This is a genomic window from Streptomyces sp. NPDC006430 (genome assembly GCF_040612395.1).
Classification (GTDB): Bacteria; Actinomycetota; Actinomycetes; order Streptomycetales; family Streptomycetaceae; genus Streptomyces.
On the sequence record NZ_JBEXQA010000012.1, the window covers coordinates 37,798 to 92,529 of the forward strand.

The 54,732-nt window shown below is 71.3% G+C and carries 55 protein-coding genes and 2 pseudogenes; 31 read left to right on the forward strand and 26 right to left on the reverse strand.

What is annotated here, in order from left to right:
* Positions 1–147 (forward strand): annotated as a pseudogene (locus ABZZ20_RS19295) (MerR family transcriptional regulator); the annotation flags it as partial.
* Positions 148–273: 126 nt separating this feature from the next.
* Entirely contained in the window at positions 274–927 is a 654-nt protein-coding gene (locus ABZZ20_RS19300; RefSeq protein WP_356870991.1) for a maleylpyruvate isomerase family mycothiol-dependent enzyme, read from the forward strand.
* Between the two features lie 226 nt (positions 928–1,153).
* On the opposite strand, the gene ABZZ20_RS19305 is transcribed toward ABZZ20_RS19300, so the two are convergent.
* The gene (locus ABZZ20_RS19305; protein ID WP_356870993.1) at positions 1,154–2,233 is read right to left on the reverse strand and encodes a MerR family transcriptional regulator; all 1,080 of its coding nucleotides are present in this window, start codon (positions 2,231–2,233) and stop codon (positions 1,154–1,156) included.
* 684 nt (positions 2,234–2,917) lie between these two features.
* On the opposite strand from ABZZ20_RS19305, the gene ABZZ20_RS19310 reads away from it, so the two are divergent.
* Positions 2,918–3,256, forward strand: a complete 339-nt coding sequence (locus ABZZ20_RS19310; protein ID WP_356870995.1) for a MerR family transcriptional regulator — start codon at positions 2,918–2,920, stop codon at positions 3,254–3,256.
* 229 nt (positions 3,257–3,485) lie between these two features.
* Positions 3,486–3,686, forward strand: coding sequence for a hypothetical protein (locus tag ABZZ20_RS19315; RefSeq protein WP_356870997.1), 201 nt, complete (start codon positions 3,486–3,488; stop codon positions 3,684–3,686).
* A 321-nt stretch (positions 3,687–4,007) separates the two neighbouring features.
* Here the strand turns inward: ABZZ20_RS19315 and ABZZ20_RS19320 are convergent, their stop codons facing one another.
* The 3 genes from ABZZ20_RS19320 to ABZZ20_RS19330 all read right to left on the reverse strand — a co-directional run bounded on the left by ABZZ20_RS19320 (position 4,008) and on the right by ABZZ20_RS19330 (position 6,984).
* Positions 4,008–4,904: an RNA polymerase sigma-70 factor gene (locus ABZZ20_RS19320; protein ID WP_356870998.1), complete on the reverse strand. Its 897-nt coding sequence runs from the start codon at positions 4,902–4,904 to the stop codon at positions 4,008–4,010.
* Between the two features lie 176 nt (positions 4,905–5,080).
* Positions 5,081–6,286, reverse strand: coding sequence for an FAD-dependent oxidoreductase (locus ABZZ20_RS19325; protein WP_356871000.1), 1,206 nt, complete (start codon positions 6,284–6,286; stop codon positions 5,081–5,083).
* A gap of 194 nt (positions 6,287–6,480) precedes the next feature.
* Positions 6,481–6,984, reverse strand: coding sequence for a DUF5994 family protein (locus tag ABZZ20_RS19330; RefSeq protein WP_356871002.1), 504 nt, complete (start codon positions 6,982–6,984; stop codon positions 6,481–6,483).
* A 314-nt stretch (positions 6,985–7,298) separates the two neighbouring features.
* On the opposite strand from ABZZ20_RS19330, the gene ABZZ20_RS19335 reads away from it, so the two are divergent.
* Together ABZZ20_RS19335 and ABZZ20_RS19340 are read left to right on the forward strand one after the other, a co-directional pair.
* The gene (locus ABZZ20_RS19335) at positions 7,299–7,874 is read left to right on the forward strand and encodes a DUF5994 family protein (RefSeq protein WP_356871004.1); all 576 of its coding nucleotides are present in this window, start codon (positions 7,299–7,301) and stop codon (positions 7,872–7,874) included.
* Between the two features lie 198 nt (positions 7,875–8,072).
* Positions 8,073–8,345, forward strand: coding sequence for a hypothetical protein (locus ABZZ20_RS19340; protein WP_356871006.1), 273 nt, complete (start codon positions 8,073–8,075; stop codon positions 8,343–8,345).
* 119 nt (positions 8,346–8,464) lie between these two features.
* On the opposite strand, the gene ABZZ20_RS19345 is transcribed toward ABZZ20_RS19340, so the two are convergent.
* Positions 8,465–9,295, reverse strand: coding sequence for a hypothetical protein (locus ABZZ20_RS19345; protein ID WP_356871008.1), 831 nt, complete (start codon positions 9,293–9,295; stop codon positions 8,465–8,467).
* A gap of 220 nt (positions 9,296–9,515) precedes the next feature.
* On the opposite strand from ABZZ20_RS19345, the gene ABZZ20_RS19350 reads away from it, so the two are divergent.
* The 3 genes from ABZZ20_RS19350 to ABZZ20_RS19360 all read left to right on the forward strand — a co-directional run bounded on the left by ABZZ20_RS19350 (position 9,516) and on the right by ABZZ20_RS19360 (position 11,099).
* The gene (locus tag ABZZ20_RS19350) at positions 9,516–9,926 is read left to right on the forward strand and encodes a VOC family protein (protein ID WP_356871009.1); all 411 of its coding nucleotides are present in this window, start codon (positions 9,516–9,518) and stop codon (positions 9,924–9,926) included.
* Between the two features lie 97 nt (positions 9,927–10,023).
* Complete coding sequence (locus ABZZ20_RS19355; RefSeq protein WP_356871011.1) at positions 10,024–10,470, forward strand: helix-turn-helix transcriptional regulator; 447 nt, start codon at positions 10,024–10,026, stop codon at positions 10,468–10,470.
* Positions 10,471–10,475: 5 nt separating this feature from the next.
* On the forward strand, positions 10,476–11,099 hold the full coding sequence (locus ABZZ20_RS19360; protein WP_356871013.1) for a glyoxalase: 624 nt from the start codon (positions 10,476–10,478) through the stop codon (positions 11,097–11,099).
* A 166-nt stretch (positions 11,100–11,265) separates the two neighbouring features.
* Here ABZZ20_RS19360 and ABZZ20_RS19365 read toward each other — a convergent pair whose 3' ends face one another.
* The 5 genes from ABZZ20_RS19365 to ABZZ20_RS19385 form a co-directional block, all read right to left on the reverse strand.
* Positions 11,266–11,784 (reverse strand): hypothetical protein, encoded by a 519-nt coding sequence (locus ABZZ20_RS19365; RefSeq protein WP_356871015.1) that lies wholly within the window; start codon positions 11,782–11,784, stop codon positions 11,266–11,268.
* Between the two features lie 337 nt (positions 11,785–12,121).
* Entirely contained in the window at positions 12,122–13,060 is a 939-nt protein-coding gene (locus tag ABZZ20_RS19370) for a hypothetical protein (protein ID WP_356871017.1), read from the reverse strand.
* A 33-nt stretch (positions 13,061–13,093) separates the two neighbouring features.
* Positions 13,094–14,599 (reverse strand): APC family permease, encoded by a 1,506-nt coding sequence (locus ABZZ20_RS19375; RefSeq protein WP_356871019.1) that lies wholly within the window; start codon positions 14,597–14,599, stop codon positions 13,094–13,096.
* A gap of 463 nt (positions 14,600–15,062) precedes the next feature.
* Complete coding sequence (gene sigJ / locus ABZZ20_RS19380) at positions 15,063–15,959, reverse strand: RNA polymerase sigma factor SigJ (protein ID WP_356871021.1); 897 nt, start codon at positions 15,957–15,959, stop codon at positions 15,063–15,065.
* Positions 15,960–16,098: 139 nt separating this feature from the next.
* Positions 16,099–16,521 carry a histidine phosphatase family protein gene (locus tag ABZZ20_RS19385; RefSeq protein WP_356871023.1) on the reverse strand — a complete coding sequence of 141 codons (423 nt, stop codon included), beginning with the start codon at positions 16,519–16,521 and terminating at the stop codon, positions 16,099–16,101.
* Positions 16,522–16,741: 220 nt separating this feature from the next.
* Here ABZZ20_RS19385 and ABZZ20_RS19390 point away from each other — a divergent pair, with 220 nt between their 5' ends.
* The 7 genes from ABZZ20_RS19390 (at position 16,742) to ABZZ20_RS19420 (ending at position 20,403) form a co-directional block, all read left to right on the forward strand.
* On the forward strand, positions 16,742–16,954 hold the full coding sequence (locus tag ABZZ20_RS19390; protein ID WP_030152990.1) for a CbtB-domain containing protein: 213 nt from the start codon (positions 16,742–16,744) through the stop codon (positions 16,952–16,954).
* A gap of 30 nt (positions 16,955–16,984) precedes the next feature.
* Positions 16,985–17,740 carry a CbtA family protein gene (locus ABZZ20_RS19395; protein WP_356871025.1) on the forward strand — a complete coding sequence of 252 codons (756 nt, stop codon included), beginning with the start codon at positions 16,985–16,987 and terminating at the stop codon, positions 17,738–17,740.
* A 21-nt stretch (positions 17,741–17,761) separates the two neighbouring features.
* Positions 17,762–18,007 (forward strand): hypothetical protein, encoded by a 246-nt coding sequence (locus ABZZ20_RS19400; RefSeq protein ID WP_356871027.1) that lies wholly within the window; start codon positions 17,762–17,764, stop codon positions 18,005–18,007.
* Between the two features lie 129 nt (positions 18,008–18,136).
* A complete protein-coding gene (locus ABZZ20_RS19405; protein WP_356871029.1) occupies positions 18,137–18,781 on the forward strand; it encodes a hypothetical protein in 645 nt (214 codons plus the stop codon).
* Positions 18,782–19,023: 242 nt separating this feature from the next.
* Positions 19,024–19,605 carry a hypothetical protein gene (locus tag ABZZ20_RS19410; RefSeq protein WP_356871031.1) on the forward strand — a complete coding sequence of 194 codons (582 nt, stop codon included), beginning with the start codon at positions 19,024–19,026 and terminating at the stop codon, positions 19,603–19,605.
* A 182-nt stretch (positions 19,606–19,787) separates the two neighbouring features.
* A complete protein-coding gene (locus tag ABZZ20_RS19415; protein ID WP_356871033.1) occupies positions 19,788–20,168 on the forward strand; it encodes a hypothetical protein in 381 nt (126 codons plus the stop codon).
* Positions 20,169–20,226: 58 nt separating this feature from the next.
* Positions 20,227–20,403, forward strand: coding sequence for a hypothetical protein (locus ABZZ20_RS19420; protein WP_356871035.1), 177 nt, complete (start codon positions 20,227–20,229; stop codon positions 20,401–20,403).
* A 61-nt stretch (positions 20,404–20,464) separates the two neighbouring features.
* Here the strand turns inward: ABZZ20_RS19420 and ABZZ20_RS19425 are convergent, their stop codons facing one another.
* Positions 20,465–20,869 (reverse strand): hypothetical protein, encoded by a 405-nt coding sequence (locus ABZZ20_RS19425; RefSeq protein WP_356871037.1) that lies wholly within the window; start codon positions 20,867–20,869, stop codon positions 20,465–20,467.
* Between the two features lie 183 nt (positions 20,870–21,052).
* Here ABZZ20_RS19425 and ABZZ20_RS19430 point away from each other — a divergent pair, with 183 nt between their 5' ends.
* A complete protein-coding gene (locus tag ABZZ20_RS19430; RefSeq protein ID WP_356871038.1) occupies positions 21,053–21,880 on the forward strand; it encodes a hypothetical protein in 828 nt (275 codons plus the stop codon).
* A 109-nt stretch (positions 21,881–21,989) separates the two neighbouring features.
* Positions 21,990–23,987 carry an FUSC family protein gene (locus ABZZ20_RS19435; protein ID WP_356871040.1) on the forward strand — a complete coding sequence of 666 codons (1,998 nt, stop codon included), beginning with the start codon at positions 21,990–21,992 and terminating at the stop codon, positions 23,985–23,987.
* 62 nt (positions 23,988–24,049) lie between these two features.
* Here the strand turns inward: ABZZ20_RS19435 and ABZZ20_RS19440 are convergent, their stop codons facing one another.
* Complete coding sequence (locus ABZZ20_RS19440) at positions 24,050–26,152, reverse strand: PhoX family protein (RefSeq protein ID WP_356871042.1); 2,103 nt, start codon at positions 26,150–26,152, stop codon at positions 24,050–24,052.
* 293 nt (positions 26,153–26,445) lie between these two features.
* On the opposite strand from ABZZ20_RS19440, the gene ABZZ20_RS19445 reads away from it, so the two are divergent.
* Complete coding sequence (locus tag ABZZ20_RS19445; protein ID WP_356871043.1) at positions 26,446–28,365, forward strand: VWA domain-containing protein; 1,920 nt, start codon at positions 26,446–26,448, stop codon at positions 28,363–28,365.
* Between the two features lie 128 nt (positions 28,366–28,493).
* Here ABZZ20_RS19445 and aspS read toward each other — a convergent pair whose 3' ends face one another.
* A complete protein-coding gene (aspS, locus tag ABZZ20_RS19450) occupies positions 28,494–30,311 on the reverse strand; it encodes an aspartate--tRNA ligase (RefSeq protein ID WP_356871045.1) in 1,818 nt (605 codons plus the stop codon).
* Positions 30,312–30,447: 136 nt separating this feature from the next.
* On the opposite strand from aspS, the gene ABZZ20_RS19455 reads away from it, so the two are divergent.
* Together ABZZ20_RS19455 and ABZZ20_RS19460 are read left to right on the forward strand one after the other, a co-directional pair.
* Complete coding sequence (locus tag ABZZ20_RS19455) at positions 30,448–32,664, forward strand: SpoIIE family protein phosphatase (protein WP_356871047.1); 2,217 nt, start codon at positions 30,448–30,450, stop codon at positions 32,662–32,664.
* 31 nt (positions 32,665–32,695) lie between these two features.
* On the forward strand, positions 32,696–33,775 hold the full coding sequence (locus ABZZ20_RS19460; RefSeq protein ID WP_356871270.1) for an AI-2E family transporter: 1,080 nt from the start codon (positions 32,696–32,698) through the stop codon (positions 33,773–33,775).
* Between the two features lie 151 nt (positions 33,776–33,926).
* On the opposite strand, the gene ABZZ20_RS19465 is transcribed toward ABZZ20_RS19460, so the two are convergent.
* The gene (locus ABZZ20_RS19465) at positions 33,927–34,910 is read right to left on the reverse strand and encodes a pirin family protein (protein WP_356871049.1); all 984 of its coding nucleotides are present in this window, start codon (positions 34,908–34,910) and stop codon (positions 33,927–33,929) included.
* Positions 34,911–35,037: 127 nt separating this feature from the next.
* Positions 35,038–35,580: a DapH/DapD/GlmU-related protein gene (locus tag ABZZ20_RS19470; protein ID WP_356871051.1), complete on the reverse strand. Its 543-nt coding sequence runs from the start codon at positions 35,578–35,580 to the stop codon at positions 35,038–35,040.
* A gap of 59 nt (positions 35,581–35,639) precedes the next feature.
* Here ABZZ20_RS19470 and ABZZ20_RS19475 point away from each other — a divergent pair.
* Positions 35,640–35,831 (forward strand): annotated as a pseudogene (locus tag ABZZ20_RS19475) (IS982 family transposase); the annotation flags it as partial.
* Positions 35,832–35,849: 18 nt separating this feature from the next.
* Here the strand turns inward: ABZZ20_RS19475 and ABZZ20_RS19480 are convergent.
* From ABZZ20_RS19480 to ABZZ20_RS19490, 3 genes are all read right to left on the reverse strand, one after another.
* Positions 35,850–36,308 (reverse strand): SseB family protein, encoded by a 459-nt coding sequence (locus tag ABZZ20_RS19480; RefSeq protein ID WP_356871053.1) that lies wholly within the window; start codon positions 36,306–36,308, stop codon positions 35,850–35,852.
* 69 nt (positions 36,309–36,377) lie between these two features.
* Complete coding sequence (locus tag ABZZ20_RS19485) at positions 36,378–36,671, reverse strand: DUF397 domain-containing protein (protein WP_356871055.1); 294 nt, start codon at positions 36,669–36,671, stop codon at positions 36,378–36,380.
* Complete coding sequence (locus ABZZ20_RS19490; RefSeq protein WP_356871057.1) at positions 36,652–37,503, reverse strand: helix-turn-helix transcriptional regulator; 852 nt, start codon at positions 37,501–37,503, stop codon at positions 36,652–36,654. The genes ABZZ20_RS19485 and ABZZ20_RS19490 overlap by 20 nt, the downstream gene beginning before the upstream one ends.
* 134 nt (positions 37,504–37,637) lie before the next feature.
* Here ABZZ20_RS19490 and ABZZ20_RS19495 point away from each other — a divergent pair, with 134 nt between their 5' ends.
* The 5 genes from ABZZ20_RS19495 to ABZZ20_RS19515 all read left to right on the forward strand — a co-directional run bounded on the left by ABZZ20_RS19495 (position 37,638) and on the right by ABZZ20_RS19515 (position 42,561).
* Positions 37,638–37,859 carry a hypothetical protein gene (locus ABZZ20_RS19495; protein ID WP_356871059.1) on the forward strand — a complete coding sequence of 74 codons (222 nt, stop codon included), beginning with the start codon at positions 37,638–37,640 and terminating at the stop codon, positions 37,857–37,859.
* Positions 37,856–38,212: an ATP-binding protein gene (locus ABZZ20_RS19500; protein WP_356871061.1), complete on the forward strand. Its 357-nt coding sequence runs from the start codon at positions 37,856–37,858 to the stop codon at positions 38,210–38,212. The genes ABZZ20_RS19495 and ABZZ20_RS19500 overlap by 4 nt, the downstream gene beginning before the upstream one ends.
* Before the next feature lie 116 nt (positions 38,213–38,328).
* The gene (locus ABZZ20_RS19505) at positions 38,329–40,155 is read left to right on the forward strand and encodes an acyl-CoA dehydrogenase (protein WP_356871063.1); all 1,827 of its coding nucleotides are present in this window, start codon (positions 38,329–38,331) and stop codon (positions 40,153–40,155) included.
* 267 nt (positions 40,156–40,422) lie between these two features.
* The gene (locus ABZZ20_RS19510) at positions 40,423–41,169 is read left to right on the forward strand and encodes a hypothetical protein (protein WP_356871065.1); all 747 of its coding nucleotides are present in this window, start codon (positions 40,423–40,425) and stop codon (positions 41,167–41,169) included.
* 99 nt (positions 41,170–41,268) lie between these two features.
* Positions 41,269–42,561 (forward strand): M18 family aminopeptidase, encoded by a 1,293-nt coding sequence (locus ABZZ20_RS19515; RefSeq protein WP_356871067.1) that lies wholly within the window; start codon positions 41,269–41,271, stop codon positions 42,559–42,561.
* A gap of 47 nt (positions 42,562–42,608) precedes the next feature.
* Here the strand turns inward: ABZZ20_RS19515 and ABZZ20_RS19520 are convergent, their stop codons facing one another.
* Positions 42,609–44,459 carry an NHL domain-containing thioredoxin family protein gene (locus ABZZ20_RS19520; protein ID WP_356871069.1) on the reverse strand — a complete coding sequence of 617 codons (1,851 nt, stop codon included), beginning with the start codon at positions 44,457–44,459 and terminating at the stop codon, positions 42,609–42,611.
* Positions 44,460–44,609: 150 nt separating this feature from the next.
* Here ABZZ20_RS19520 and ABZZ20_RS19525 point away from each other — a divergent pair, with 150 nt between their 5' ends.
* Positions 44,610–45,164 carry a Uma2 family endonuclease gene (locus ABZZ20_RS19525; protein ID WP_356871071.1) on the forward strand — a complete coding sequence of 185 codons (555 nt, stop codon included), beginning with the start codon at positions 44,610–44,612 and terminating at the stop codon, positions 45,162–45,164.
* On the opposite strand, the gene ABZZ20_RS19530 is transcribed toward ABZZ20_RS19525, so the two are convergent.
* The 3 genes from ABZZ20_RS19530 to ABZZ20_RS19540 all read right to left on the reverse strand — a co-directional run bounded on the left by ABZZ20_RS19530 (position 45,161) and on the right by ABZZ20_RS19540 (position 47,405).
* Positions 45,161–45,682 carry a DUF4240 domain-containing protein gene (locus ABZZ20_RS19530; protein ID WP_356871073.1) on the reverse strand — a complete coding sequence of 174 codons (522 nt, stop codon included), beginning with the start codon at positions 45,680–45,682 and terminating at the stop codon, positions 45,161–45,163. The two genes, ABZZ20_RS19525 and ABZZ20_RS19530, sit on opposite strands and share 4 nt — an antisense overlap.
* 28 nt (positions 45,683–45,710) lie before the next feature.
* Positions 45,711–46,517 carry a hypothetical protein gene (locus tag ABZZ20_RS19535; RefSeq protein WP_356871075.1) on the reverse strand — a complete coding sequence of 269 codons (807 nt, stop codon included), beginning with the start codon at positions 46,515–46,517 and terminating at the stop codon, positions 45,711–45,713.
* 108 nt (positions 46,518–46,625) lie between these two features.
* Complete coding sequence (locus ABZZ20_RS19540; RefSeq protein WP_356871077.1) at positions 46,626–47,405, reverse strand: carbon-nitrogen family hydrolase; 780 nt, start codon at positions 47,403–47,405, stop codon at positions 46,626–46,628.
* A gap of 149 nt (positions 47,406–47,554) precedes the next feature.
* On the opposite strand from ABZZ20_RS19540, the gene ABZZ20_RS19545 reads away from it, so the two are divergent.
* Both ABZZ20_RS19545 and ABZZ20_RS19550 read left to right on the forward strand, forming a co-directional pair.
* Entirely contained in the window at positions 47,555–48,385 is an 831-nt protein-coding gene (locus ABZZ20_RS19545) for a maleylpyruvate isomerase family mycothiol-dependent enzyme (protein WP_356871079.1), read from the forward strand.
* A gap of 129 nt (positions 48,386–48,514) precedes the next feature.
* A complete protein-coding gene (locus tag ABZZ20_RS19550; protein ID WP_356871081.1) occupies positions 48,515–49,537 on the forward strand; it encodes a helix-turn-helix domain-containing protein in 1,023 nt (340 codons plus the stop codon).
* Positions 49,538–49,693: 156 nt separating this feature from the next.
* Here the strand turns inward: ABZZ20_RS19550 and ABZZ20_RS19555 are convergent, their stop codons facing one another.
* Both ABZZ20_RS19555 and ABZZ20_RS19560 read right to left on the reverse strand, forming a co-directional pair.
* Entirely contained in the window at positions 49,694–51,001 is a 1,308-nt protein-coding gene (locus tag ABZZ20_RS19555) for an MFS transporter (protein WP_356871083.1), read from the reverse strand.
* Positions 51,002–51,012: 11 nt separating this feature from the next.
* Positions 51,013–51,144: a hypothetical protein gene (locus ABZZ20_RS19560; protein ID WP_356871085.1), complete on the reverse strand. Its 132-nt coding sequence runs from the start codon at positions 51,142–51,144 to the stop codon at positions 51,013–51,015.
* Positions 51,145–51,333: 189 nt separating this feature from the next.
* Here ABZZ20_RS19560 and ABZZ20_RS19565 point away from each other — a divergent pair, with 189 nt between their 5' ends.
* Positions 51,334–52,518 carry a DUF418 domain-containing protein gene (locus ABZZ20_RS19565; protein WP_356871087.1) on the forward strand — a complete coding sequence of 395 codons (1,185 nt, stop codon included), beginning with the start codon at positions 51,334–51,336 and terminating at the stop codon, positions 52,516–52,518.
* Here ABZZ20_RS19565 and ABZZ20_RS19570 read toward each other — a convergent pair.
* The gene (locus ABZZ20_RS19570; RefSeq protein WP_356871089.1) at positions 52,493–52,810 is read right to left on the reverse strand and encodes a protease inhibitor I42 family protein; all 318 of its coding nucleotides are present in this window, start codon (positions 52,808–52,810) and stop codon (positions 52,493–52,495) included. The two genes, ABZZ20_RS19565 and ABZZ20_RS19570, sit on opposite strands and share 26 nt — an antisense overlap.
* A gap of 18 nt (positions 52,811–52,828) precedes the next feature.
* A complete protein-coding gene (locus ABZZ20_RS19575) occupies positions 52,829–54,727 on the reverse strand; it encodes a C1 family peptidase (protein ID WP_356871091.1) in 1,899 nt (632 codons plus the stop codon).
* Positions 54,728–54,732 lie beyond the last annotated feature (5 nt).

Below are 54,732 nucleotides of genomic sequence, written 5' to 3' on the forward strand. Positions count from 1 at the left end.
CGCGCCCGGGAACTCGTCGACCAAGGCACCCCCATCGAAGCCGCCTGCCGCATCATCATCCTCGAAGACCAACTCGAAGAAGCCCAACGCATCAACACCGAATACCGCCGCGCCGCCGAATCACCCGCCCCGTCGGCCCCGGCCTGATCCACGTCTGCGGCCACTCCCTCCGCCGCCACTACCGCAACCTCTGAGTGGCGATAACTGATCGTTCTAGTTGCGAGACACGCAGACTCTTGGACTTATGGCGGGCCTGCCGAGAGCCTTGACGTCATGGGCAACACGACGCAGCGGAGACCAGCGGCGGACACCAGAGCCGCGATCGCGGCCGAACGCCGGGAGCTGGCGGCCATGCTGGACGGCCTGTCGGCCAAGGAGTGGGACGCACCGACCCTGTGCGGGGGGTGGCGGGTACGGGAGGTCGCGGCCCACATGACGATGGGGTTTCGGTACTCGCTCTCCAAGACGGCGTGGGAACTGATCAGAGCGCGAGGCAGCCTCCACCGGATGACCGATCGATGCGCCCACAAGGACGCGGCCGCCCATTCGACGCGTGAACTCGCCGCATGGCTCGGTGACAACGCGGAACACCCTTGGAAGCCGCCGGTCGGCGGGATCGAGGCGGCCTTGGGCCACGACGTGGTCCACGGCCTGGACATCACGGTCGCACTGGGCCTCGACCGCCGGGTTCCCGAGGACCGCGTGCGCATCCTCCTGGAGGGCGTCAACGCCAGGACCCTCAAGTTCTTCGGAGCCGACCTGCGCGACGTCGAACTCCGCGCCGACGACCTCGACTGGTCCTTCGGTACCGGAACGCCCCTGTACGGCGCCGCACAGGACCTCCTCCTGCTCGCGTACGGCCGGCGGCTCCCTCCAGGGCACCTCCGCGGCGAACCGGCCGATCGCTTCCTCGCTGCGCAGGAGTGACGGCCGCAGTCCCCAGGTCTGCTGGCCCTCACGTCGTCGCCCTGAGGCAGCGCCGGGGTCCGGTCCGCCCGCACGACCGAACGGTGACCGGCGAGATCGAAGCGAGGGGCACACAAGCGGGTCGAACAACCGGCGGCCAGCGGCTCTCGGGGTGACTTCGACGGGGACGCCCGCCTCGATCCGGCCGCGCCATGGTGCCCGGCCCCGCAGCGCCCGTCCCGGTGGGTCAGCTCTCCAGGCGGACGGGCATCAGGAGCGAGAAGGCGTCCTCGTCCTCAGGCCGGCGGATCGCCAGGGGCGCTGTGGGGGCGCCGAGCTCCAGGATCAGCTGGTCCCGGGCTCCGGCGGCGAGCGCGTGCAGCAGGAACTCGCGGTTGACGGCGACGCAGCCCTGGTCGTCGTCCCCGTCCTCGCAGACGGACACCGCACCCTCGCCCGTCACCTTGAGGACGCTGAGGTCGCAGGCCACGCCGTCCTGCGTGCGTTCGGCCGCGCGGACGGGGCCGCTTTCCACCGCCGTACGGAAGGCCGTTACGTCGATGGGGACACGGCGTCCCGCCGGCAGACGGACGAGGCGACGGTAATCAGGGAACTCGTGGTCGAGGCACTGGCCGGCCGTCTGGTGGTCCCCCGCCTCCAGGGCCACCCGGTCACCGTCCACGGTGAGCTGGACGGACACGTCGTCACTCAGCAGCGCCCGCATCGCGTCGGCGAGCGGGGCAGGCACGATCACCTGCATCCTCGGCCCGCCGTATCCGGTGGTGTCGGCTCGTGCGACAGCCATCCGATACCGGTCGGTGGCCACGACGCGCAGCGCCTCACCTTCAATGTCGAACAGGACGCCGCCGAGCGCCGTCAGTTCCGGGTCGGTGCTCACGGCGAAGCGGACCGAGTCCAGCGCGGCAGCCAGCTCGGGAGCGGAAACGGCGAAGCGGGACGTGGTGGTGACGGACGGGGTCATGGAATTCTCCCTGCGTTCGAGTAGAGCTCGGACCGTGGAGAACTCGCTGCGGGCGTCGGACAGCCCCCGCTCAAGCCGGAGCAGGTGCGCCTGAAGCAGGCTCCGGACCAGTTCGGTGTCCGTGCTGGCCCAGCCGGCCAGCACCAGCCGGATGTCCGCCAACGGCATGCCGGCCCGACGCAGCCGGGCCAGCAGCCGGGACTCTTCGAGCTGCTCGGGTCCGTACCAGCGGTAGCCGCTCGCCGGATCCACCCGTACCGGGACCAGCACGCCGGCACCGTCGTAGAACCGCAGGGCACTCGCGCTCAGTCCGCTGTCGCGGGCCATCTCGCCGATACTTCGCATCTCGCTCTCCACACCCGGAACTCTGAGCCCTCCACCAAGTCGAGGGTCAACCTCGGCCGCTGGAACGGTGAACACCGTGCGCTTCCACTCGGATGGAGTTGAGTACCTGCGCTCTGACGGACGTTCGGATGAGCGCGAAGAGGTCACTCGGATGCCCGAGCCGGCTGCGGCCCTCTCGCGCCGCGCCGATCCTGATGGCATGTCGTCCACCCGACCGCAGGTCCTCGTGCACGCACCTGACACGCCGGAGCGCGATTACCTCTCCACCCAACACGCAAAAATCTATGGTGATCGCAGTAGACATTTGATTGCGGTGCAGCTATGGTTTCTCTTGTAGCCAAGATCGATCAAGGCCCGGAGAGACGAACTGCCGGGCATCGGCACACGCAGTACGCAGTCCCCCGTTTGGCAAGTGATCGGCTCAGAGGAAAGAACGGAGGAGTCTCACCGCCATCAGGATCGCCCGGCGCGGAAGTCTGAGCCCGGGTACCGCAGGACATCGATAGCGAGGTGGTCTCCGGTCAAGCAACAGCGATCCCCGCGCCCCCGGCCGAGTGCAGGTCAGGTCCGCGGAAACAGAAGGTCGGCGCCGTACTAGGGCCGACAGATGGTGATGCAGTTCCTTCGGGGCCCTGGTGCCGTACGGCACCAGGGCCCCTCCATGCGTTCCACGAGAGAGGTGCAATGACAGCAGACGACTCGTTCGGCCGTCTCGACGACGACGACTACCCCGCCTACACCATGGGCCGGGCCGCCGAAATGCTCGGCACCACCCAGGGCTTCCTCCGCGCTCTCGGCGAAGCCCGCCTGATCACCCCGCTCCGCTCCGCCGGCGGCCACCGCCGATACTCCCGCTACCAACTGCGCATCGCCGCCCGCGCCCGGGAACTCGTCGACCAAGGCACCCCCATCGAAGCCGCCTGCCGCATCATCATCCTCGAAGACCAACTCGAAGAAGCCCAACGCATCAACGCCGAATACCGCCGCGCCGCCGAATCACCCGATCCTCCGGCCGCGGCGTGACGACCGCGCCTGCGAGGCAGGGACGCAGTGGGCCGGAGCCCCGCGTCGGTACCTCCGACGATCGCCAGTGGCCAGGCAGCGGAAGGAACGCGGGCGCCCGCCCGGCAGCTCGACCGCGGGCGTCACCCGTGTGCCTCGCTTCGTAGTCGACGTGATGCAGACCGCCACTGGACGTGTGAGCGTGATCCGAGAGGAATCCGTACCCCACGCATCAAGAGGAGTAGCTGTCATGGCCGGTACGCACGACAAGCGCCAGGAGCCGGGCAAGGGCCGCGAGGCCCAGAGTCACCAGCGCCCCGGAGACCCCGCGCACCCCCAGCCGGGCAAGCACTCCCGCGAACGGGGACGGGCGCAGGGCCAGAAGGCGACCTCGGACCGCCGCGAGGACGACCTGCTGCGCGAAGAGGACCTGCACGACGAGTCCCTCTGACCGGAGCCGTACTCGCCCGCGCGCCCAGGTCCCGGCCGGGCCCTGTTGGAGCAGTCCAGCGGCCGACTGACGAGCTGCGCCCTGGACGACGTCGGCAGCCTGGCCCGCATCGCCACGAAAAGTCCCCTATGCCGGAGATGCCCCACAGGGTTAACATGGTGAGTGGGTCGAGCACTCTCACGTGCGACGGCCCGGAAGGGCGACCCCGGCGGGTGAATGTGCCGGGGTCGTTGGGTCAGCGTGGTTCCGCCGCAGGGACCGGCGCATGATCCGTGCAGCCGTTGTCCGCGAGTGGCGCGGCCGGTGACCCGGCACCCCTGTTCATCGCAGGGTGAGCGGGGTCTCGGATTCGACGCGGGACAGCTTCTCCGGGTTGCGAACGTAGTAGAGACCGGTGATGCGGGCGTCCTCGACGCGGAACGCCATGACGCCGTCGATCTCGCCGTCCAGGTGTACGAGGAGTGCCGGGCTGCCGTTGACCACGGTGGGGGCGACGGTGATCGGGTGGTTGTTCTTGCTGAGACCGCCGATCATGAAGCGGGCCACCTTCTCGGCGCCGATGACCGGTCGCAGCGCAGCCCTCTTGACGCCGCCGCCGTCGCTCACGAGGACGACCTCCGGGGCGAGCACGTCGAGGAGGTCCTGCGGGTTCCCGGTTTCGAGTACGCGCTGGAACGACTCCAGGGCCGCCCGGGTCTCGCGCGAGGAGACCGCCTTGCGGGGGCGCCGGGCATCGACGTGCTGGCGGGCGCGGTGCGCGATCTGGCGGACGGCCGCGGGGCTCTTGTCGAGGGCAGCCGCGATCTCCTCGTAGCCGACGTCGAAGGCCTCGCGCAGCACGAAGACGGCGCGCTCGGTCGGCGACAGCGTTTCGAGGACGAGCATCATCGCCATCGACACGCTCTCGGCGAGCTCGACGTCCTCGGCCACGTCCGGCGCGGTGAGCATCGGCTCAGGCAGCCACTGGCCGACGTACGCCTCCCTGCGGCGCTTCATGGTGCGCAGCCGGTTGAGCGACTGCCGGGTGGTGATCCGGACCAGGTAGGCGCGCTGGTCGCTCACCTGCCCCAGGTCGACCTTGACCCATCGCAGCCATGTCTCCTGGAGGACGTCTTCGGCGTCGGCCGCCGATCCGAGCATCTCGTAAGCGACGGTGAAGAGCAGGTTGCGGTGGGCGACGAACGTCTCGGTCGCCGGGTCAGTGGCGTGGTCGCTCATGTCGCGGTCCCTCTCCTTCGCGGCCGGCCCTGGTTGCCGTTGCCGACGGCCTTCAAGCATGTATCCACAGCAAGGTCCTTCTCGTTGGCGGCCGTTCGGTCTGACCGCACGACAAGCGCTCCCCAACGTCCTGGTCAGACCGGAAACCGGCCACGCGTACGAGTACGAGCGCCCGGCTAGGCCGCCCGCACGGGGGTGGCCGGCGCCCCGCCACGCTTGGCCTGCAGCAGCTGCTGGCGCTTGGCACCGCCCGGGACGCGGTGCAGGCCGTACGAACCGGGCTTGCCCGCCTCGTCGGCCAGATACTTGACGATGCTCCTGCAGATGAACTCCTTGATCCTCGCGCCGGGGCGACCGTCGATGTGGAACCCCAGCGCGACGTCGTACCGGTGGGCGAACTGGAAGATGCCGGCGCGGCGGCCCAGGCTGATGCACTGGCCGGCGAACACCTGGTTGAGGGGCGCGGGCCGCTCGCCCGCGAGCCGGCTGAGCACCGTGTCGGCGGCCCGGGCGCCCAGCGGGATCGCGGCCTGGCAGCTCATCCGCAGTGCCAGGTCCGACGGCGCCGCCGAGTCGCCGGCCGCGACGATGCGTACGTCGTCCACGCTGGTCAAGGTCTCGTCCGTGAGCAGGCGGCCCAGGGTGTCGGTGCTCAGCCCGCTGCGCAGGGCCAGGTCCGGCACGCAGAATCCGGCGGTCCAGATGGTCACCGCGCTCGGCAGCCTGCGGCCGTCGCCGAGTTGCACGGCATCGCGGCTCACCGCCGTCACCTTCGTGTCGGGGCCGTCGATCACGGTCACACCGAGCTTGGCCAGCCGCTGGGCAACCGAGCGTCGGCCCCGCGGGTGCAGGTACGGGCCGAGCACCCCGCCGCACACCAGGGTCACCGCACGACCCGCCTCCGCCAGCTCGGCGGCGGCCTCGATGCCGGTCGGACCGGCACCGACGACCGTCACCGCGGCCGTCGCGGGAGCGGCGTCGAGGACCGGCCGCAGCCGCTCCGCCTCCTCCAGACTGCCCATCGGGTAGGCGAACTCGGCCGCGCCGGGCACGCCCGGGTCGGCGCTGCCACTGCCCACGGCGTAGATCAGGTAGTCGTAGCCCACCGTGCCGCCGCACGCCAACGCCACGCTGCGCTCGGCCGCGTCGATCCGGGTCACGGTGTCGACCACCAGGTCGATGCCCTCGGCCAGGACCTCTCGGAACTCGACCACCGCATCGTGGGAACCGCCCACCAGCTGGTGCAGGCGGACCCGATCGACGAACGTCGGGCGCGGGTTGATCAGCGTCACCGTCACGTCGTCGCGCTGCATCAGACGATTGGCCGCCATGACGCCGGCGTATCCGCCGCCGATCACGACCACATCGGTGTTCTCGGTCATGGTGTCTCCTCCGCTTCAAGGGGGTTCGGCCTCAAGACACCGCCTGATCGATCCTTGTGACGGCATGTGAGACAGATCACTCCCTTCGGAAGGGGTCGTGGAGGAGGCAGCGCGCGCCGCGCCTGGCCGTACGGATCACCGGTGCTCCGACGAGGGGCTCGCCGCCGTGGTCGTCGGCTTTCGGCTCCGGATATTCAGGCTGCGGGGTCGGTGGCGCCGCCGTCTGCGCGCTCGGGCGCCGTGGCAACGAGGATCTGAGCGGCCTGGGTGACGTTGTCGGCGCGGACGGCGCGGGCCATCGCTTCGCGGGCGGAATCGGCGGAGGTGTCCGGGGGGACCACCAGGAGCGCGAAGTGGTCGTTGTCGCCGCGCGTGATGAGGACGGTGTCGTCGCCGACCGGGTCGGAGTCGAGGTGCACGACCCGATCGTCGATGACCAGGCGGGTCGGGAGGCGGTCCCAGGCGGAGGCGTCCACACCGACCCGGGTGATCGGCCCGAGGTGCTCGGTCAACACGCTGATCAGCGCGGGCAGCTCGCTCTCGATGTTCCGGGTGCGCGGCCACCACGCGCCATCCAGGACCCCCTGCCGCGACCGCGTGGTCTCCAGGCGCAGCAGGGCCGTACCCGGTTTCACCGCCCGGTGGATCGCGTCCGGCAGGAGCAGCGGGGGCGTGTGGGGGGTGTCGGAGTCAGCCATGGTGGGTCCGTCCGTCTGCGGGGTACGGCATCCCTCGTCGCGGGCCGGGACCGGTGCAGATGCGGGTGTCCGGCCGGCACCCTGCGCGAACCTGCCGTCGTTTCACGGTACTCCCCCCGCGCGGCCCGCCGCCCGCCACAGCACGCCCGCTCCACCGCCCGCCGGAAAACACCTGGTCACAGCCGTTAGTCCGCCGTGCAGGCGTACAGTGGAAACACCGGAAGCATTCCGCGCATCCGCTTCCACGCGGATGTCGTTTCCGGCGATCACGAAATCCGGGCCGTCGACGGACGGCCCGGGGGCAGGTCCCCACCATGACCAAGACCCACGAGCGGACCGCGCCCCGCGACCTCGCCGCAGAGCTCCCGGCGCGTTTGTCCCTCACCCCGAAGACCACCCTCGCCGGCCAGCTGGACGGGGCCTGGTGGCCCTACTCCCGCGACCTCGAAGTCGAACTTCCACCGCTCGCGGCCGCACTCGACGAAGTCTGGGGCCGCATCACACGCGTCACCGTGAACCCCACCCGCTGGCCCGTCATCCCCCACACCGTGAACGTCGCCGGACACACCGTGCACGTGGGCTGGTTCACCGAACAGCACCCGGACAAGCTGATTCTGCTCTCCTTCACCGTCGGCCGGTGGGACCTGCTGGTGGTCCCGCCCGAGACCGAGCCCGCGGCTGCGGCCCGGCTGATGGCCGCCGCCGCCGTCCCGGGCAGCCAACTCACCGCCGACGTCCTGATGGCCAACGAAGCCGCCATCGGGCGCGGCATCCGGGACGCCCGGCGCCGGGAAACCACCTGGGAGGACGAAGGCGGGGCCTGCATGTCCCCCTTCGGGGACTCGATGGACCGACGCACCCTCCCGCTGCCCGGGAACGCCTGGCGGTGAGCAGCATGGCGATCCTCGTGTCCTCGTCATGCGTGTCCTCATCGCAGCGATCATCCTCGCGACCGGCATGGGAATGCGCCTGATCCCCCCGCCGGCATCCCGCCGGCATCGGCGCCCATGTCGACGAGATCTTCGACGAGATCTGAGAGCTGAGAGCTCGGGCCCGGGAACCCACTGCGCACATGAGAGGACGCGGTCATGGCCACACTGCGCGAACGCAAGACCTACCGCGAACAGGTGCTCCAGGTCCTGTACGAAGCCGTCGAGGGCAACCGCCTCCTCGGCATCACCGGAGCAAGGCTCCGCAACGACCTCCGCATACCCGAACAAGACCTGGCCGCCGCTTGCACCTACCTGGCGGGCGAAGGGCTGATCACCGTCGACTGGGGGCCGGGCAACACCCCCGCGATGGTCACCCTCACCCATGAGGGAATCCGCCGTATGGAGGCCGAGGAGGAAGAGCGCGCCTGAGGGCGCTCCTCCAGCACCGGGCGGGGAAGAGTCCCGGCAGGGAACGCACGCGCCCGGTCTCGGTTCCCGTCCCGTTTCGCGTACGTCCGGAGCCGGCGGGCGCCGGGAGTCGCCCGCCGTCATGGCGCCGCCCGGTTCTGGTGGCCGACCTCACGGACGAGGTCCAGCCCGAGGACGCGGTCGAGGAAGGCGAACGTCTCGAACTTGGCGCCGGCCGGCACGTCGGTGCGTGCCGCCACGCCGACCAGCATGTCCAGGACAGCGGGGACGCCGAGATCATCCGCGAGCGCGGCATGGGCCTGTCGCAGCACGTCGGCAGGGATCGGCCTGGACGGCTCCTGCGCCCAGTCGGCCACCTGCTGCCGCCATCGCTCCAGCATCCGGCGGGCCTCGGCGAGAGCGGCTGCGGTGACCGTGACCGGCGTGCGGTAGGCGTGGCCGAGCAACAGCATCCGAAGGGCCAACGGATCGGTCCCCGCTGGGACGAACGCGTCCAGGAGACCCGGGACGAGGATGCGCCCAGGGGCTGGGCTGCCCTCGTCCCGGCGCGCGGGGCCGACCTGACCCACGTCGATCCAGACCCCGCCGGCGGCGTCCTGTCCGGGGGCTCCGTGTGCGAGCAGGTGCACATCGGCAGCGGCGCACAGCGTCTCGGTCAGCTCGTGAACACCGATGGTGGCGGGCGGGTGGATGCCGAGATCGGACATGGCGCGATCGAGTTCCCGGGCTTGCTCGTGCGGGAGTTCCGGTGTGGTGAGGACCGTCCGGGACTCCATGCCGTGCAGCTCTGCGGTACGCGCCAGCACGTCGCCGACCAGGGGCGCCCGCACGTGCACCGCGCCGATCCCGGTGTCGGTGACTGGCAGGTGGACGCAGATGCGCAGCAGGCGGCGGTGTGCGGAAGGAATCTCCACGAAGCGGCCGGTACGGGTGTCGGCGATACGCAGCATGATGCGGAGGCTAGTCGTGGAAACCTCCGGCACCGTGGAGGACTTGACCAGGACGCCGACTTATCCGCTCTTGGGGGCCCGGGTCCGTGACCTGGAGCTGGCCGGCTGGCTGGCCGGCCCGACGTACCTCCTTGGGTAGCCAGAACTGCGGCAGCAGGTGGGGCGGACCGGTCAGGAATCGAGAAGCACCGTTCACCGAGCCGCAGTTAGCGTGACGGCCATGAACCTCACCATTCACACGACCTTCCTCCCGCACGACGACCCGGACACCGCCCTGGCCTTCTACCGCGACGTCCTCGGCTTCGAGGTCCGCAGCGACGTCGGCCACGGCGCGATGCGCTGGATCACGGTCGGCCCCGTCGGCCAGCCCGGTACCTCCATCCTCCTGGCGCCGCCGGCCGCCGATCCCGGGGTCACCGAGGACGAGCGCCGCACCATCATGGAAATGATGGCCAAGGGCACCTACGGCTGGCTCCTGCTGGCCACCCCGGACCTCGACGGCACCTTCGAGAAGCTGCAGGCCACGGACGCCGAGGTCGTCCAGGAACCGACCGAGCAGCCGTACGGCGTGCGCGACTGCGCCTTCCGCGATCCCGCGGGCAACCTGATCCGCATCCGAGAGCTCCGCTGAAACGTGCGGCGATCGACTTCGGTCGCCCGCCCCTGCGGGCGGCCGGGGGGTACGCGGTCCTCGATGAAGGGAGTTCCCCATGTGTCATCCTGCGTTGATGAGCGCACTCAACGCGGCGCAGCGCCTGAGCGACCTCGCGCGGCTGCGCCGGGTTCGCGACCGGATCGACCGGGAGTACGAGCAGCCGTTGGACGTCGAGGCGCTCGCCCGCGGCGCGAACATGTCGGCGGGGCACCTCAGCCGTCAGTTCCGGCTGGCGTACGGCGAATCGCCGTACGCCTATCTGATGACGCGGCGCATCGAGCGCGCGATGGCTCTGCTGCGTCGTGGCGACCTCAGCGTCACCGAGGTCTGTTTCGCGGTCGGTTGCTCGTCGCTGGGCACGTTCAGCAGTCGCTTCACCGAGCTGGTCGGCATGCCCCCCAGCGTCTACCGGCGCCGGGTGGCCGACGCTGCGGAGGGGATGCCCTCGTGCGTGGCGAAGCAGGTGACCAGACCGGTCAGGAATCGAGAAGCACCGGCGGCGCAGCCCCACCTAGCGTGATCGCCATGACTTCCATCGCATCCGTCACGCTCGAAGTGGCCGATCCCACGGCTGCCCACCGCTTCTACACCGCCTTCGGTGTGGCCACCCAGGTGCGCCTGCGGGCCTCGGAGGCACCGACGTCCGGCTTCCGCGGGTTCGCGATGTCGCTCACGGTGTCCCAGCCGGCCACCGTCAACGCGTTCGTCGACGCCGCCCTCGACGCCGGTGCCACACCGCTGAAGCCCGCCTCGAAGTCGTTCTGGGGGTACGGGGGCGTCGTACGGGCCCCGGACGGGACGATCTGGAAGGTCGCCACGTCGGCGAAGAAGGACACCGGCCCGGACACGGGGCAGATCGAGAAGTTCGTGCTCCTGTTGGGCGCCGCGGACGTGACGGCGAGCAAGCAGTTCTACGTCGACCACGGCCTCGCCGTGGCGAAGAGCTTCGGCCGCAAGTACGTCGAGTTCGCCGCGGGGTCGGGCCCCGTCAAGCTGGCGTTGTACGGGCGCCGCGCCCTGGCCAAGGACCTCGGTGTCCCCGACGACGGCACCGGAGCACACCGGCTCGTGCTGGGCAGCGATGCCGGGTCGTTCGTCGACCCGGACGGGTTCGCCTGGGAGGCCGCGCCGGTGACGGCGACGCCCTGACCGACGTCGTCCCGTCGAAGCAGGCCCGTACCGGTCGCACTCGGCTGGGGACGACGGCAACGACGGCAGGACCAGGTCAGCGACCCGGCCCTGCCGTCGTCCTGCCCGGCCCGCGCGTGGGTCGGCGCGTGCGGGGCTCTCGTGGCTGTGGCGGTCACGCGGCGCCCTAGTCAGCGCAGTACTTGTCCAGTGCGGCCTGCGCGCCCGCGTTGTAGCCCCGCTCGTAGTTCGGGTCCAGGGGTGCGACGCCCTGGAGCGGGGGTTCCTTCTTGCAGTCGGCCTTGGTGTCGGCGAGGCCCTTGCGGAAGCCCGCGGCGTACTGGGCCTGGGCGTCTTGCTGTTCGGCCTGCTTCACCGTGCCGCACGTGATCTTGGTTCCCTGCTGCGCTGCCGTCACGACGCCGACCGGGATGAAGCCGCTGTCGTTGAACTCGCCCGCGTCATCGGCCAGGCCCGAGGAGGTGAACCTGCTGGTCGCGGAGCCACCGGTGATGGTCACCCGCACACCGGGCTGGGCCCCCTTGACCTGGATGTCGTACTTGCCTGCGGTCTGGCTCTTCTTCACGCTGCAGGTGATGGAAGGCGCTGCCGCCTGGGCGGAATCCGTCAGGAGCGGCACCGCCCCGAGTGCCAGCGACGACACGACCAAAGGTGTCAGCACGGCCAGTCGAATGCGTCGTTTCACTGTTCGTCCTTCCCTCGGAGAAATCGCGGCCGGGCGGAGAACCGCGGAGGGGAATCCGCGGTTCACGGCGGGCGGACGCCACGCGGCTGCACAGCGCAGAAACGTGTCGGATCCTCTGGGATACGGGCCCGCCGGGCCCCGAGCGGTGGCCGTCCAAGGCCCCGCATCCTCGTCCCCCGTCCGCCCGCACGCCGCGACACGCAGGCACGGAGCACCTGGTACGAGGTCCCTCCATCGTCCGGCGGATTCCTCCTGGTGTCCACCGCAGGGCGGGACCCCGGCCGGGAGCCGGAATTCGCGGGCAAGGAGCCTGCGGACGGCCGTCAGCGGGCGACGGTCAGCGGACGCGGGTGCGCCATCGGGTGTACTCGTCCTCCGGATCACCTGTGTACGACCACGGCACCCGGGTTGCGCGGCCGTCCAGGAGGTCGAAGACCGTGGCCGCCTCGGCGAGCATGTCGGCGTGGACCAGCCCGTGGGCCAGGTAGTTGAGGTCGGCCACGTCCTGCGCCCCCGGCACCGTACGGGAACCCAGCCAGCGCTCCATCGTCGTGCGCAGGTCCCACAGTTCCGCGTCACCGCTCCAATGGTGCAGGAGTTCCAGGGTGTTCTTGCCCTCCGTCTCCGACCGGTGGCGGAACTGCTCAGCCCTGGCCACCTGCGGAAGGACCGCGAGGGCGGAGCCCAGGGGTGCGGCGGCCGCGCGGTCCCGTGCGAAGTTGTACGCCTGGCCGTGCGAGCCGTGCCAGCGGGCGGACATGTAGCGGAGCCCCTGGTGGTGTGCCTCCCGGTGGTACGGGTCGCGGGCGCAGAGCTCCTGCCACCACTGCCCCATGGACGCGTGCCCGCCCTCGTACAACCGGGCCAGGGTCACCAGTGCGACCCAGGGGTGGGGGTCCTCCGGGGCGAGCCGGGAGGCGTGCAGGCAGATCCGGGCGGTCTGGTCGAGGCGGTCGTGGGTCGGCATCGTTCCGCCGCGGGCGATCGCAAACATGCGCATCACCTCGACGTCCGCGCGCAGTACGACCGCGTCGGGGCTGTCGGGTTCGGAGGCCTGCCAGGCCTCGACGACCCGCCGGTTCGCCGCGGCGTTGGCGAGCAGCCGGATCCGGTGGCTGCGCCGGTCCCAGTCGCGTGGTGCACCGGCCGCGAGGAGGTCGCGCGGGCCCTGCCACCGGCCGGCGGCGACGTCCTGGCAGGCTTCCGACAGGGCCTTGTCGCCGAACGCCGGATCGTACTGCGGGGCTGCCGTGGAGCGGCGGCGTTTCCAGGCCATGAGGACGGGACCCTCTCTGCTCGGCGCGTCGGATCAGAAGTCGGTGAGCAGTTCCTCCGGTTGACCGGCGGCGGCCCGGGAGGAGTGGTCGTCGTGGGACACGACGCCGTACGAGTCGTCCACGGCCCGGGCGCGTTCGGGGTCAAGCCGGACCGGCTGGAAGTACGACCTGCCCGGGTGCCGGGCCTTCAGCATCGGCAGAACGCCCAGCGCGAGCGTGCCGAGTCCGATGCCGAGGGAGAGGGCGTTCAGCTCGGTCACCGACTGCACGAAGATCCACAGCATGAACAGTCCGCCGCTCAGGGGCCAGAGGCCCATCAGGAGCAGGTTCCCGGCGGACCTGAACAGCTGCTTGCGGTGGACCGTGACGGCGGAGAACGCGGCGAGGCTGTAGTAGAAGCAGATCAACAGGCCGACACCGCTGACCGCGTCGGCGAGCAGTCGTGCGCCGGAGTCCGGGCCAGGGCCCAGGTTGACCGCGACGGTGACGGCGAGCGCCACGCACCCGACCACCACGGTGGCCGTCCACGGCGTCTGCCAGCGGGGGTGGATGCGGCCGAACGCCGGGGGGAGGGTGCGGTCGCGGCCCATGGCGAACAGGGTGCGCGTGGCCTGGATGAGGGAGGTCTCCAGCGTGGCGACGGTGGAGAGCAGCACTGCGAGGACGAGCAGCCGCCCGCCCCAGCCGGGCCAGACCGCGTCGCCGAGGACGGTGAGGAAGGTGTCGGGGTTGTGGCGTACGACGTCGGTGCCGACCAGGATGTTGACGGAGAGGGCGAACACGACGAACAGGGCGAAGCAGGTCAGGACGCCGAGCACGCCGCCGTATCCCGAGCCGCGGCGTCCGCCCCGGGTCTCCTCGCCGAGGTTGCTCGTCACGTCCCAGCCCCAGTAGGCGAAGACGGCGATCAACGCCCCGCCCACGAAGTGGTGTTGGGCGTCGAAGTGGCCGAAGCCGAACCAGGAGGGGGAGAAGTCCGCCACGTTGCCGTCCGTCGACATGGCGGCGACGGCGAAGCCCAGCAGCAGCACGAGCTGCGTCCCGGTGATGACGGTCTGGGCGTGGGCACTGATCCGGGCGCCGAACATCACCACGCCGGCCATCAGCAGGAACCAGCCCGCCCCGACGATCGTGGCCAGGGCGGTGTGGCCGGCCGTCCCGAGGCCGAAGAGGGACAGCGTCGCGGCGCCGGCCGGCCGGGCGGTGGAGGCCATGAAGACGGTGGCGGAGACGACGAGCGCCCAGCCGCTGAGGAAGCCGAGGAAGGGGTGCAGGGACCGGCCCACCCAGGCGTACGAGGCACCGGCGTTCGGGTCGAGGCGGCCCAGGTGGCGGAAGGCGAGGGCGATGCCGATGACGGGGAGCGCGCAGTAGAGGAGCACGGCCGGGCCGGCGACTCCGACGGCGGCTATCAGGGCGGGGAAGGTGCCCGCGATGGTGTAGGCCGGCCCGCAGCCCGCCACGGCCATGACGACGGAGTCGAACGTGCCCAGCGCGTCGGCCCGCAGACTCCCTCCGGCATCCGAGTGCTTGCTCACGATCACGTCTTTCCGGAGGGAGTCTGCGGGCCGACGCCACGGGCGGTCGCCTGCGACGCCCGGGCCGTGTGTCGTGGCGGGCGGAGGCGGAAGCGGGGGCGGCGGAGCCGGGTGGGGGTGGGGGACGGAACGGGGATGCCGAGCGCGTCGGAATACGGGCGGCATCGCGGTGGCGTTCCCGGCCCTTGCAGCGCCGACCCGGTGGCGGTTCGCGCGACGGGGGGCTGGACAGGAAGCAGATCCTGCCGAAGCCACACAAGAAGTGCAAGAGGAAGCACCAGACTTCGGGCGAAGATCCTGACGATCACCGGGCTTATTGATATTCGAATCAATGCAAGTTTTCCCACTCCACCGAGGATTCGCTGGCGCCCGGAGGGCGTGAGGGGTGGAGGTGGACGGTGGGGCGTACGGGGCGGCCGGCCCGGCGGGCGGACCGCTCCCCGTACGCCACCGTGCGGGCGGGTCAGCCGCCCAGTACCGCGTCCAGGTCGATCCTCGCCAGCCGCTCGGGGTCGGCGAGGATGTCGATCGCGACGATCCTGCCGTCCGTGACGGTGAACGCCAGCACCGACAGCGGCCCGCCCTCCGCCATGGAGAGCACCCCGGGCACGCCGTTGACGAGGACCGGGTGGGCCGCCGCGGCGAACCGGGCGAAGGCCATGGCCTGCGAGGCGACGGCGGTAGCGCCGCGCCGGACCAGGCCGGGGCGCAGCGTACCGCCGTCGGAGCGCGCCACAACGTCCGGATCGAGGAGGTCCAGGAGCGCTTCGAGGTCCCCGCCGCGCGAGGCGGCGAGGAAGGCGTCGACGACCTCCCGGGTACGCACCAGGTCTGCGTCGGGGGTCGGCGCGGCGCCCTGGACCCGACGGCGGGCGCGGCTGGCGAGCTGCCGGGTGGAGGTGGCGGTACGGCCGAGGACGGGGGCGATCTCGTCGAAGGGGACGGCGAACAGGTCGTGCAGCACGAAGGCGAGCCGTTCGGCGGGAGCGAGGGTCTCCAGGACCACCAACAGGGCCATGCCGACCGAGTCGGCGACGAGCACCTCGTACTCGGGGTCGATGCCGGTCAGGCCGGTGACGACCGGGTCGGGCAGCCGGACCAGGCCCTCCCCGTCGTACAGCGGCTCCTCGCGCCGCGTGGTGCGCGAACGCAGCATGTCCAGGCACACCCGGCCGACCACCGTGGTCAGCCAACCACCCAGGTTCTCCACGGCGCTGACGTCCGAGCGGCTCAGCTTCAACCACGCCTCCTGCACGGCGTCCTCGGATTCGCTGAGCGAACCCAGCATCCGGTAGGCGACGGCCCGCAGATGGGGGCGGTGCTCCTCGAAGCGTCGGGCCAGGGTGTCCGTCTCGCTCATGTCTCTGTCCCGTCCTCGCGTCTCAATCCTCCATGCCCGCAAGGACGTTAACCGGCCGGGCCGGTCGGGTGCCCGGCCGGGCCGGTCGGGGGCGTACCGCTGCCCGGTCACGTCCGGAGGGTCTGGTGCCGCAACCGGCTCACGCGCTCGCCTGCTGCCCGATCTGGAGGTTCCACCGCCCGAGCCGTCCGGTGAGGGTGGTCACCGTGTCCGGTCGTACGTCGAGGCGCCAGAACGTGGCGGCGGGCAGTTCCAGCGCGTGCACCACGGCCGCCCGTACGACGGCCTGTTCCACCACGGCGCGGTGCGTGCCCGCGGCCAGTCCGGCGAGTGCCGCGCCGACGCGGGCGATCAGCGCGGCGACGGACTCCCCACCGGGCGGCGCGTAGTCGGGGTCGGTCAGCCATCGCTGCACGGCTGCCGGATCTTCGGCGGAGACCTCGTCCAGCGTCCGACCCGCCCACTGGCCGGCGTCCGGGCCGCGCAGGCCCTCGTACCCCGGGCAGGGGTCCCCGTGACTGAAGCGCATCTGCCGGGCGACATCGTCGAACGGACGTCTCACGAACTGAACTCGTACCACGGCGCTCTTCATAAGGGGAGCCTAAACGCGGTACGGTCACGGACGACAACTCAAATAAGACGACGGTACGACGGAAGAACCGGTGAGAATCCGGCACGGTCGCGCCACTGTGAATCCTCCCGGAGGGGGAGGCAAGTCAGACCCGCCACCGTCGTCGCGAGCACCACTGACCGGGACGCGTGTTCCCTCTGGAGGTTCTGCCATGGCTCACTCCGCCGTGCCCACGACGGCCCCTGCCGTCGCCCCGATTTCGCTCTCCGCGCTCGCTCCCTGGGCCCTGTTCGTCGGCGTCCTGATGCTGGTCCTGCTCTACCTCGTCGGCGCCGAGCAGGGCGCCACCGCGCTCTTCGAGGGCGACACCGTCCACGAGTGGATGCACGACGGTCGCCACCTCCTCGGCTTCCCCTGCCACTGATCTGCGTCTCGGCAACGGAAGAACCGAACCATGAACCCCATCTCCCCCCGGGTCCTCCTGGTCCGGGGCATGGTGGCCGGCCTGCTCGCAGGCGTGGCCGCCTTCCTCGTCGCGTACGTCCTCGGTGAATCAAGGATCGACGCGGCCATCGCCATCGAGGAAGCGGCCTCCGCCGGCCACGACCACGGCGAGGAGGCCGCCCCGGTCAGCCGGGCCCTCCAGGCCACGGCGGGTCTCGGCACCGGCACCCTGCTCTACGGGGTCGCACTCGGCGGCATCGCCGCACTCGTCTTCTGCTACGCCCTGGGGCGCATCGGCCGCTTCGGCCCTCGGGCCACGGCGCTGCTGGTCGCGGGCGGGCTGTTCGTCACCCTCAACCTGGTGCCGTTCTTCAAGTACCCCTCCAACCCTCCGGCCGTCGGGGATCCCGACACCGTCGTCCGCAGGACCACCCTCTACATCCTGATGATCGCGCTGAGTGCACTGCTGGCCGCGGGCGCACTCATCCTGGGCCGGCGCCTGGCACCCCGGCTCGGGAACTGGAACGCATCGGTCGTCGCCTCGCTCGGCTTCGTCGCGGCGGTCGCCGTCGCCTACGCGTCCCTGCCCGGCATCAACGAGGTCCCGGCGGACTTCCCCGCCGCCCTCATCTGGCAGTTCCGCCTCGCGACCCTGGCCATCCAGGCCGCGATGTGGACGACTTTCGGCCTGGCCTTCGGTTTTCTAGCCGAACGCTCCCTTGTCCCGGCCGTCGCATCCAAGGAGGCTGTACAGCCCGCGAGTTGACGATGAGGGGGCCGGTGGGCCATGCAGACGGCGATCAGGGAATGGCGCGGCTGGACGGGCGCGGTCCCGTTCTGGCTCAACACCGTTCTGCTGCTCCTGGCCCCCTTCACCGCCGCCACGCTGCTGGCCCAGATCGGCGTGATCACGGCGCTGGCCGCCCTCGGCGGCCTGGCCCGCCATCTCTGGTTCGGCAACCACGGCCACCCGGCCGTGCACCTCGCCGCCGCCCTCATGGGGGCGGCGGCGGTCGCGTTCGTGGTGGTCTGAGCGCCCCCTCCGCGGCGCAACCGGGCCACGTCCAGCCCGTATCCGGCCCGGATCCGGACCTGACCTGGGCCTGACCTGGACCTGACCTGGACCTGACCTGGGCCCCTCCGGACCTCATAGGGTCGGGCCATGAGCTTCACCGTGCACGCCCGACGGGTGCGGGACGGGGCGCTGCCGCACGCCCACCGGCGAAGCGCGCTGCGCAGCGCCGTCGTGCTGTTCCGGCCCTTCGGCTTCCAGGCGACCTGGTCCTACCTCGGCACCGTCGGGGACCTGGACCGCGACGGAGACGCCCTGCTGCGGGCCCTGGCGAAAGTCGAGTCGAGCCGCAGGGCGGGAATCGCCGAACGGGCCGCGTTCGCCGAACGGCGGCGCGCCGAAAAGCTGACCCTGCACCGCAGATGCCCCTCGGCCGCGGACGTTGCGTACTTTCGCGGGCCGCGGTGGCCCGGTCCCGACGGGCACGCGGCGGCCGTGCACGAGGTCGCGCGGCTCTGGCGCGTGCAGGCCGGGGCCGCTGCGGCGACGACCGAGGGCGAACCCGCCGCCCTCGACCGCGCGCTGTGCGACCACATCGCCGCATACCTGGCGGCCGGCGGGCGGCTGGACCGCCACCGACGGGAACTGATCGTGCAGTGCCTGCCGGGGCTGCACCGGTGGGCTTCGCTGGAGCACGGGATGGCGGGAGCGGGGGCCTATCCGTACGTCCGGCGGCTGGTGGGGATGGCCGAGGTGATCCTCAACGATCCGGGCGAGCCGCCGCGGCGGCTGTAGCGGGCCGGCCGCATCACCCGTCCGGCCGCATCCCCCGCGAACCTCCGCACATCGCCCGCGTAGCCTCCGCACATCGCCGACGCACCTGCCACCAGCTGCGAGGTCATCCGGTTGCGAAGTACCGACTGGCTGTGACGCTTCGTCAGTCCTCGGCGTTGTAACCGTTACGGGGGGCAGCGAGGGGTTCCACTGCTCTCAGGTCCTCGGCCACCGGAGCCGGGGAATCGGACCAGGAGGAATTCATGCCCCGCGCCAAGTGGGTGGTCGGCGTGCTGACAGTGGCTCTGTTGGGCGCCGGCATAGGGATGTTGCGGAACACCGAGGGCGCCCGACCCAGCGCGGCCACCGCCGCCGATCGGCTGCCCTCCCGCGCGCTGGGCCTGGCCGGCCACCGCCGGCTCGTCGAGCAGCTGGAGCACGCCGGGCAGCACGTACCCGGCAAGGGGGCCCGTCCCGCACGGGCCGCCGCCATCACGCCGCTGCGGGCCGCCCGCCCGCTGCGGCTGCGCATTCCGAGCCTGGGGATCGATCTGCCGCTGGGCGAGGACGGGGAAGAGGTCACCTGGGACACCGACAGCCCGGCCCCGGGTGCGGCCGGGACGGCCGTGGTCACGGCCGCCGACCTGCGTCTCCCCGAGCTGCGGCGGGGGCTGGCCATCGAGATCCCGCGCGCGGACCGACGTACCGCCGTGTTCACCGTCGATCGGGTCTCGCCCGGCCGGGTCAGCGGTCGCGGGCACCGGTTGGGCCGGGCCCAACTGCGGCTGATCAGCGGCGAAACGACCGTCCTGGCCCGGCTGACCGGGCAACATCGCACCGACTGAGCCCGCCGAAACACCCCGACGTCCTCCAACTGCCCCGACTGGCCCGACCGCCCCGACCGCCCTGCGAATGACGCGCCCCTGTTCGGTCTCCTGTCGCCCGAGGGGGGTGTCTTGGTACCCCGGTCGGGGGCTTCTGCGGGGTGGGCGGGGAGCATGACGGCATCGCGGGGCAGACCCCTCGCATGAGCGGGACGCGGCAGGCACGTACGGCGGTGGCCAGGGCCCTTTCAGCGGCCTGTGTGGTGTTGCTGTGCCTGTTCGCAGCCGGTCCCGCCGTCACCGCGGCCGTCGCTGCGGAGACGGCCGCGGTCGAGCGCACGGGCTCCGGCATGCCGAACGAGCCGGGAGCACCAGCCGAGAGGGAGTCGGATCCGGCCGCGGATCCCGCAGCGCGGGCGGCCGTACGCCTGGCCGTGCGCGGACTGCCGGGCGTACGGCAGCTGTCGCGACCGGTGTTTCACGTGGAACACGCCGCTCGGGCGGTGCGTCGCGCCGGCTCGTACGGGGCGGTCTGGCCGGCGCCGTCCGCGTGGACGGTGCGGAGTGTGGTCCTGCGCTGCTGAGCGGGCCGAGCAGCAGCGCATCCCCCCACACACACCCGAACACCGTGAGGTTTCCGGCATGCCCATCGACCCGTACGCAGCCCTGAACGCCATGCTCCGCGCCGAGGTGACCCGCTACAGCCCGCCGGCTCCCAAGGCCCCGTCCCGCCCGGCGGATCCCGACGACGGCCCGGTCTCCTCCGTGGCCACCGGGGCGTGCGCCACATCCGTCGCCGAGGTCCCGTCCGAGGACTGATCTCCGGAGAAGGGCGAGGCGCCGGCTCCCTCAGGAGTCGGCGCCTCGCCCGGTTCCCGCCTCACTCCTCGCGCGTGTAGTAGCGGTAGAACGCCACCACCCCGACGCCGATACCGGTGATCAGCCCTATCCAGCACGAACGCAGGATCGAGTGGCCGGACAAGCTGTACAGGTAGCCCACGGCGACCCCGCCGAACGCGCCGTACGCCGTGGCGTGCACCTCCCGCATCAGCTGCGGTCCGACCTGAGCGAGGGTGAACATGATGGCGGCGAAGAGGACACCGCACAGGATCCCGTAGAAGACGTTGCCCGCATCGACCGGTCCCGTGTCGCGCTTGATGAAGGCCGCCCAGACGCCGTAGACCAGTCCCAGGAGCAAGGCCCGGATCAGCTGGCCCCTGCTCGGGTTCTCCGTGCCGGCCGCCGGCCGGTGCCACCTCGAAACGGTGGGTGCCGCATGTGCCATGGCGGGGCTCCTCTCTCCCATCATCCAGAGCACACCCGCCGTCTCGGACCGGCAAGTGGATCAGCGGGCCGCACGGCCCCGAGGTCGATCTCGATCCCAGGGCGCCCGCCCGCGAGCGGCGCCCGCCACCCGACCGCAGTAGCACCGCTCGCGCCGCGCATCGTCCCCGCTTTCCCTGGTGACGTGCGCACCTTCCTGTCGGCGGTACTCATCGGGCTCGTGGTCGTCCTCGTGCCCGCGAGCGCCGTTGCGTACTGGGCCGACCGCGAGCTGGGCAACGCCGACCGCTACACCGCCGCCATGTCCCCGCTGGCCGGGAACCCGGCCGTCCAGGGCGTCGTCATCACCCAGACCAGCCGCGCCCTCGCCGGACAGATCGACGCCGGTCCCTTCCAGGGAGGGGTCGACGCCCTGCTCGATGAGGCCCTGCGCTCCTTCGCCGGGACCCCCGCCTACCGCACCGCCTGGGACGCGGCCAACCGCGCCGCACACGCGGCTTTCCTCCAGGCGCTCACCACCGGCGACGGCGATGCCCTCACCATCGACCTCGCGCCGGTCATCGAGCAGATCAAGAGGGAACTCGTCTCCGACGGGGTGCCGTTCGCCGACCGCATCCCGGTGACCCACGTCTCGGTGAAGGTCATGGAGTACGACGGCCTCGGCGCACTCCGGAAGGGCTTCCGCATGCTGCAGATCGCGGGCATCTGGCTCCCCCTGGTGACCGTGGTGGTCGCCGCGGCGGCGGTCGCCGTGGCCGTCCGCCGCCGCCGCGCCGTGGTGGCCACCGGTCTGGGGATCGCCTGCGGCGCCGCACTCCTGTGGATCCTGACGGCCGTCTGCCGCCGCCTCACCCTGGACGACCTGCCGGCCGACATCGACCGGCCGGCCGCCGCGGCGGTGTACGACGCCCTCACCGCGTTCCTGCGCACCACCGCCTGGGTGGTGCTGGCGATCGGGCTCACCACCGCGCTGGCCGCCTGGCTAACGGGCCGACTGCGCCGCACCCCATAAGCTCGGAAGGTACCGACCCACGCAGAACGCCCCAGAAGAACCCAGAAGAACGCAAGCACCCGGAACAGCACCGAAGAACCGATTCGCGCGCGGCCGCACGGAAGCGGGAATGAGCACCGAACGCACCAACCAGATACCGTCCGGGCGAGCCCGGCACCATCCGCTGGCGCCGCCCGCCTGGCTACTCGAAGGGTTGCGGCCGAGCAGCGCCCCGATCCCCTGGGCCGCCGCCGCGCGCGCGGGCATCGCGATGGCCACCCCGCTCGCCGTCGGCTTCGCACTGGACGAGCCCGAGTACGGGGCCCTCGTCTCGATGGGCGCGCTGTCCGGAGTCATCGGGGACACCGCCGACGCCTACCGGATGCGCATCCTGAACATCGCCGTACCGCAGTTCTTCGGTGCGATCGGCGTCGCCCTGGGCACCCTGGTCTTCGGCCACGGCTGGCTCGCCGTCGGCGTCCTCACACTGATCGCCCTCGTGTCCGGCATGATCTCCTCCATCGGTTCGGTCGCGTCCGTCTCCGGACTGCTGCTCCTCCTCGATGCCGTGGTCGGTGCCGGCCTGCCGCTCCCCCAGCCCTGGTGGACGGCCCCGCTGCTGCTCAGCGTGGGCGGGCTGTTCGTCCTACTCCTGACCCTGCTGGGCTGGCCGCTGCGCGGGCGGCAACCGGAACGCACCGCGGTCGCGGCAACCTACCGGGCGCTCGCCGACGCGCTGGAGGCCGCCGGCGGACCGGACTACGAGGAGCGCCGCCAGCAGGTCACCCACGCCTTGAACCAGGCCTACGACCTGGTTCTGGGCCGCCGCGCCCGGGTGCACGGCCGCAATCCCTCGCTCGTGCGGATGCTCGCCCAGCTGAACGTGGTGATCCCACTGGTGGAGGCCGCACCCGCCGTGCACCTGCGCGGCACACCGCTACCGCCCGAGGTTGCCGCCGCCGTACGGGAACTGGCACGGGCCGTCGAACAGGCCCGCACCGGGAAGCCCGTACTCGAACTGCCCGCACCGCACACCCCCGCCGAACGGGCCCTGGACGCGGCCCTCCGGCATGCCGCGAACATCGTGTACCTGGCCGAACCCGACCTGCACAACGTCGACGACCGGCTGGGCCGGCCCGCCGCACTGACGGTCCGGGCCCGGCGGGCCGTGCGCGAGATGGTGCTGTCCGAGGCCTCCTGGCGGTACGGGCTGCGCCTCGCCCTGTGCATCGGCCTCGCGCAATCGCTGGTCTCCCTGATCCCCGTCGAGCGGTCCTACTGGGTCGCGCTGACCGTCACCTTCGTCCTGAAGCCCGACTTCGGCTCGGTCTTCTCGCGCGCCGTGCTGCGCGCCCTGGGCACGGCGGGCGGGCTGGTCATCGCCGCCGCAGTACTCGCAGAGGTGCCGCGCGGCTGGTGGGACGTGCCGGTGATGGTGGTGCTCGCCGCGCTGATCCCCGCGTTCTCCGCCAAGGGGTACGCCTTCCAGACGGCCGCGATCACCCCGGTGATCCTGCTGCTCTCGGACCTCCTCAACCACCAGGGCTTCGACCTGATCCGGCCCCGGCTGCTGGACAGCCTCATCGGCTGCGCCATCACCCTGGTCTTCGGCTATCTGCTGTGGCCCGAGAGCTGGCACAGCCGGATCGGCGACCGGCTCGCCGACACCGTGGACGACGCGGCGCGGTACGTGGAGCGGGCCTTCGGCGGACACCCCGAGACGGAGGCCGGACGGCGGGCCGCGCGGACCGCCCGGCTCCAGGCCCGACGGCGCATCTACCGGGACCTGTCGGCCGTGCGGAGCGAGTTCCAGCGGGCGCTGACCGAGCCGCCGCCGACCGGGGCACGGGCCGCCGCGTGGTGGCCGCTCGTGGTCGCCGTCGAGCGGATCGTGGACGCGACCACGGCCGCCCGGGTCCGGGTCAACCACGGGGCCGACGCCCCGCGCGCCGAGGAGGTCGCGAGCCTCATCACCGATCTACATGCCCTGGCCGAGGGGGTGCGCAGCGCCCGGACACCGGCCCAGCTGCGGCCGGCGTCCCCTCGGGCCGAGAACGGGGCCTCCGTCCTGGCCCCGGTACGCCAGGAACTCGCCGCGGCCCGCGCGATCGCCTCCCCGGACCACTGACGGCGACCCGCCTACGCCACCAGGGGATCTGAGCGGCCCCACTGGCCGTTTCCGGCAGGTGGTCAGAGGCCGATGTTCTTGCCGTCCTTGCGCCAGACGGACACGACCGCCGGACGGACGATCTTGCCGGCACCGTCGGGCCACACCGACTCGGGCTTCTCGACGGTCGCACCGTCGATCTCGCCCGGGTGCTGGACGGCGACCAGGACGCGCTTGTCCTGGACCAGCGGGCCACAGGTCTCGGCACCGCGCGGGACCGTGAGGAACTGCTTCAACTCACCGCGGCGCTCACCGGCGGTCGCCACACCGAACAGACCGTCGTGGGAGCCGAGCTGGTTGCCGTCCGTGGAGATCCACAGGTTGCCGTGCGGGTCGAAGGTCACGTTGTCCGGGCAGGAGATCGGGCTGACCTTGTCCTTCGGGAAGCCCGCGAAGAAGGTCGCCGGGTCCTTCGGGTCACCGGCGACCAGGAACAGGCGCCAGGCGAATCCGTCGCCCGACGGGTCGTCGAAGTTCTCGGCGAGTTCCAGGATCTGGCCGTGCTTGTTCAGGTTGCGCGGGTTCGCCTCGTCCGCACCGGCCTTGCCGGCCTTGCCGCGGTCGGTGTTGTTCGTCAGCACGACGTAGACGCGACCCGTGCGGGGCGAGGGCTCGATGTCCTCGGGGCGGTCCATCTTGGTGGCGCCCACCTTGTCGGCGGCCTGGCGGGTGAAGACGCACACCTCTTCGGCGGTCATGCCCTCGACGTGCGAGACGTTTCCGGCCGGCGAGGCGGTGACCAGCTTGATCCAGACGCCGGAACCGTCGAACTGGCCGTCCGAGGGGAGCTTGCCGGAGCCGTCGATCTCGGCAGCCGGGGAGTCACCCGTCAGCTTGGCGACGTAGAGGGTGCCCTCGTCGAGCAGCGTGAGGTTGTGCTCCTTCGCCGCGCGCGAATTGCCCTTCTTCATCTGCTTCGACGAGACGAACTTGTAGAAGTAGTCGAAGCGCTCGTCGTCGCCCATGTAGACGACCGGGCGGCCGTCCTCGGTGAGGCGGGGCTGCGCGCCCTCGTGCTTGAAGCGGCCCAGCGCGGTGTGCTTGCGCGGGGTGGAGTGCGGGTCGTACGGGTCGAGCTCGACGACCCAGCCGAAGCGGTGCGGCTCGTTGGGCTCCTGGAGCACGTCGAAGCGCTTGTCGAACCGCTCCCACTTGCGCTCGGTAGCGCCGGCGGTCACGCCGTAGCGCTTCAGGCGGGCGGCCTGTACGGGGTCGGTGACCTGGCCCGCGTTGGCGAAGTACTGGTTGAAGTTCTCCTCGCCGTGCAGCGTGGTGCCCCATGGAGTGGTGCCGCCCGAGCAGTTGTTGAGCGTACCGAGGACCTTGGTACCGGTCGCGTCGGCGGAGGTCTTCACCAGGGCGCTCCCGGCAACCGGGCCGGTGAGCTTGAACTCGCTGGTCGCGGTGAGGCGGCGGTTGAGCTGGTGGCGGCTCACCGCGGTCAGCTTGCCGCTGCGGTGGTCCTCCTGGACGACGACGACACCGAGTCCGTGCGCGGCCCAGGCGATCTCGACCTGCTCGCGGGTCGGGTTCGCCGGGTCGTAACCCTTGAACATGAGGTTCTCATCGGTGTACTCGTGGTTCGCCACGAGGAGCTGCTGACGCTCGTAGCCGCTGCCGAGCGGGAGCAGGGACAGGAAGTCGTTGTTGTACCCGAACTGACCGGCCTGGGCGGCGGCAGTCTGCTTGTCCGAATTGAACGCCGGGGCGCCCTTGACGATGGGGTCACCCCAACGGATGACCACGTTCTGCTCGTAGCCCACGGGGACGGTGACCCGGTCGTCGGTGTTCGGCGCGACGGGCTTGAAGCGCAGACCGCGTGCGCCCGCGGCATCGCCGCCGCCGGCCGCAGCACCCTGGGCGTCAGCGGCAGGCGCAGCGGTGGCCCGGGAACCGCTGCCGCTGAGGGTGAGGGCGGTGCCGGCAGCGGAGGCGACCGTGACGACGGCGGCGGAGCGCAGCATCGAGCGGCGCGAGTAGGCGCGGGCGATGACGTCGCCGACGTACTCGTTGTCGCTGGTGTTCGGCACCTCGTGGAAGCAGGCGTCGCCACAGCGGTAGCGGCAGGTGAGGGCGGAACGGCCGCCCCCATGCGGGTTGCTTATGAGCGGCAGAAGCTTGCGCACGAGTGTCCTCCGTAGATGCACGGGCGCCGACAGCCTGTCGGTCGGATCCAGCCGCGACGCTAGGCGCGGGTTGCGCCGATGCGGCGGCGGCAGAATGAACACCCGGTGAACCCGGCACGTCGGTGCGGGAGTTCGCCGGGGCGGGGTGTGTGCTGTGCGGGCCGGGCGCCACGAAGGGCGCCCCTGCCGAAGTTCCAGCCAAGGGGCCGATAACCTTACGTGTCCACTCTGGGCAGGGATCAACCGCGCAGCACGGACAAATGACGCACGCACTCATGCGAAAGGCCTGGCCCATGGGTATTCGGAGCTTGTTGCGCAAGGTGTTCGGACGGTCTGCCGAGCCGGTTCCGGAGACGACGGACGCCACTTCGGCAACCGTCCCGAGCCAGGCGGAACGGACCCCCCTGGACGTGGCGGCCGAACTGGTCGCGGCGTCCTTCGACAATCCGACGGTTCCCCCTCAGTCCGCTCCTCGCGACCGCGAGCCGGGCACCCTCCTCACTGCGACGACCCCGGACCCGACGGTCCCCGAGGCGCGCCGCCCCGTATCACCGCAAAGCCAGCCGGAGCCGGACCGCTCCGCAGCCGAGACCGAGCCCGTCGCGGAGCCCGCGGCCGAGCCGGAGCAGGCCGCAGCCGTCAAGGCCGAGCCGGCCGAGGTGCAGGCACCGGCCCCCCAGCCGGAGCCGGCAGAAGCCGAGGCCGTAGCGGCAGACGACACGACCCCCGCGACCGAGGCCGAGCCCCTCACGGAGCCCGCGGCCATCGAGGCCGAGGCCGAGGTAACCGCGGAAACGGAAGCCACCGCGGTGGAGGCCGAGGCCGCCGCCGTGCCCACGCCCGAGCTGGAAACGGTGCAGGCCGAGGCCGCCCAGCCGGAGCCGGAGGCTGAGGCGCAGACACCGGCCACCGAGGCCGAAGCCGCCACCGAACCCGCGGCCGAGACGCAGGCCGAAGCCGAGCCGGAGGCCGTGGAAGAGGCCGCGCCGGCCGAGCAGGAGGCTGCGGTCGTCGAGGCGGCGCCGGAGGCTGCGGAGACCGGAGCCATCGCGGCGGAGCCCGCAGCCGAGGCGCAGACACCGGCCACCGAGGCCGAGGTCAGCATCGAGCCCGCGCCCGAGCCGGAAACGGTGCAGGCCGAGGCCGCCCAGGCAGAGCCAGAGGCCGAGGCCGCCGAGCCCACGCCGGCCGAGGCACAAGCACCGGCCACCGAGGCCGAGGCGGCAGACGACACGGCCCCCGCGGTGGAGGCCGAGGCCGCCGCCGAGCCCGCGCCCGAGCCGGAAACGGTGCAGGCCGACGCCGCCCAGGCAGAGCCGAAGGCCGAGACGCAGGCCGAGACGCAGGCCGAAGCCGAGCCGGAGGCCGTGGAAGAGGCCGCGCCGGCCGAGCTGGAGGCTGCGGTCGTCGAGGCGGCGCCGGAGGCTGCGGAGACCGGAGCCATCGCGGCGGAGCCCGCAGCCGAGGCGCAGGCACCGGCCGCCGAGGCCGTGGTGGCGGACGACACGGCCCCCGTGGCCGTCGAGGCCGAGGCCGAGGCCGAGCCGGTCGAGGGGCCCGCCCATGCGCTCGCCGCCGTGAAGCGGCGAGCGCCCGGGCTCGCCGGGGCCTACAAGGCCGCCGGGCAGGTCCTGCGGGGCAAGGGGCAGGCCGGCGCGCGGGCCAAGGTGTACCTGGTGCTGGACCGGTCCGGCTCCATGCGGCCGTTCTACAAGGACGGCAGCGCCCAGCACCTCGCCGACCACGCCCTCGCGCTCGCCGCGCACCTCGACGACCGGGCGACCGTGCACACCGTGTTCTTCTCCACGGACGTGGACGGCACCGCCGATCTGACCCTTGACGCCCACGACGGCACCTGGGTCGAGGCCCGCCACGCCGAACTCGGGCACATGGGCCGCACCAGCTACCACCGCGCCGTGGAGCAGGTTCTGGAGCAGTACCGGAAGGACGGCAACGAGGGCCGTGCCCTCGTCGTGTTCCAGACGGACGGTGCCCCCGACAACCGTCAGCCCGCGAAGCAGGCCCTGGCGGACGCCGCGGCCTGCGCACCGGAGGTCCACTGGCAGTTCGTCGCCTTCGGTGACCACGACGCCAAGGCCTTCGACTTCCTGCGCAAGTTGGACGCCGAGAACGCCGGCTTCTTCCACGCAGGCCCGGCCCCCCGCGAGCTGACGTCGGCCGCCCTGTTCAAGGGCGTCCTCGACCGCTTCTAGCAGCCGGTGGCGGACACCGCACCACACGCCGAAGGGCCCGAGATCCAAGAGGAGGATCCCGGGCCCTTCGGCTGCGTCGGGCCGCCGCAGCGAGCAGAGGCCTTAGCGCGGAGCTTTACCGCAGAGCTTTACCGCGCGGCGTCCGGGTGGACGGCCTCCGCGATCGGCTTGGCGTCCACCGGCTTCGCCTCCACCGGCTTGCGCAGCGCGATGTTCAGCTCGCGCAGGCGGGACTCCTCCAGGACCGTCGGCGCGCCCATCATCAGGTCCTGGGCGTTGCCGTTCAGCGGGAAGGCGATGGTCTCGCGGATGTTCGGCTCGTCGGCCAGCAGCATCACGATGCGGTCCACGCCCGGGGCGATGCCGCCGTGCGGCGGGGCGCCGAGGCGGAAGGCGCGCAGCATGCCGGCGAACTCGCGCTCGACGGTCTCGGCCTCGTAACCGGCGATCTCGAAGGCCTTCAGCATGACCTCGGGCTCGTGGTTGCGGATGGCACCGGAGGACAGCTCGATGCCGTTGCAGACGATGTCGTACTGCCAGGCCAGGATGTCGAGCGGGTCCTTCTCCTCAAGGTCCTTCATGCCGCCCTGCGGCATGGAGAAGGGGTTGTGCGAGAAGTCGATCTTGCCGGTCTCCTCGTCCGCCTCGTACATCGGGAAGTCGACGATCCAGCAGAAGCGGAAGACGTTCTCCTCGAACTGGCCCGCACGCTTGGCGGCCTCGACCCGGACCGGGCCCATGATCTTGGAGACGTCGTCGAACTGGCCCGCGCCGAAGAACACGGCGTGGCCGGGGACCAGGCTCAGGCGCTCGGTGAGGACCTTGACGTTCTCCTCGGTGAGGAACTTGGCGATCGGGCCCGTGAGCGAACCGTCCTCACCCACGCGAACCCAGGCCAGGCCCTTGGCGCCCAGCGAGATCGCGTACTCGCCCAGGCCGTCGAAGAACTTGCGCGGCTGCGCGGCGGTGTCCGGGACGGCCAGGGCGCGGACGTGCTGGCCGGCGAAGGCCTTGAACTCCGAGCCCTCGAAGACGTCGGTGATGTCGACGAGCTCCAGCTTCGCGCGCAGGTCGGGCTTGTCGTTGCCGTACTTCAGCATCGCCTCGCGGAACGGGATGCGCGGGAAGGGGGAGGTGACGTGGCGGCCGTTGCCGAACTCCTCGAAGAGCTCGGTCATGAGCGTCTCGATCGGCTGGAAGACGTCCTCCTGCTCGACGAACGACATCTCGACGTCGAGCTGGTAGAACTCGCCCGGCGAGCGGTCGGCGCGGGCGTCCTCGTCGCGGAAGCACGGCGCGATCTGGAAGTACCGGTCGAAGCCCGAGATCATCAGCAGCTGCTTGAACTGCTGCGGGGCCTGCGGCAGGGCGTAGAACTTGCCCGGGTTCAGGCGGGACGGGACGACGAAGTCGCGGGCGCCCTCGGGGGAGGTCGCGGTGAGGATCGGGGTCGCCATCTCGTTGAAGCCGAGGGCCACCATCTTGGAGCGGATGGAGGCGATGACCGCCGAGCGCAGCATGATGTTGCGGTGCATGCGCTCGCGGCGCAGGTCGAGGAAGCGGTACTCCAGGCGCCGCTCCTCGTTCACCCCGTCCTCGGTGTTGATGGTGAAGGGCAGCGGGGCAGCCGCGCCCAGCACCTCGACCTCGGAGACCTCGATCTCGATCTCGCCGGTCGGCAGGTCGGGGTTCACGTTGTCCGTGCCGCGGGAGACGACCTTGCCGTCGATGCGGACGACGGTCTCCTTGGTGAGGTGGCTCAGCGCTTCGTTCGCGGCGGTACCGGGACGGGCAACGAGCTGCACGAGACCGTAGTGGTCGCGCAGATCGATGAAGAGGATGCCGCCCAGGTCTCGACGGTTGTGCAGCCAGCCGCTCAGCCGGACGTCGGCGTTGACGTCAGAGGCGCGGAGCTCGCCGCAGGTGTGGGACCTGTACCGATGCATCAGTCATCCAGTTCTTCGCGATACCAGGGTGGATTCAACCCTCCCAAGGTTACCGTCCGGGCCGGGGACCGTGCTGGCACGCCCGCCGGCCCCCGTGAACAGGCACGGCAGTGCGAGGACCTGTAAAGATGATCGAGTGCGTACCGAGGACGTCCTGGCTGCCATCGCGACCGGGTTGTGGCGCTGGGACAACGCCTCCGGAACGGTCAGCCTCGACAGCGAGGCCGCCCGGCTCCTCGGGCTGCCCGCGGAGCCCGCCGTACTGCCGGAGGTCGCCGTACGGTCCCGGTTCCACCCGGTGGACTGGAACGAGATCAACGGCATCATCAACCTCGCGGTGGCCGAAGACACCCTCGCCGAGGCCCGGCTCCGGATCATGGACGAGGACGGACGGGTCCTGCGGACCGTGCGCAGCCGGTCCAGGCCCCTGGAGAACCGCATCGTCGACGGCCGCTTCGACTACGAGCTGATCGGCACCATCCAGGAGATCGTCGAACCGCAGCCGGGCACCACCGCCGTGCACACCCCGATCACGGGGGATTGGCGGCGCTCCCGCGAGGCCTTCCTACTGGACGCGGGGCGGGCGCTCGCCGAGGCCCGGTCCACGGCCGAGGTGCTGCGCGTCGCCGCCTCGCTCTCCATGCCCGGTTTCAGCCCCGACGGGCTGGCCGTCTTCGGTGTGGTCGGGGACCAGCTGTCGATCATCGGGCACCACGGACACGCCCCCGGGGAAGAGGGCCCCTTCACGGAGATGCGGCTGGAGACGGACTATCCGGCTGCTGAGGTCGTACGGACCGGACGGGCGATCTACCTGCCGTCCCCCGAGGACTACAAGCGACGCTTTCCGGCCGCCTGGCCGCTGGCCCAGCGTTTCGACCGGGTCTCCTGGTCCTTCCTCCCCCTGATCGTGGCCGGGCGGACCATGGGCGCCTGGATGGCCGCGTTCAAGCACCCCGTGTCGTTCTCGCCGGACGAGCGGTCCGTCCTGACGACGGTCGCCCGGATGCTGGCCCAGGCGCTCCAGCGCGCCGGAGTGGCCGAATCCGAGCGGGAACTCACCACGGACCTGCAACGGTCGATGATGCCGACCCTGGGCCCCGAGATCCCGGGCATGCAGATCGCCGCGCGGTACGTTCCGACGGGCGGCGGACTCCAGGTCGGCGGCGACTGGTACGACATGATCCCGCTGCCGTCGGGCCGGTTCGCGCTGGTCATCGGCGACGTACAGGGGCACGACGTCCGGGCCGCCGGACTGATGGGCCAACTGCGGATCGCGGTGCGCGCGTACGCCTCCGAGGGCCACCGGCCCGATGCGGTGCTCTCCCGCGCCTCCCGCTTCATGGCGGGCATCACCGACTCGTACGGGGACTCCGACCTCCACAGCCCCCGCTTCGCGACCTGCCTGTACGTGGAGTGCGATCCGGAGACGGGACTGCTGGAGGTGGCCCGGGCCGGCCACCCCGATCCGGCGATCCGGATGGCGGACGGCACCGTACTGACGCGCCCGACCGCCGGGGGCCTCCCGCTCGGCATCGTCCCGGACACGGACTACCCGACGACGCAGTTCACGCTGCAGCCCGGCGAGACGATGATGCTGTGCACCGACGGGCTCATCGAGACCGGCGGGCACGACCTGGACACCGGCTGGGCACGACTGCGGGCGGTCTTGGAGTCGGAGACCCGTACGGCCCGGTCCGACGGGTTCGACGGGTTCGACGGGTTCGACGGGCCTGACGGCACCGAAGGCACCGACTGGCTGGAGAGACTCGCCGACCTGCTGGTGCAGGCCGTGCACGGGCCCTCCTCGCACCACACGACCGGCCCGCTGGCCGACCGGCGCGAGGACGACATAGCCGTCGTCCTGCTGTGCCGGGAGGGCGCGGGCTGCGGCTGCGGCGCCCCGCCGACGCACGCGGCACGCCCGATGCGCCGTACCGTGCTGACCGTGGCACAGGCGGAGCCGGAGCGGATCGCGGGCGCGCGCCAGCAGATCCGGGAGCTGCTGCACGACTGGGCGGACGCGGAGCAGGTGGACTCGGCGGTGCTCATGGTCTCCGAAATGCTGACGAACGTCCTCATGCATACGGACGGCGACGCGCTGCTGGTCGCGGAGGCGGTGGGCGAGCTGGCGGCGCGGCGGTTGCGCATCGAGGTGGCGGACGCGAGCGACGAGCTTCCGCACAAGCGGCATCCGGGCCTGATGGCGTCCAGCGGCCGCGGCGTCCTCCTGATGGAGATGCTGGCGGACACCTGGGGCGTGGACCCGCGCGGAGAGGGCAAGTCGATCTGGTTCGAGCTCCACGAGCAGTCGAAGGAGGACTCCGCGCCGTCGACGTGGCCCACGACAAGGTGAGGACCGGTGTGCGTGGTTGGATGCAGCCGTGCTGACTCCCCTGCTTCCCCTGCCGGTCCGGCGACTGGCGGCGTGGTGCATCGTCGCCCTGCTCGTCACCGGTGTGTTCGCAGTCGGCGTGTGGCTGTGCATCACCTTCAAGACAGCCGTCACACCGCTCCTGCTGGCGCTGCTCGGCACCGCCCTGCTCGGGCCGATGCACCGCCGCCTGGTACGGATGAAGGTCAATCGCTCCCTCGCCGCCGCGGTCACCTGCATCACGGTGCTCGCGGTGTTCGGCGGGGCGACGTACATCGTCGTCCATGCCCTGATCAGCACCGGCGACCAGATCGTGGGCTCCCTCAGGCGCGCCGGCCAGGACCTCGCGGGGCAGTTCGGGGCCGCCGGAACCTCCCTGGAGGATCTGGCCGCCCACGCCAAGGAGCTGCTGGCCAAGTTCGGCGGTACGGCCGCCTCCGGCGTCATCACCGGCATCAGCGTGGTCGGCGAGATGATCGCGACCGCGATCCTCGCCCTCCTGCTGATGTTCTTCTTCCTGCGCGACTCCGACCGCACCGCCGCGGCCCTGCGCTCACTCGCGCCCCACACGACCGGCGACACCGTGGAGGCCATGGCCCGCCGCGCCTTCGAGGCCGTGCAGGGCTTCATGCGCGGCACCACCTTCATCGCCCTGATCGACGCCGTCTGCATCACGATCGGCCTGCTGGTACTCCGCGTCCCCGGTGCCGTGGGGCTCGGTGCCCTGGTGTTCGTCGGCGCGTACATCCCCTACCTGGGCGCCTTCATCTCCGGCGCGGTGGCCGTCCTGGTCGCCTTCGCCGAACGGGGCTGGGTCATCGGACTGTGGGCGGTGGGCGTGGTGCTCGCCGTACAGCTGCTGGAGGGGCACGTCCTGCAGCCCGTCGTGCAGAGCCGGACGGTGCAGATGCACCCTGCCATGGTCTTGCTCGCCATCACGGCCGGCGCGAGCGTCGCCGGAATCCTGGGGATGCTGCTGGCCGTACCGGTGACCGCGGCAGCGTTCGGCGTGGTGTCCGAGCTCCGGGGGCGCTACGCGGCCGAGCGCCCTGAGCTCCCCGAGCGCCCCGAGGAACGCGAGGAGCCGGAGTAGCGGGGCTTTCCGGACCGGACCCCGGTGACGTCGCCGCTCACCGTCGCCGTGGCGCCGTGGAGCGGACGGATCACCGGGGTCCTGGCCGGGCCGTCTCCGGCGTGGCGGGCCTCCCCGTACTGAGCCGGCGGAGGCCCGGCGCCGTTAGCAGTCAGGAGTGCTGCTCTGCCGAGGTGGTGCCCCGGGCCGTGGTGGGGATGGTCCCCAGCCGGCCCGCCTGGAAGTCGTCGAACGCCTGCTGGAGCTCGTGCCGGCTGTTCATGACGAACGGCCCGTAGTGCGCCATCGGCTCCCTGATCGGGCGCCCGCCGAGGAGGACGACCTCCAGGTCCGGGGCGTTCGAGTCCTGGGACTCGTCCGCCCGCACCGTGAGCGAGCCACCCTCGCCGAAGACCGCCGTCTGCCCGGTGTGGACGGGCCGCCGGTCGGTGCCGACGCTGCCGCGGCCGGCCATGACGTACGCGAGGGCGTTGAAGTCCTCGCGCCACGGCAGGGTGAGCTGCGCGCCCGGGGTGACGGTCGCATGGATCATCGTGATCGGGGTGTGGGTGATGCCGGGGCCGGCGTGGCCGTCCAGCTCGCCGGCGATCACGCGGAGCAGGGCGCCGCCGTCGGGGGTGGACAGCAGCTGGACCTGGCCGCCACCGATGTCCTGGTAGCGCGGGGGCATCATCTTGTCGGAGGCCGGGAGGTTCACCCACAGCTGGAGGCCGTGGAAGAGCCCGCCGCTGACGACGAGGGACTCCGGCGGGGCCTCGATGTGCAGGAGCCCGGAACCGGCGGTCATCCACTGGGTGTCGCCGCCGTTGATGACTCCGCCGCCACCGTTGCTGTCCTGGTGGACGAAGGTTCCGTCGATCAGGTACGTGACGGTCTCGAAGCCGCGGTGCGGGTGCCAGGGAGTGCCCTTGGGCTCGCCCGGCGCGTACTCCACCTCCCCCATCTGGTCCATCATGATGAACGGGTCGAGGTACTGGTAGTTGATCCCGGCGAACGCGCGGCGCACCGGGAACCCCTCGCCCTCGAACCCACTGGGAGCGGTCGTGACGGCCAGCACCTTGCGGGCGGCGGTCTCCTGGGCGGGCTCGGCGACGCGGGGAAGCGTCAACGGGTTCTCCACAGTCACTGCAGGCATGGTCGGAACCTCCTTCTGCGTCGAGTTTAGTTGAAACTCGAACTTTCTGCCACACCCCGCAGAACAGAACGGGCCCCGGGGGAATTCCCCCGGGGCCCGCGGCCACGAAACCGGCCCGAAGAAACCGTCACCACTTTCGGTGCACAGCTGCCTTGCTCCCAGTCACCAAGCTGGCCGGCGGAACGTCATCGGCTACGACCGCGCCAGCGGCAACCACGGCGTCACGGCCAATGCTGACGCCGGGCAGGATCGTGGCACCGGCACCGATCCACACGTTCTCCGCCACATCGATGGGTGCGCCGGTCAGGTACAACCGCCGCTCCTCGGGATCAACCGGGTGGCCGCTGGTGATGAACGTGACCTTCGGTCCGATCATCACGCGCTCGCCGAGTCGGATGCCGGCATAGTCCAGAAACGTGCAGTTCTGGTTGATGAAGACGCGCTCGGCGAGGTCGAGGTTCAGGCCGTGGTCCGTGTAGAAGGGCGGATAGATCGTGACTCTCGGCGGCAGTGGCTTGCCAAGGATCTGTTCGAACAGTTCCGCCTTGCCCGCTTCGTCGTCGAAAGGCAGGACGTTCAGGCGGGAGGTGAGCTCGGTGACCCGCAGGACCCTCTCGGCCATGGCCTGGAACTCGGCGCTGTGGATGCGCATCAGGCGGTCGCTGGACATGCCACGATCCTTTCTGCAAAAGCGAACCGGAACGGCCCGGAGCACCCCTACTCAAACCCCTGCGGCAGGTCATCGAGTCGGTCAACGAGACCTTCAAGGGCCAACTCGATCTCGAACAGCACCGAGGACGCACACCCGTCGGTGTCGTCGCCCACGTCATGCAGCGCATCCTCGCGCTCACCGCCGCGATCTGGCACAACGACCACACCGGTAAGCCCGTTCTACGGCCACTGACCGCCTACGATCACTGACCCCTTGGGATCGATCATCTAGCCGTACATGCGGCGCATCGCGAAGTCGACCATCTGCTCGACGGCCTTCGCGTCGAAGACCATCCGGTGATCGCCCTCCATGTCGAGGACGAAGCCGTACCCGGTCGGCAGCAGGTCGATCACCTCGGCGCCCGTGATCACGAAGTACTTGGACTCCTTGCCGGCGTACCGTCGGAGCTCCTTGAGCGTGGTGAACATCGGGATCACCGGCTGCTGCGTGTTGTGCAGCGCCAGAAAGCCCGGGGTCTCGCCGCGCGGGCAGTAGACCTTCGAGGTGGCGAAGATCTGCTGGAAGTCCTCGGCGGACAGCGACCCGGTGGTGAAGGCCCGTACGGCGTCCGCGAGCGACGGCGGGGACGGCTCCGGGTACAGCGGCGGCGCCTGCTGCGCGTAGCCCTGCGGGGGCTGCTGCGCATACTGCTGCTGGGCACCCGGGTTCTGGTCGTAGCCGTACATGGGCGCCAGCCTACCGAGCGGCCGAAGCCGTACCGGCCGGTACCGGCCACTGCTGTCCAGCGGCGGGCGTCAGCCGGACAGTTTCCCCGCCTTCAGCGCCCGCACGAACGGCACCCACGCACCGGCCGTGACGATCACTGCGGGCGCGTGCGGCCTCTTCGAGTCCCGGACGGGAACGATCCCGACCAGGCCGTCCGCGACCTCGACGCAGTCCCCGCCATCGCCGTTGCTGTGGCTGCTCTTGCGCCAGCGGGCGGCACCGGGGAAGGCCTCAGCCACCTCGACGCAGTCACCGCCGCTTGCGTTGCTGTAGCTGCTCTTGCGCCAGCGGGCCGTGCTCAAGTCAACTCCGTTGCTTGCCATTTCGATAGTCCTCTGCCGCTTCTTCGATCAACGAGAGGGACGCGTCCGGGGGCAACGCAGCGGCCCTGAGCCGATCGTATGCCTTGCGGTAATGCCTCACGAGGGCCGGATCGTCGACGGTCTGGCCGTGGTACGGCCCCTCCGTATACATCAGCGCCGGTTCGTCATCGAACTCCATGAACTTCAGCGTCAGGGTCATGAAGGGTCGGGTCGGCGCGTTCCACGGAAGGATCTGTGGAACGATCCGGCCGCGCCTAGCCAAGGTAGCGATCCGGTCCAGCTGGTCGGCCATCCCCGAAGCCGGGAGGAGCGGGTGGCGCACCAGCGACTCGTGCAGGATGACCCAGTACTCCGGTTTCTTAGGGTCATCGAAGAGGCCTGCGCGCTGCAACCTCGCGCCGATCTTCGCGTCGACTTCCTCCGGGAGGTCCAGTGGATGTGTCGCGCGGACAACCGTCCGCGCGTATGCCTCGGTCTGAAGCAGCCCGGGGATGAGCGCGTTGCACCACTCCTCGATGGTCCGCGCCCGCGTCTCCGCCTCTGCGATCGGCGCGAAGTACGAAGCATGTGCACCCTGCTTCGCCTTCCGGACGTCCTCGCAGCGCCGCGCGAAGAACCCATCCGTCCGCAGCACCTGATCCACATGCCGCGCCAGATCCATCGGCATGCGCCGCTGACCTCGCTCGATCTCGCTCAGGTAGCTGACGCCGTAGAAGCAGCCCTCCACCGTCTGTTGAAGCGTGCGGCCCGCCGCCTCCCGCTTCCAGCGCAGTTCCTTGCCGTAAAAGGCCGGGACGCTCGCCGAGCCGTCAATGTCCTTCGGTGGGGCCACTATCGCCCGCCCTTTCCACACCTCGCGCCGTGGACTAGAAACCCTTCCCACGCTACGCCGGGCCGCGCCAGGCTGTGAGCAGTTCGTCACAGTCAGTCCGCACATCGCGCATCGCACAGGAACGGAATCCCCCCATGAGTGACCACGCCGCCGACCGTGAGGCGATCAAGGCCCTGACGGAGCTCCGCGCCGCCCTCGCCGCGCACGGCATCACACTCCCCTCCCTCGACCTGCACCTCCCCTCCTATGCGAGCGCGTACCAGACCCCTCCCCTCCTTGCCCTCGGCAACTGCAACATCGACACCGCCCACCGCCTGGCCGCCGCCCTCCAGGGGCAGGTCAGGGCCGCGCGGTGAGGCCGTTCACCGTGGGGCTGCTCGCCATGGCGAAGGCGGTGCCCGAGGTGCGTCACGCCGTGCGCGAGCACCTCGGTTCGGTCTGTCCCGACGCTGAGCTCTGCGTCAGCGAGCTGCTGACCAACGTGATCACCCACCTAGGCGAAGGCACGCCCGTCACCCTGCGGATCACCGGAAGGGCAACCCGTACGCGGGTCGAGCTCACCGATCCCGATCCGCGGGTGTGGCCCGTACTGCGGCAGGCGGGCGACGGCGACGAGTCCGGGCGGGGGCTGGCCCTGCTCGACGCGGTGGCCGTGCGGTGGGGGGTCAGCCGCGGCCCAGACGGCAAGACCGTCTGGTGCGAGCTTTGACCCTGGTCACAGTCGACACAGGAGGGTTGCCGTTATTACCGACGGGTAGCATCATGACGTTACCGATTGGTATGTACGAGGAACCTGTCTCCCCGAGCCTTAACGGAGCCGTCGCCATGGGGCACTACAAGTCGAATCTCCGCGACATCGAGTTCAACCTCTTCGAGGTGCTCGGCCGCGACAAGCTGTACGGCACCGGCCCGTTCGGTGAGATGGACACCGAGACCGCCAAGAGCATCCTGTCGGAGCTCACCCGCCTCGCCGAGAACGAGCTGGCCGAGTCCTTCGCGGACGCCGACCGCAACCCGCCGGTCTTCGACCCTGCCACCAACACCGCGCCGGTTCCGGCCTCGTTCAAGAAGAGCTACGAAGCCTTCATGGACTCCGAGTACTGGCGCCTGGGCCTGCCCGAGGAGATCGGCGGCACCACCTCGCCCCGCTCCCTGATCTGGGCCTACGCGGAGCTGCTGCTCGGCTCGAACCCGGCCATCTGGATGTACTCCTCCGGCCCGGCGTTCGCCGGCATCCTCTTCGAAGAGGGCAACGAGGCGCAGAAGAAGGTCGCCCAGATAGCCGTCGAGAAGCGCTGGGGCTCCACCATGGTCCTCACCGAGCCGGACGCCGGCTCGGACGTGGGCGCCGGCCGCACCAAGGCCGTGCAGCAGGAGGACGGCTCCTGGCACATCGAGGGCGTCAAGCGCTTCATCACGTCCGGTGAGCACGACATGGAGGAGAACATCCTCCACTACGTCCTCGCCCGCCCCGAGGGCCACGGCCCGGGCACCAAGGGCCTGTCCCTCTTCCTGGTCCCGAAGTTCCACTTCGACTGGGAGACCGGCGAGCTGGGCGAGCGCAACGGCGTCTACGCGACGAACGTCGAGCACAAGATGGGCCTCAAGGCCTCCAACACGTGCGAGATGACCTTCGGCGACCAGCACCCCGCCAAGGGCTGGCTGATCGGCGACAAGCACGACGGCATCCGCCAGATGTTCATGATCATCGAGTTCGCCCGCATGATGGTCGGCACGAAGGCCATCGCGACGCTCTCGACGGGCTACCTGAACGCGCTGGAGTACGCCAAGGAGCGCGTGCAGGGTCCGGACCTCGCGAACTTCATGGACAAGACCGCGCCCAAGGTCACCATCACGCACCACCCCGACGTGCGCCGCTCGCTGATGACGCAGAAGGCGTACGCCGAGGGCATGCGCGCCCTGGTCCTGTACACCGCCTCCGTCCAGGACACGATCCAGGTCAAGCAGGCCGCGGGCGAGGACGCCTCCGCCGAGATCGGCCTGAACGACCTGCTCCTGCCGATCGTGAAGGGCTACGGCTCGGAGAAGTCGTACGAGCAGCTCGCGCAGTCCCTGCAGACCTTCGGCGGCTCCGGCTACCTGCAGGAGTACCCGATCGAGCAGTACATCCGGGACGCCAAGATCGACACCCTCTACGAGGGCACCACGGCGATCCAGGGCCAGGACTTCTTCTTCCGGAAGATCGTCCGCGACCAGGGTGCCTCGCTGAACGTCCTCTCCGAGACGATCAAGAAGTTCCTGGCGGAGGCCGTCGGCGGCGAGGAGCTGGCCGGCGCCCGCGACGCGCTCGCCAAGGCCGCCGTGGACCTGGAGGCCATCGTCGGCCAGATGATCGTCGACCTCACCGCCACCGGCGAGGACGTCAAGAACATCTACAAGGTCGGCCAGAACACCACCCGCCTGCTCATGGCCTCCGGCGACGTGGTCGTCGGATACCTGCTGCTCAAGGGCGCTGCCGTGGCCGCCGAGAAGCTGGCGACGGCTTCCGCGAAGGACGTCCCCTTCTACACCGGCAAGATCGCTGCCGCGAAGTTCTTCGCGTCGCAGGTCCTGCCGAACGTCTCGGTCGCCCGCTCGCTGGCCGAGGCCGTCGACAACTCCCTGATGGAGCTCGACGAGGCCGCCTTCTAGGCCTCTCGGGGGCTCCCAGGCTCCCCGGCTCCAGGGGCCGAGGGGGCCAGGGGCGCCCCAACCGGGTACGCACAGCGGCCGGACCTCCGTACGGGGAGGTCCGGCCGCCGGCATGTGCGGGCCCGGCCGATCCCGGCGCGCTCCGGGTCCGGGGCGGGCCGCCCCCGGCGCGGCGAGCACCCGGCGCGGGCCGCCCCCGGCGCGGCGAGCACCCGGCCCGGCCTGCGGATTCCCGGGATGTCGGTCGTTCGTGGGACGCTCGTAGACATGAGTCCAGCAGAGCAGCACGGCAACAGCAGGGGGTACTCCGTCCCGACCGGGCGGCCGTACGCCCTCAAGGAGCTGCAGGCTGCCCTGGGCAGCCTCGGCGACCACCTGCGTGAGCTGTACGACGGCGCCCACCCCGCGGAGTACGAGGCCGTCGCCGACGCCCTCTACACCGCCTTCCAGACCGCCGCCGGGCTCGCCCCCGCCAAGAGCTACACCGGCTGCCCCGAACACCCCAACGGCGCCCTCGACCCCGAGGCGCCCGACGGCTGGGGGCGCTGCCTGATCTGCAACGACCGGCGCCGCCTCGGACTGCGGGCGCAGGGCGTCCGCAGCGCCCGGCCGTCCGCCGCCCCGCCCGCCGGGGAGCAGCGCCGACTCGGCTATCCCGTACCAGACCCCCCGTACACCCTCCAGGCCCTGCGCGATCACCTCCGTACCGTCGAGGACCGCCGCTTCCACCTGGGCTTCTCCTCCCCCGCCGAGGAGTTCGTGCGGATCGCGGACGATCTCCACCGGGCGTTCATCGTGGCCCGCGAACTGTCCCGGCCGCGGAACGCCTCCGGCTGTTCGGAGCACCCCGGCGCGCCCATCGATCCGGACGCGCCGCCCGGCGAGGCCTGTATCTTCTGCGCCGGACGCAAGAGACGCGCGCAGCGCTCCGCTACGGCCCCGGAAATGCTCCCGCGCATCCGCCGGGGCGAGCGCAGGCAGTTGCAGCGCCGATTCGAGCGCCCACCGGGCTGAAACCGCCGGGACCGCGGACCACCCAGCCCGCGCCCCGGCGTTCCGACCATCCGCCGCAGCCCGACCATGGCGAACACGACCGTCGTTAAGGTGAACCACATGAGCTCTCCCGCCCGCTTCGACCGCGGCCACACCGACGATCTGATGACCTTTTTGACGGCCAGTCCGTCGCCGTACCACGCCGTGGCCAATGCGGCCGAGCGGCTGGAGAAGGCAGGCTTCAGGCAGTTGTCGGAAACGGACGCCTGGGATTCGGGCAGCGGAGGCCGGTTCGTCCTCCGCGGCGGAGCGCTCATCGCCTGGTTCGTACCGGAGGGCGCGGTCGCGCACACCCCGTTCCGGATCGTCGGCGCACACACCGACTCCCCCAACCTGCGGGTCAAGCCGCTCCCTGACACGGGCTCACAGGGCTGGCGGCAGATCGCCGTCGAGATCTACGGCGGCACGCTGCTCAACACATGGCTGGACCGCGACCTGGGCCTCGCGGGCCGGCTGAGCCTGCGCGACGGCAGCGAGCGGCTGGTGAACGTGGACCGCGCACTGCTGCGCGTCCCGCAACTGGCCGTCCACCTGGACCGATCGGTGAACAGCGACGGCCTCAAGCTCGACAAGCAGCGCCACATGCAGCCGATCTGGGGCCTGGGCGAGGTCCAGGAAGGTGACCTCATCGCCTTCCTGGAGGAGGAAGAGGGCCTTCCGCAGGGCTCGGTGGCCGGCTGGGACCTGATGGTCCACTCGATCGAGCCGCCGTCGTACCTGGGGCGCGACCACGAGCTCGTGGCAGGCCCGCGCATGGACAACCTGATCTCGGTGCACGCCGGCATCGCGGCACTGATCGCAGCCTCCACCGCCCCGAAGCTGGACCACATCCCGGTGCTGGCCGCCTTCGACCACGAGGAGAACGGCTCGCAGTCGGACACCGGCGCGGACGGCCCGCTGCTGGGGAACGTGCTGGAACGTTCCGTCTTCTCGCGCGGCGGCTCGTACGAGGACCGCGCGCGGGCCCTGGCGGGCACCATCTGCCTGTCCTCCGACACCGGCCACGCCGTGCACCCCAACTACGCGGAGCGCCACGACCCCTCACACCACCCGCGCGCCAACGGTGGCCCGATCCTCAAGGTCAACGTCAACCAGCGGTACGCGACGGACGGCAGCGGGCGCGCCGTCTTCGCCGCGGCGTGCGAGCGGGCCGGCGTGCCGTGGCAGACCTTCGTCTCGAACAACTCGATGCCGTGCGGCACGACGATCGGCCCGATCACGGCCGCGCGCCACGGGATCCAGACGGTGGACATCGGGGTCGCGATCCTCTCCATGCACAGCGCCCGCGAACTGTGCGGTGCGGACGACCCGTACCTGCTCGCGAACGCGCTGGTGGCCTTCCTGGAGGGCTGACCCCGTACGGCCGGGACTGCTTGGCGGAGCCCCGCCGTACGGGACTCCTAAGCCTCGTCGTCCAGGCCGGCGAGGACGAGGGGGAGCCGGGTCACGCCCTGCGGGGTGACCCGGACCGGGACGCCCCAGTCCTGCTGGTGGACGTGGCAGGCCGGGTACTCGTTCGCGGGGTCGTCGTCGCACGACGCCGCCATGGCGGAAACGTGCAGGACCCCCTCGGTGACGTCCGGGGAGAGGGCCAGTTCCCGGAACAGGTCCGTCCCCGCCCCCTCGCCCGCAACCAGCAGCTCGGGCGGGGTCGAGGACACCAGCAACCGCGTCGACGGCCCGTACCGCGTGTCGAGCTTCTGACCGGTCGGTGCCTGGAACACCACGTCGAGCCGGAGCGTGCCCGGGGCGACCTCGGTGGCGGCCCGCTGGGTGCGGTGGGCGACGGCGTCCACCCGTACCGCCTCCTCCGGCAACCTCAACCGGGTCAGCCGGTGCCGGGCGGACTCGACGACCACGATGTCCTCGCCCACCAGCACGGCGTCGCTGGGCTCCCGCAGGTCGGTGGCCAGTGTGGAGACCTGGCCGGTCGCCGGGTCGAACCGGCGCAGGGCGTGGTTGTACGTGTCGCACACCGCGACCGATCCGTCCGGCAGCGCGGTCACACCGAGCGGGTGCTGGAGCAGGGCCTGGTCGGCGTCGCCGTCCCGGTGGCCGAAGTCGAACAGCCCGGTCCCGACGGCGGTACGGACCGCGTACCCGCCCTCAGCGTCGGCGGCCGGCTCCACGTACCGCAGGGCGCTGTTCTCGGAGTCCGCGATCCAGAGCCTGTCCCCGGCGGCGGCGAGCCCGGAGGGCTGCGCGAGCCAGGCCTCCAGGGCGGGTCCGTCGTGCAGGCCCTCGCTGGTCGTCCCCGCGGCGACAGCCACGAGCCCGGTCTCCGGGTCCCAGGTCCACAGCTGGTGCACGCCCGCCATGGCGATCCACACCTTGCCCTGCCACCAGGCCACGTCCCACGGCGAGGACAGGTCCACCTCCAGGGCCGGCCCGGAAGCCGGCGACCCCTGCCACCACTGCCGCCCCGTTCCCGCGACGGTCTCGACCACGCCCGTCGCGGGGTCGAAGCGCCGCAGGGCGTGGTTGACGGTGTCGGCGACGATCACCGATCCGTCGGGCAGCAGCGCCAGGCCCTGCGGCTCGCTGAAGGTCCCCGGCCCGAAGCCGCGCTCACCGCTGCCGATGCGCCGTACGACGCTCTCGCCGTCGGCGGCCAGCTCCACGAGCTGGTGCCGCGTCGAGTCCGACACCAGGAAGTTCCCGGACGGCAGCGCGAGCGCCTTCCCGGGGAACCGCAGGTCCGTCGCAACCGGCTCGGGCGCCACGTACGGCCCGTCCCCGCGCCGCAGGGTCCCCTTGGCCTCGTGCTCCGCCTCCAGCTCCGCCACCAGCCGCTCGATGGCGTGCGCATGTCCCTCGCCGGCATGCTGCGCGACGATGTACCCCTCGGGGTCGATCACGACGAGCGTGGGCCAGGCCCGTACGGCGTACTGCTTCCAGGTGGCGAGCTCGGGATCGTCCAGCACGGGGTGGTGCACCTCGTACCGCTCGACGGCATCGACGACGGCCGCGTGCTCGGCCTCGTGGACGAACTTCGGCGAATGCACGCCGATGATCACGACGGTGTCCCGGTGCTTCTCCTCCAGCTCCCGCAGCTCGTCCAGGACGTGTAGGCAGTTGATGCAGCAGAAGGTCCAAAAATCGATAACAACGCACTTACCTCGCAGGTCGGCGAGGGTCAGCTCCTTGCCTCCGGTGTTGAGCCAGCCGCCCTTGCCGATCAGCTCGGGGGCACGGACACGGGCACGGCGGGGCGCGGGCGCAGGGGTGGGCGCCGAGGCAGCATCGTTCATGCTTCAAGCTTGCCATCCGCCCGTGAGCGCCGGTCCCGGCAGTGCGAAGCCCCTCCCCGCCGCCCGCCGGCATATGCCACCCGCGGGGGTGACGACGGGTGGGCGGGCACCGTGGGACTCTGGCTGCAGGCAACGGAGGAGGCGTCCGGCATGACCACCGCGCACGACTACAGCGAGGGGATCAACCCCGAGCACGCCCTCAAGTACGCCATCCAGCACTGGGTCGGGGACCGCACGGAGATCATCGAGGGGGTCGTCGACAACGTGACGCCGAGTTGGGACCACGAGCGGGCTGCGAAGCTCGTACGGCGGCAGATCGAGGCACGGGTGGACGAACTCGGCTGCGTCGAGGGCTCGGGAAACCTCGATCTGCCGGGGTCTCCGAACTGGTACGTGCCCGATATCGCGGTGGTCCCTGATGAGCTGGCGGACGGCGGCTCCTCCCTGCTTCCCGACCAGACGCTGCTGATCGTCGAGGTGACCTCGGAGTCGAACGCCGAGACCGACCGGGTCGTCAAGCGCAAGCGGTACGCCGAGTACGGTGCGCCGCTGTACCTGCTGGTCGATCGGCTCGACAAGACCGTCACCCTCTTCGCCGGGCCGGGGCGGCTCGGCTACACGGAGGTCGACGGGCCGCACCCGTTCGGAGAGAAGGTCCGGCTGCCGGAGCCGTTCGGGATCGAGCTCGACACCAGCGGGCTCTAGTCGAAGAGGGCGCTCAGGCGGGGGAGGCGGGCGGACGTTTCGCCCGTGTCGTCGAAGTCGAAGTCCCAGTCCGGGTCCAGCGGCGGGTAGCTGATCGTGAAGGAGTCCGACGGGAGTTCGCGGCCCGTGGCCGACTCGTAGGCCGTCCACGCGATCGAGAGGGCGTCCTCGTCCCACAGCTCCAGGCCCTCCCGCGCCGCCTCGCGGACCGCGGGGTGGTCCGCGAGGGAGTCGGGGTCCGTCAGGGCTCGGGCGAAGGCCGCCTCGCCCTGGGTCAGGAGCCAGCCGCGGAAGTAGTCGAAGCCGTCGTCCGAGCAGCCGCCGTTGATCACGTAGGCCGCGGCCCACAGGGGGCTACGGTAGGACTCCGCCAGCAGGTCCCACAGGACCTGCTGGGCCGCGGCTATCTCGGCCTCGGGGCAGCGCGCCAGCAACTCGGAGGCGCGCGCCGCCACCTGGTCCGGTCCTGCCTCCGCCCGGGCCGTCTCGATCAGCTTCCAGAACGTGTGCTTGTCCATGGGGGAAGCCTGGCACCCCCCTCTGACATCAGGCGGTGAGGAAGGAGTGGAGGGATTCGGTGAGAGCCGTGACGAAGGCGTCCTGTGCCGCTGGGGGCAGCAGGTCCAGGGAGAGGTACGGGTTGAGGTCTTCCAGTTCGACCAGGAGGAGCTCGCCCGAGGGGGCGCGGCAGGCGTCCACCCGCTGGATGCCGTGCGACAGGGTGTTCCACTCGATGAAACTGCGGGCGAAGGCCAGGTCGGCCGGCGTGGCCTCGTACGGCTGGAGCTCCCAACGCCGTTGCGGGTCGGGGGCGTAGAGGGCGTACTGGAAGGCGTCGTCGACGAAGTAGAAGGACACCTCGTACGCGAAGTCGATGCGCGGCTGGATGAGGTTCGCGCCGGCCGGGCCGGTCGGGTGCGGGGTGAAGGTGAGGCCTATGGAGTCCGCCCCCTGCTTGGGCTTGACCGCGTACGAGGGGACCGACGGGAGCAGGCCGAGGTCCGCCGGGTCGTCGATCGTCGGGATCACCGGGTAGCCGGCGGCCGTGAGGTCGAGGAGGTACTGCTTGCCCGCCATGTCGCCGCGGCCCGTGAGCGGGTTGTAGACGCGGGTGCCGGCGGCGAGGGCGGCGGCGCGGAAGGAGTCGTAGGACTCCTGGTAGTGCAGGACCGGGCCGCTGTTGCGGACGATCACCGCGTCGAACCCTGCCGGTACGAGGGCCTCCGCGTCCTCGGGGTGGCACAGGGCCAGCGGGAAGTGCCGGCGCAGCCGCGAGGTGAGGAGGATGTCCTCGTCGCAGTAGCGGCGGCCGCGCGCCGGGTAGGCCAGGTCGGTCACGTAGAGCAGGGGCATGGCGGCAACCTACCGCGGGCCTGCGGCGCCGGTACGAAGGGCCCGGGTCGGGCCCTTCACCGCGCCCCCACCGGTCGGCCGCCCACTAAGCGGGCTCGGGGAGACCGCTTAGCGCCCCAGTCGCCGGTCCTTGAGGGCCGGGAACTGTTCGCGGGTCTCGGCGACCTTCGCCGGGTCCAGGTCAACGGTGAGGACGTCCTCGCCGGGTCCCGCCTCGGCCAGGACCTCGCCCCAGGGGTCCACGACCAGGCTGTGCCCGGCCTGCTCGACGCCCGCGTGCGTACCGGCCAGCCCGCACGCGAGGACGTACGCCTGGTCCTCGACCGCCCGCGCCCGGCTCAGCAGCGTCCAGTGGGCCCGGCGGCGGGCAGGCCAGCCCGCGGCCACGATCATCGTGGTGGCCCCGGCGTCGACCAGCCCGCGGAACAGCTCGGGGAAACGCAGGTCGTAGCAGGTGGCGATACCGAGGGTCTGCTCCGGCAGGGTCAGGGTGGTCAGCGAGTCGCCGGCCGCCATCAGCACGGCCTCGCCCTGGTCGAAGCCGAAGCGGTGGATCTTGCGGTACGTGGCGGCCAGCTCGCCGGACGGGGAGAGGACGAGGGCGGTGTTGTACAGCGAGCCGTCGCCCGCGCGCTCCACGATCGAGCCGGCGTGCAGCCAGACCCCGGCGTCTCTCGCCGCCTTGGACATAGCCTCGTACGTCGGGCCGTCCAGCGGCTCGGCCTCGGTCTCGAACTGCTCGTAGGCGAAGGCACCCACGGTCCACAGTTCGGGCAGGACGACCAGATCCGAGCCGGCCTGTTCCCGGACAAGATCAGCCACCCTGGCACGGCGGGAAGCGACCGACTCCCCATCGGTCACTGCGATTTGGATCAGCGAGGCGCGCACACTACCACCGTCCTGGCGTTCAAGCCGTCAACTCGGGCCTACGATCGTCACACGAAAGCACTGCCGGGGTGCTCACCGGCAGCGTAGTTTTGGAATCAGTCCACACGCTTCCAGAAAACGCGCCACTGAACAGCACGCGAGGGGTCCCGTTGACCGTCCAGCCGCATCCCAGCCTCCAGCCCTATGCCGACGCGTGGACGCACTCCATCGAGGCGATATCCGAGCTGGTCCTTCCCCTGCCCGAGGGCGAGTGGAACCGGGCGACTCCGTGCCCCGGCTGGTCCGTCCGCGATGTGGTGTCCCACATCATCGGCATCGAGTGCGAACAGCTCGGGGACCCACGACCGATCCACACCCTGCCCCGGGACCTACGGCACGTGGTGGACGAGTTCACCCGTTACATGGAGGTTCAGGTTGACGTCCGGCGCCACCACACCGCGCCGGAGATGACCTCGGAGCTCGAATACACGATCATCCGGCGGTCGCGGCAGCTGCGCAACGAGAAGCGGGATCCGGCCACGATGGTGCGGGGGCCGCTGGGCGACCAGGTGACGCTGGAGTTCGCCCTGCAGCTGCGGGCGTTCGACGTGTGGATCCACGAGCAGGACCTGCGGGCGGCCCTGGGCGTGCCGGGGAACTGGGACTCGCCCGGGGCGTACGTGGCGCGGGACATCCTGCTCGCCGGGCTGCCGAAGGTGGTCGCGAAGCAGGCGGGCGCCCCGGCGAACTCGGCGGTGGTCATCGACGTCCACGGCCCCCTGGAGTTCATGCGGACGGTACGCGTGGACGGCGAGGGTCGGGGGACCATCGACAAGGCGCCCTCGCTCGGGCCCGCGGTGACCTTGACCATGGACTGGGAGACGTACGTCCGGCTGGCGGCGGGACGGGTGCGACCGGGCACGGTAGCCCACCGGGTGAAGACCGAGGGCGACCCGGAGCTGGCGGACGCGATCCTGGCGAACTTCGCCGTGACTCCGTGACGGCGTAGCTCCGGGCCGTAGTCACGGCTCTCCTCAGCCGGTTCCGCGATGCGAGAACCGGCGCGGACCCATCCGCGTCCCTGTCACGGACGTGCAGTTCGCAGAGGAGCTTCAGAGGTGTGGTCGAAGGTGTCGTCCGCTGCCCTACCGGCGGCGGAGCGGTTCGAGTGGTTCACCGACGTCGTGGCGCAGGAGATCGTGCCCACGGCGATCAGCAGTGAGCACTCCCGCGATTTCCGGGCCGAGGCCGCCGCACTGGACCTGGGCCGCGTCCAGGTGACGAAGTTCGCGCACGCCCCGCTGCGCGCGCGCCGCACGGCCGCGCACGTCCGACGCAGCGACCCCGAGCAGTACCAGCTCGGGCTGGTGACGACCGGATCCATGTGGTTCGCCCAGAACGGCATCGAAGCAGGTTTCCTCAGCGGCGACATGGTGCTCTGGGACACCTCGCACCCCTTCGAGTCGTGCGCCCTGCCCGACGACGCGGGCCTGATCGGCTCCGTTGTCCTCGCGTTCCCGCGCAGCGCGTTGTCCCTGCGCGGTGCCCGGGTCGAGCGGCTGCTCGGGCAGCGTCTCTCCGCGGGCCACGGCATGGGGGCGATCCTCGCCCAGTACGTGCGTGCGCTGGCCGCGCACGGCGCGGACTGCGGGCCCGCCGAGCTGGAGCAGCTCGGGACGGTCGCCCTCGACCTGGTCGGCGCCTGCCTGGCCGGGCAGCTCGGCGTGGAGGACGAGCTGTCCGTCGAGGCGCGCACCAGCGCCCTGCTGGAGCGGATCAACACCTTCATCGAGCACAACCTCGGTGATCCTGAGCTCACGCCTTCCGTGGTGGCCGCCCGGCACAGCATGTCGCTGCGCAGGCTCCAACTGCTGTTCCGGGAGCAGGGGGAGACGGTCGCGGCCGGGATCCGCAGGCGTCGGCTGGAGCGGTGCCGGTCGGATCTCGCGAACCCCGCGCTCCTCACGAGTCCCGTCCACGCCGTTGCAGGGCGGTGGGGGTTCACCAACGCGGCCGTGTTCAGCAGGGCGTTCCGGGAGGCCTACGGATCGAGCCCGACCGAGTTCCGGCAGTGGGCGGTCCGGGAGGCGCTTGCGCGCAACATCAACGAGCCGTGCGCGCCAGGCACATCCGGGGGCGTCGGCCGGCCGTAGGGTCGGCACTCGTCGGCGACCGCGTGCGGACGCCGCCATCGACTGCCGGGCGGGAAAGGACGGGGGTCTGTCCCGCCCGGCTGCACGACGCCCCACCGGGCGCCGCCGGCCCGTACCCGGTCCCGCTGCGCGGGCGCGGGTACGGGTACGGGGTGGCTACGCGGGCGCCGGGGTCGGGGATTCCGGCAGGTTCGGGGTCGTGAGGCCGGCGCGGCGACGGTCGCGTTCGCGGGTCAGGGCCCGGGTGCGCAGGCGCAGGATCTGGGCCGTACCCAGGAGTTCCAGCACGAAGACCGACGAGAAGGCGATCCGGTAGTCGTCGCCGGTGGCGTCCAGCAGGACGCCCACCGCCAGCAGGGTCGTCATCGAGGCGAGGAAACCGCCCATGTTGGTGATGCCGGAGGCGGTGCCCTGCCGCTCCGCCGGGTTGGCGGGGCGGGCGAAGTCGAAGCCGATCATCGACGCCGGACCGCAGGTGCCCAGCACCACGCACAGCGCGATCAGCAGCCACATCGGGGCGCGGGCGCCGGGGTAGGCCAGCACCGAGCCCCAGAGCGTCGCCGTGACGGCAACCGTCCCCAGGGCCAGCGGTATCCGGGCGGACTGGCGGCGGCCGATGAGCTGGCCGTAGACCAGGCCGAAGGCCATGTTCGAGGCGACGACCAGGGTCAACAACCCGGCCGCGGTGGTCCGCGCCAGGCCTTGGTCCTCGACCAGGAACGGCATGCCCCACAGCAGCAGGAACACCATCGCCGGGAACTGCGTGGTGAAGTGCACCCACAGCCCGAGCCGGGTGCCCGGCTCCCGCCAGGAGTCGCGGATCTGACTGCGGACGAAGCCTGCACCGGCTCCGCCGCCCCGCGCGATCGGCGGCGGCTCGTGGCCCTCGGGATGGTCCCGCAGGAACAGCACCAGCGGCACCAGCACGAGCAGGCCGGCCACCGCGCTGCCCGCGAAGGCCGGGGTCCAGCCGACCCCGTGCAGGACGGGGGCGAGCACGAGCGTCGACACAAGGTTGCCGGCCATGCCGACCAGGCCGGCCAGCTGCGCCATCAGCGGTCCGCGCCGGGCCGGGAACCACCGGGTGCCCAGGCGCAGTACGGATATGAAGGTCATGGCGTCACCGCAGCCCAGCAGGGCGCGCGCCGCGAGCGCCATCCCGTACGTGGGCGAGAGCGCGAAGCCGATCTGGCCGGCCGTGAACAGGACCGCGCCCAGGGTCAGTACCTTCTTGGTGCCGAGCCGGTCCACCATCAGGCCCACCGGGACCTGCATGCCCGCGTAGACCAGCAGTTGGAGGAGGGAGAACGTGGAGAGGGCGGAGGCGTTGACGTGGAAGCGGTCCGCGGCCTCCAGGCCTGCCACGCCCAGGCTGGTACGGAAGATCACCGCGACGAAGTAGACGGCGACGCCGATGGACCAGACGGCCACCGCCTTCCGACCGCCCGGCGGATCCCGGAACACCCCCGGCCCCGTCACCGTCCTGGGCCGCGGGCGCCGCCCTCGTAGCGGCGGTCCATCAGTACGCCCTGTTTGACGTGCTGGTAGACGCGTTCGGCGGCGGTGACGGCAGTGACAGCGGTCTCGGCGGGCGCGGCTGGCGGCATGCACACAGCATAGATACGTGAACGATGCACGGGTCTGCCCGTCCGGGATGTGGACCGCTCCCGGACCGCTCCCGGCCCGCTCCCCGGCTGCTCCCGGCCCGCTCCCCCCTGACGCTGCATCGAAGGATGTAGTCCGACTTCGTCCGCGCGCAGGACGTACTGGACCCCGCCCGCCCGGACGCTGAAGTCATGGCCCACACCACACTCGCCGCCTCCGGGGTGGCCGCGACCCGGATCGCGCTCCTCGACGTCCTGCGCGGTGTCGCCGTCCTCGGCACGCTCATGACCAACGTCTGGATCTTCGCCTCCCCCGGCTCCGAGTGGAGCGTGCTCCAGGGCGGCCTGGACCTGCCCGACCCGGTCGCCGAGCCCACCGCCGCAAACATCGCCGAGGCCGTGTTCCGCTTCCTCGCCGACGGGAAGTTCCTGTCCCTGCTGACGATCCTGTTCGGGGTGGGCCTGGCCGTCCAGTACGACTCCGCCGCGCGCCGCGGCGAGCAGTGGCCCGGGCGCTACCCGCGACGGGCCGCGTTCCTCTTCCTCGAAGGGACCGTCCACTTCGTCCTCGTCTTCGCCTGGGACGTACTGATGGGGTACGCCGTCACCGCACTGCTGGTGGCCCGACTGCTGGCCCGCTCCGAAAAGGTGCGGCGGTGGGTGATGTGGGCCGCGGGCGCGGTGCACCTGACACTGATCGGACTGGTGACCCTGGCGGACCTGGCCGCGCCGGACCGAGGGCCCGCGCCCCCGGATCCGGCCGCCGTCGACCTCTACGCGCACGGCAGCTACCCGGCCCAGATCGCCTTCCGGCTCGACCACGCCCTCGCCCTGCGCATCGAGCCCGTCTTCTCCTTCGGGCTGCTCGTCCTCCTCTTCCTCCTCGGTGTTCGGCTCCACCGCGCCGGCGCCTTCGCCCCGACCGCCGACGGACACCGGATCCGGGCCCGGATGGCCGCCTGGGGGCTGGGTCTCGGCCTGCCGCTGGGCGCCGCCGCCGCACTCGGGGGCTCCGACTTCTTCGTCCTGGGCCGCTACGGCATCGCCCCGCTGATCGCCGTCGGATACATCGGGCTGATCGGCTGCGCCCTCGACCGCTGCCGGGTCCCCGGGGCCGGCGCCCTCGGCTCCGTCGGCCGCACCGCCCTGTCCTGCTACGTCGGCCAGAACCTGCTGTGCGTGCTGCTCTGCTACGGCATCGGGCTGGGCCTGGCCGACCGGCTCGGCGGAAGCGGGCCCTGGTGGGTGATGGGCCTGTGGGCGGTGGTCTGCCTCGCCCTGGTCGCCGGGTCCCGGCTCTGGCTGCGCCGCTACCCGAGGGGCCCGCTGGAGGCCGTACAGCACCGGGCGCTCAGGGCGCGGTGGCCGCGCCGGTGACCTCCACCTCCAGGACGAACTCGTCGTACGGGGCCTCCTCGGGGTAGGGCGGGCGGAGCTGCGCGAAGCGGATCCGGGCCCGCCCGCCCGGACAGCGGCCCCGGACCACGTACGTCCGCTCGACCGGGGCGCCGGGCAGGACCTCCACCGGCGCGGACGGCCCCTCGCTCACGGAGACGGCGTCCGCGTCCCCGGTGACCTGCCAGGTCCACACGTACCCGCGCGCGCCGCGCCCGGTGAGCCGCAGCTCGTACGACTCACCGACACCGAGGGCGACCCTGCGCACTTCCACCCGCGACGACCTCCCGGCTCAGGCGGGACCGATCACCGGCCCCTCGTGCCAGCCAGCGCCGTCCCGCCAGTAGTGCTGGAGCTGGCGGTCCGTGCGCAGGACGATGACCTCCAGGTTGAACCCGAAACTGCCCTGGAGCATCCCGGTGACGGCCAGCGCGTCGTGCCCGAAGACAGCGCTGCGGCGCCAGGCCGAGCCGGCGGCGTTCCCCCGCCACCAGTGCTCCACGCCCCCGCCCTCGACGGCCACGCACAGCTCGTAGTTCCCGGCGGTGTGCTCGTCCGCGGCCCCGTACTGCGCCTCGATCATGCAGGGCGCCGAGGTGACCGCACCGCCGAAGACCTCGCCGGGGCGCCAGGCAAAGCCGTTCGGGTCGTCGCGCCACCACAACTGCATCCGGCCGTCCGTCCGGGTGGCGACCAGGTCGAGGTGGCGGCTGCGGGTCTGGATCAGGGCGGGCCCGAAATGGGCGATGCCCGAGGCGAAGCGACCGCCGTCGTTCCAGGTCCAGGGGGCGCCGTTGATCCGCCACCAGTGGTTCAGGCGGCCGTCGGCGGTACGGACGACCGCCTCGAAGTTGCCCGGCTTGCCGTAGTCGCTCTGGAGGAACGCCGGGGTCGAGCCGATCGCGGCGTCCCCGGGCCCGAAAGCGCCCCCGTCGCGCCAGGTCCCGCCGGACTGCTCGTAGTACCAGTGGCGCAGCCGACCGCCGGTGGTCACGTGCAGGGACTCCATGTTCCGGTTGTACGTGGTCCCGGTGAAGGCGGGCTGGCCGGACGCGTCGTTCGCGAAGACTGCGGCACGGGCCCACGGGAAGGGGGCGTCGCCCTCGCGCCACCAGTGCTGGAGACGGCCCCCGCCGGCGGGGGCGAGCAGCTCGAAGTTGCGGTGCGCGCGACCGTTGCCGCTCTCGTACACGTTGCCGGCGTGCAGGCGGCGCTTGCTCCACGGGTCGATGTTGGTGCCGTGCAGGCCGCACTTGGCCCAGTAGTCGATCTTCACTTCGCCGTAGGCGATCCGGCCGTATCCGCCGACGTGGTAGCCCGTCCCCCAGGAGTTCTTGAACAGCCAGCAGCCGGCGGCGTCGTCGTACCCGACGATCAGCACGCAGTGGCCGCCCGCGAGCCGGTCACTGGTGCGGTGGTAGACGCCCGCGCCGAGGCCGAAGAAGTCGTCGTACACGTCGAAGCAAGCGGTCAGCGGGCCGACGGTGTCCAGCCAGACCTTCTGCTGCTCCACGTCGCCGAGACGGACGTAGTCGGTGATCCGGACGGTACGGCCGCACCGGTCCCAGCTGGGAACGTACTCGGCGCGCCAGGCGTCACGGCGCTCGGCGGGCACCGTGGACGGGGGCGGGGAGTAGGGCCAGCAATCCGGGTCGGCCAGGCCGCCGTTGGACGCGATCCAGTCGAGGGCCGTCTCCGGATTGGAGCCCTGGCCGCAGGTGAACTTCAGACCGTCGTGGACGTCCCCCTCGGAGCGCTCGGCCCAGACTCCGTGCTCGATGCGGGCCATGGACTCGACCAGACCGGCGGCACCGAAGGCCCAGCAGGAACCGCACGGGTTCTGGTCCTTGACCTTGGTGATCCACGGCCAGCCCCAGCGGCTCCGCCAGTCGACCGCGGTGGGCCGGGCCCCCACGATCGGCCCGCCCGCTCCCGGCAACAGCCCCTGGGCGGCCCGGCGCCGGGTGAGGTGCGGATTGCCGCTCTCGTGCCCGATGAGCTCCCTCAGATCGATGGTGCCCACCTCGTGCGCGGCCGTGAGGTTCGCCCCGGGTTCCATGCCGAGCGAGGGCCGGGGCACGGCCTCCTCGTCGGAGAGGTGCTCGATGACGGACCAACGCGCTCCGCGCTCCGCGAGCTGTGCGCGCAGCTCCCCCGCCGTTTGGACGGACTCGACAGACTGCTCCGGCATACCGG

Bases quoted from the DNA above. Each gene is read 5' to 3' on its own strand.
- ABZZ20_RS19300 (WP_356870991.1), top strand. From the start codon at position 274: ATGGGCAACACGACGCAGCGGAGACCAGCGGCGGACACCAGAGCCGCG.
- ABZZ20_RS19305 (WP_356870993.1), bottom strand. From the start codon at position 2,233: ATGCGAAGTATCGGCGAGATGGCCCGCGACAGCGGACTGAGCGCGAGT.
- ABZZ20_RS19310 (WP_356870995.1), top strand. From the start codon at position 2,918: ATGACAGCAGACGACTCGTTCGGCCGTCTCGACGACGACGACTACCCC.
- ABZZ20_RS19315 (WP_356870997.1), top strand. From the start codon at position 3,486: ATGGCCGGTACGCACGACAAGCGCCAGGAGCCGGGCAAGGGCCGCGAG.
- ABZZ20_RS19320 (WP_356870998.1), bottom strand. From the start codon at position 4,904: ATGAGCGACCACGCCACTGACCCGGCGACCGAGACGTTCGTCGCCCAC.
- ABZZ20_RS19325 (WP_356871000.1), bottom strand. From the start codon at position 6,286: ATGACCGAGAACACCGATGTGGTCGTGATCGGCGGCGGATACGCCGGC.
- ABZZ20_RS19330 (WP_356871002.1), bottom strand. From the start codon at position 6,984: ATGGCTGACTCCGACACCCCCCACACGCCCCCGCTGCTCCTGCCGGAC.
- ABZZ20_RS19335 (WP_356871004.1), top strand. From the start codon at position 7,299: ATGACCAAGACCCACGAGCGGACCGCGCCCCGCGACCTCGCCGCAGAG.
- ABZZ20_RS19340 (WP_356871006.1), top strand. From the start codon at position 8,073: ATGGCCACACTGCGCGAACGCAAGACCTACCGCGAACAGGTGCTCCAG.
- ABZZ20_RS19345 (WP_356871008.1), bottom strand. From the start codon at position 9,295: ATGCTGCGTATCGCCGACACCCGTACCGGCCGCTTCGTGGAGATTCCT.
- ABZZ20_RS19350 (WP_356871009.1), top strand. From the start codon at position 9,516: ATGAACCTCACCATTCACACGACCTTCCTCCCGCACGACGACCCGGAC.
- ABZZ20_RS19355 (WP_356871011.1), top strand. From the start codon at position 10,024: ATGAGCGCACTCAACGCGGCGCAGCGCCTGAGCGACCTCGCGCGGCTG.
- ABZZ20_RS19360 (WP_356871013.1), top strand. From the start codon at position 10,476: ATGACTTCCATCGCATCCGTCACGCTCGAAGTGGCCGATCCCACGGCT.
- ABZZ20_RS19370 (WP_356871017.1), bottom strand. From the start codon at position 13,060: ATGGCCTGGAAACGCCGCCGCTCCACGGCAGCCCCGCAGTACGATCCG.
- sigJ (WP_356871021.1), bottom strand. From the start codon at position 15,959: ATGAGCGAGACGGACACCCTGGCCCGACGCTTCGAGGAGCACCGCCCC.
- ABZZ20_RS19390 (WP_030152990.1), top strand. From the start codon at position 16,742: ATGGCTCACTCCGCCGTGCCCACGACGGCCCCTGCCGTCGCCCCGATT.
- ABZZ20_RS19395 (WP_356871025.1), top strand. From the start codon at position 16,985: ATGAACCCCATCTCCCCCCGGGTCCTCCTGGTCCGGGGCATGGTGGCC.
- ABZZ20_RS19400 (WP_356871027.1), top strand. From the start codon at position 17,762: ATGCAGACGGCGATCAGGGAATGGCGCGGCTGGACGGGCGCGGTCCCG.
- ABZZ20_RS19405 (WP_356871029.1), top strand. From the start codon at position 18,137: ATGAGCTTCACCGTGCACGCCCGACGGGTGCGGGACGGGGCGCTGCCG.
- ABZZ20_RS19410 (WP_356871031.1), top strand. From the start codon at position 19,024: ATGCCCCGCGCCAAGTGGGTGGTCGGCGTGCTGACAGTGGCTCTGTTG.
- ABZZ20_RS19415 (WP_356871033.1), top strand. From the start codon at position 19,788: ATGAGCGGGACGCGGCAGGCACGTACGGCGGTGGCCAGGGCCCTTTCA.
- ABZZ20_RS19420 (WP_356871035.1), top strand. From the start codon at position 20,227: ATGCCCATCGACCCGTACGCAGCCCTGAACGCCATGCTCCGCGCCGAG.
- ABZZ20_RS19425 (WP_356871037.1), bottom strand. From the start codon at position 20,869: ATGGCACATGCGGCACCCACCGTTTCGAGGTGGCACCGGCCGGCGGCC.
- ABZZ20_RS19435 (WP_356871040.1), top strand. From the start codon at position 21,990: ATGAGCACCGAACGCACCAACCAGATACCGTCCGGGCGAGCCCGGCAC.
- ABZZ20_RS19445 (WP_356871043.1), top strand. From the start codon at position 26,446: ATGGGTATTCGGAGCTTGTTGCGCAAGGTGTTCGGACGGTCTGCCGAG.
- aspS (WP_356871045.1), bottom strand. From the start codon at position 30,311: ATGCATCGGTACAGGTCCCACACCTGCGGCGAGCTCCGCGCCTCTGAC.
- ABZZ20_RS19465 (WP_356871049.1), bottom strand. From the start codon at position 34,910: ATGCCTGCAGTGACTGTGGAGAACCCGTTGACGCTTCCCCGCGTCGCC.
- ABZZ20_RS19470 (WP_356871051.1), bottom strand. From the start codon at position 35,580: ATGTCCAGCGACCGCCTGATGCGCATCCACAGCGCCGAGTTCCAGGCC.
- ABZZ20_RS19480 (WP_356871053.1), bottom strand. From the start codon at position 36,308: ATGTACGGCTACGACCAGAACCCGGGTGCCCAGCAGCAGTATGCGCAG.
- ABZZ20_RS19485 (WP_356871055.1), bottom strand. From the start codon at position 36,671: ATGGCAAGCAACGGAGTTGACTTGAGCACGGCCCGCTGGCGCAAGAGC.
- ABZZ20_RS19495 (WP_356871059.1), top strand. From the start codon at position 37,638: ATGAGTGACCACGCCGCCGACCGTGAGGCGATCAAGGCCCTGACGGAG.
- ABZZ20_RS19505 (WP_356871063.1), top strand. From the start codon at position 38,329: ATGGGGCACTACAAGTCGAATCTCCGCGACATCGAGTTCAACCTCTTC.
- ABZZ20_RS19510 (WP_356871065.1), top strand. From the start codon at position 40,423: ATGAGTCCAGCAGAGCAGCACGGCAACAGCAGGGGGTACTCCGTCCCG.
- ABZZ20_RS19515 (WP_356871067.1), top strand. From the start codon at position 41,269: ATGAGCTCTCCCGCCCGCTTCGACCGCGGCCACACCGACGATCTGATG.
- ABZZ20_RS19520 (WP_356871069.1), bottom strand. From the start codon at position 44,459: ATGAACGATGCTGCCTCGGCGCCCACCCCTGCGCCCGCGCCCCGCCGT.
- ABZZ20_RS19525 (WP_356871071.1), top strand. From the start codon at position 44,610: ATGACCACCGCGCACGACTACAGCGAGGGGATCAACCCCGAGCACGCC.
- ABZZ20_RS19530 (WP_356871073.1), bottom strand. From the start codon at position 45,682: ATGGACAAGCACACGTTCTGGAAGCTGATCGAGACGGCCCGGGCGGAG.
- ABZZ20_RS19535 (WP_356871075.1), bottom strand. From the start codon at position 46,517: ATGCCCCTGCTCTACGTGACCGACCTGGCCTACCCGGCGCGCGGCCGC.
- ABZZ20_RS19560 (WP_356871085.1), bottom strand. From the start codon at position 51,144: ATGCCGCCAGCCGCGCCCGCCGAGACCGCTGTCACTGCCGTCACCGCC.
- ABZZ20_RS19565 (WP_356871087.1), top strand. From the start codon at position 51,334: ATGGCCCACACCACACTCGCCGCCTCCGGGGTGGCCGCGACCCGGATC.
- ABZZ20_RS19575 (WP_356871091.1), bottom strand. From the start codon at position 54,727: ATGCCGGAGCAGTCTGTCGAGTCCGTCCAAACGGCGGGGGAGCTGCGC.